The sequence below is a fragment of the Blautia sp. MSK.18.38 genome (assembly GCF_024460535.1).
Taxonomy (GTDB): Bacteria; Bacillota; Clostridia; order Lachnospirales; family Lachnospiraceae; genus Blautia_A; species Blautia_A fusiformis.
Genome location: NZ_JANFYP010000013.1, coordinates 57,672 through 106,040, shown reverse-complemented (window position 1 = coordinate 106,040; position 48,369 = coordinate 57,672). Strand labels below are relative to the sequence as shown.

The window sequence follows — 48,369 nt, the reverse complement described above, 5'->3', positions numbered from 1 at the left end:
GAAGTGTGGTAACACATGGAGCTGACTGTTACTAATCGGGTGAGGGCTTGACCAAGAAACGCAGGTTAAGAATTGATTCAAAAAGTTTGATTGACCATCAACAAGCATGTATGTAGTTTTGAGAGTACAATGTAAAAGAATTTGTGGCCAACAGCCACTTTTTCTTGTATATAGGGGATTGGTCAAATGGTATGATAGGGGTCTCCAAAACCTTTGGTGGGAGTTCGATTCTCTCATCCCCTGCTAGTGGGAACGCTGAAAAGTCTTATAAATCAAGACTTTTTGGCGTTTTTTATTTGTAAATTTCTAAAGGTATCATTAAAAGTATCTTTGAGATAACAGTAAATGTAATAAAAGTGGAATGTGCAGAGGCACATAGAGTCCTGCGTATTTCGCTTTTATGGGAATAATGAATAACAACAGGGGATTGCCTGGTGGCAATCCCCTGAAATATTTCATATGAAAAATTATAAAAATTACTTCGCCTCAGCTTCAGTGCCTTCAGCGTCCTCATCCTCTTCCGGAGCTGCCTCATACTCACCGATATGAACAACAACTGCATCCTCAGGTGTAACGAAGTGAACCTGTTTGCCTTCCGGGATCGGGAGGTCTTTTACATGGATATCACGGACGTCTGCAGGATAGCCGTTGAAGTCGATGACGATGGTGTCAAGAAGGTTGGCCGGATCTGCTTTGTAGTGGATCTCTTCCATCTCCTGCTCAACGATACCCTGAACCATGTCGGTGTGCTCCAGTTTGACAGCGACTGTTGTGGAAACCTTCTCACCGGCTACCAGTGCCTGGAAATCCAGAGCCATCAGCTGTTTTTCAATTGGATTATAGTCAATATTTTTTACCAGGGCATCAACTTTTTCGCCTTCGATGTCCAGGTAAACCTGTGTACCTTCTTTATTTGCTTTAATGAATTTGGCTGCCTCGGCACCGTTAAACTGAAGTGCTACAGGCTCTTTCATTTCTTTTCCACTAAGAATTCCTGTGACGTAACCCTCACGTCTTAATTTTTTAGCTTTTACATTCGGGTTTCTTTTCTCTGCTTTCAATGTGATCATGTCAAATTCCTCCTCCTGATGCATGGATTCCGGTAATGTTGCTGTTCGCGCTGTTCGCAGTAACACGAATTCTGCATTTCTTTTCTGACTGGGATTATTATAGCACTTCTCGGACGAGGTGGCTAACAAAAAGTTAGAAAATTTAAGAACAATATTTTGTATTGTTTAACTTATATACAAAACTTCAAGGGTAAAATTAGACAAAAACAAAGCATATATTTGAAATTTTACAGAAAAAATTAAAACAACATAAAAAATTGCACAAATCAAGTGATCATAAAAGCCTGAAAGTTGGCATTTATCTGGAAGAGAGGCAAGTATTAAATATGAATATTCTATTTTTATTTGATTCAGATATGCGAGGAGACGGGAAATATCCATATTGCCGACATATTGGGGAGAGCTGTTGTGATCAATGTAATAAAAATTGGAAGATATGATGCAGGACAGAGATGACGGCGAAAGAAGGTGGCAACATAACGCGATGGGTATTTTACTCTGGAGAAAGAATTTAACGGAATTGCATATAATTTCTGAAACAATTTAACATACAATTCACAAAGCTTTATCTCAATCACGATATCTGAACAGCCGGAAAAATACTATACTACAAACTATGTGAGCGAGAGATGAGAAAGGAGATAAGTAATGTCAGAAATTGCACTTAGAAATGTATGTAAGCAATTTGATTCGGAGCATTACGGTGTGAAGGATTTTAATCTTGATATACATGATAAAGAGTTTGTGATCTTTGTAGGTCCGTCCGGATGTGGAAAATCCACCACTTTGCGTATCATCGCAGGCTTGGAGGAGATCACAGACGGTGAGCTGTGGATCGACGGTGAGCTTTCCAATTATCTGGAACCGAAGGAGAGGGGAATGTCCATGGTGTTCCAGAACTATGCCTTATATCCGAACATGACAGTTTATGGAAATATGGCATACGCCCTGAAGATCCGTAAGCTTCCGAAGGATGAGATCGACAGAAAGGTCCATGAGGTGGCAAAGATCCTGGAGATCGACCAGCTTCTTGACCGGAGGCCGGCGGCTCTTTCCGGCGGTCAGAAACAGCGAGTTGCCATTGGAAGTGCAATTATCCGGAAGCCGAAAGCCTTTCTCATGGATGAGCCCCTTTCCAACCTGGATGCAAAGCTCCGTGCTCAGATGCGTGTGGAGCTTGTGAAATTACATAAACAGCTGGACACCACCATTATTTATGTAACGCACGACCAGACAGAGGCCATGACTCTTGGGACTAAGATCATGGTCATGAAGGATGGTCTGATCCAGCAGGTGGGAGCGCCGCAGAGTATTTATGACAATCCGGTAAATCTTTTCGTGGCAGGCTTCCTTGGTTCTCCGTCCATGAACTTTTTCCGGTGTACGGTAAAAGCAGAAGAAAATAATCGCACGGCCCTTCTTCTGGATGATGCCAAAACTGTGAAAAAGGTTTATCTGGACGGAACCAGAGGAAAACAGATCGCAGACAGATATAACGGCAGACACGTGATCCTCGGAATCCGTCCGGAGGATATCTACGAGCTGGACGAGGCGAAAAAGCTTGGTATTGAAAATGAAAGCGTAGATGTAGATGAGCCTGTAGTAAACCGCGAGATGCTGGGAGCGGAAGTGATCCTCTATTTTGATGAGCAGGGCAAAACCCTGGCAGTCCGCTTAAGTCCGGAAAATCAGACACAGGTAGGGGAGAAGGTTTCTCTGTATTTTGATATGGAGAAGGCCCATGTGTTTGATCCGGAGACAGAAGAAAATATTTTTGTGTCATGAATTTATGTCACGGAAAAGCTTGAGTGCAGGCAGATCAGCCTGTAAATAGAATCTGATTATGCAAGGAGGAGAAATAGTTATGGAAAATAACAGCAAAAGCAAGATCACACCGTACTTATATCTGGTGCCGTGTATGCTTATTTTTGGAATTTTTCTGTTTTATCCGTTTGTGAAAACAATTTATTTAAGTCTTTACAAGACCAACAAGATGGGACAGGCAAAGCTGTACGTTGGTCTGGGCAATTATAAAGAGCTGCTTCAGTCAGCATCCTTTATCAACAGTCTGAAGGTAACGCTGATCTTTGTGCTGATCGTTGTGGTCGGCGGCATGCTTCTTGGTCTGATCGCAGCAGTGCTTTGTAACAAGGCGTTTCCGGGAATCCGGGTGTTCAGTACATCCTATGCTCTGCCAATGGCTATTGCATCCAGCTCTGCAGCAATGATCTTCCAGATCATGCTCCACCCGGCAGTAGGTATTGTGAATAAGCTTACCGGCCTGGATATCAACTGGCTGAACGATCCGAACACGGCTCTGATCTGCGTAGCCATTCTTACTGCGTGGCTGAACAGCGGGATCAATTTTCTGTATTTTTCCGCAGGACTCGGAAATATTGATGAGACCATTTATGAGAGAGCTTCTGTGGATGGAGCCAGCAGTGTGCAGCAGTTTTTCAGCCTGACGCTTCCGGGACTTTCCCCGATCATGTTTTACACACTGGTGGTAAATATCATACAGGCATTTCAGTCCTTTGGACAGATCAAGATCCTGACAGAGGGTGGTCCTAATGAGTCTACCAATGTTATTGTTTATTCCATTTACAGGGATGCGTTTTTTAACTACCGCTTCGGAAGTGCGGCAGCCCAGTCGGTTATCCTGTTTGTGATCATCATGATCATCACACTGATCATGTTCCGTATTGAGAAGAAGGGAGTGAATTACTGATGAGCCAGATGGAAAATATGGCAGTCCCGGCAGTGGGAAATATGTCAAAAGAGGAGCTTCTGGAGCTGAAAAAAGCTATGAATGCAAAAGCTCTTGCAAAGAGAAGAACAAGAACAGCACTCCGTGTTACGGCAAATGTTGTGTTTGCGGTTCTGATCCTGCTTCCATTGCTTTATGCCATCAGTATTGCACTGATGCCTTCCAGTGAACTGTTTACTACAGAGTTGAATCTCTTTCCCAAGAATCCGACCTTTTCCAACTTTATCAATGCATTCCGCACCGTTCCACTTCTCCGATTCATATTGAATTCCTTTATCATGGCGGGATGCATTACCATCGGACAGATCATTACCTGTTCTCTTGCTGCTTTTGCGTTTTCTTTCCTGGAATTCAAAGGAAAAGGTATTCTCTTCATGGTTGTGATGGCAACCATGATGGTTCCGGGAGAGGCAACGATCATTTCCAACTACCTGACGGTATCAAGCTGGGGAATGCTGGATACTTATCAGGTACTGATCGTGCCTTACCTTACATCCGCAATGGGAATTTTCCTGTTCCGCCAGTTTTACATGACTTTCCCGATCTCACTGTATGAATCGGCAAAGCTTGACGGCTGCAGCAATCTGAAATTTATCGTAAGGATCCTGCTTCCGCTGACAAAATCCGCTATTGGCGCTATGGCAGTGTATACTTTTATCAACGCATGGAATATGTACATGTGGCCGCTGCTTGTAACAGGCTCCAACAATATGCGAACCGTTCAGATCGGTATCAGTATGCTGGATAGTGTGGATTCACAGTCCATCACCCTGATGATCGCAGGCGTTGTTATGATCATCATTCCGTCCATTTCCATTTTTATCGTTGGACAGAAACAGCTGATCAGAGGAATGTTCTCGGGTGCAGTCAAGGGCTGATATCGGAGCAGGCAGCAACCCTGCAGCATCCTGCTGTAAGGGGGAAAATATTGCAAAAAGATACTGCAAAGTCGTAAGACGGGCAGTTCATCTTATATAAAAAAATGAAAAAAGAGAAAATTTTTCAAGAGGAGAAAAAAGTTATGAAGAAAAAAATCATCGCAGCTTTCCTTACCACAGCAATGACTATCGGTTCTCTTTCCGGAGTAACTGTATTCGCCGCAGATGCCGGCACAGATGAAAAAGTGGAAATGGCAGATGCTTCCGATGTAGATGGAACTACCATTACCTTCTGGCATTCCATGGGTGGTGTCAATGGTGAGGCGATCGATACACTGGTAAAAAAATTCAACGATGAGAATGAATACGGAATTACGGTAGATGCTCAGTATCAGGGGGAATATGATGATTCCCTGAACAAGCTGAAAAGTGCACAGATCGGAAACATGGGTGCGGATCTTGTACAGGTATATGAGATCGGAACAAGATTCATGATCGATTCCGGATGGATCGTGCCTATGCAGCAGATGATCGATGCAGACAGCTACGATGTATCTGAGATCGAGCCGAACCTGGCTGCATACTACACCATCGACAATGAGCTGTACTCCATGCCATTCAACTCTTCCACACCGATCATGTATTACAACAAGGACATGTTTGATAAAGCAGGCATCACAGAAATTCCGGACAGCCTGGAGGGCATCGGTGAGATCGGACAGGATCTTCTGGACAAAGGCGGCGCAGGCGAGGTAATGTCTCTTGGAATCTACGGATGGTTCTTCGAGCAGTTTATCGGAAAGCAGGGTCTTGAGTATGCAAACAACGGAAACGGACGTAAAGAGGCTGCTACAGCTGTTGCTTTTGACGAGAATGATGCTGCAAAAAATATCCTTACAGCATGGAAGGATCTTAATGACAAGGGCTTCGCACCTGTCGTAGGAAAGGGCGGCGATGCAGGTCTGGCAGATTTTTCTGCAGGAAAATCTGCGATCACTCTTGGCTCCACAGCTTCCCTGAAACAGATCCTTCAGGATGTAAACGGAAAATTTGAGGTTGGTACTGCATACTTCCCGAAGATCAAATCCAGTGACGAGGGCGGTGTTTCCATCGGTGGTGCATCTCTTTGGGCACTGAACAACAATGATCCGAAAAAGCTTCGTGCAACATGGGAGTTCGTAAAATTCCTGATCTCTCCGGAGTCTCAGGCTTACTGGAACGCACAGACCGGATATTTCCCTGTAACTGTAAAGTCTCAGGAAGAGCAGGTATTTAAGGATAATGTTGCAAAATATCCGCAGTTCCAGACAGCGATCGACCAGCTCCATGATTCTTCCGCCGACTATGTAGGCGCTCTGTTAAGTGTATTCCCGGAGGCAAGAGCTACCGTGGAATCCGAGATTGAGAGCATGCTCAACGGAAAAGAGGATGTGGATACAGCTGTGAAAAACATGGCAGATTCCATCAACAAATCCATCGAAGAGTATAACCTGGTGAATGAATAATTCGAAAAGGCGTGGAAACTGAAAAAGAAAAATAAATATATACAGCCAAAAATCCCCGGGTAAGCTCCTGGGGATTTTTGCTATAGTCACGGAAAAAAACATCCTGACAGGAAAATATCAGGAGAAAAATCAGAGGAATCTCTGGACGTAAGAGTATATATTGGCTATAATGATGAAGTTAATATCTACTCCTCAGGAAGGAAGAAAAATCTGTGAATAGAAGTAAAAGAGAAGATTATAAGAGATTTGTGGTATTTTGTCTGGCAAGTCTGATCGTGATCGCACAGGCAGCGATCTTTGCTTATGTATGGTATGATTTTTACAGTGACCTGATCCTGAAGCCATTCTGGAGAAAAGGTAACTGGGTAATGATCCTGATCTATGCGCTGATCTATCTAATGTTTGCCAAGCTTTACGGAGGTCTGAAGGTAGGCTATCTGAAGCGTATCGATGTATTTTATTCATTGACGCTGGCAACGATCTGTACCAATGTTGTGACGTATTTTCAGATCACACTGATCAACAGATGGTTTATGTCGGCCAGACCGGTGATCGAAATGACCGGAGTCCAGCTTGTTGTGACGGTACTGTGGATCTGGGGCTCCAGGTATATTTACTCCAGACTGTACGGAGCCAGAAGGCTGCTGGTGATCTACGGAGACCGTGATCCCGGTGATGTGATCCACAAGATGAACACCCGAAAGGATAAATACGATATCAGCGGTAAGGTTCATATCCGTGAGGGCGAAGAGAAGATCCATGCCATGATGGAAGATTATGAAGGCGTGATCATCTGGGATCTTCCGTCCCAGATCCGAAACAGGTATCTGAAATACTGTTTTTCTCATTCCATCCGTTGCTATATGAGCCCGAAGATTTCCGATATCATCCTGCTTGGAACAGACAGGATCCATCTGTTTGATACGCCGCTTCTGATGTGCAGGAATCAGGGACTTTCCATGGAGCAGCGTGCAGCCAAGAGAGTTCTGGATATCATTGTTTCCGGACTTGGGATCATCGTATCCTCACCCATCATGCTGATCATTGCCATTGCGGTGAAGGCTTATGACGGCGGTCCGGTATTTTATCTCCAGGATCGTCTTACCTATCAGGGAAAGGAATTCCGCATCCGGAAATTCCGAAGCATGTGTGTGGATTCCGAGAAGAACGGAGCACGTCTTGCGTCCAAGCACGATTCCCGTATCACACCGGTAGGACATGTTCTGCGTAACCTGCATCTGGATGAGCTTCCCCAGCTGTTTAACGTGTTTATGGGTGATATGTCTCTGGTAGGTCCACGGCCGGAACGAGATGTGATCATGCAGGAATATGAGCAGGAAATCCCGGAATTCCACTATCGTCTTAAGGTAAAAGCCGGACTGACCGGTTATGCTCAGGTATATGGCAAATATAACACCACACCGTATGATAAGCTGAAGCTGGATCTGTTTTATATTGAAAATTATTCATTCCTTCTGGATATCAAGCTTCTGTTTATGACTGTAAAGATCTTTTTCCAGAAAGAAGTTTCCGAGGGCGTGGATGATAATCAGAAGAACGCTCTTAAGGATTCCGAAGACAAAAAATAAGTAACGAAACGAAATGCGTGTCAGGCTGCGGCAGATCATCCTGACGCGCATTTTGTGGATAGAGAGGACGGAGGTTGTTTTTATGGAAAAGCCGTTGGTTTCCGTAGTGATGCCCGTATATAACGGGGAAAGATATATTGGAAAAGCGATCGAATCAGCACTGGGACAGGAGGTTCCGGTAGAAGTGCTGGTCATTGATGACTGTTCTGCAGACGGCACAGAGCTTGCTGTAATGAAATATATGGACAGCGGAAAGATCCGTTATATCCGAAATGAACAGAATATGGGTGCTGCCCGTTCCAGAAACCGGGGCGTAAAGGAAGCCCGGGGAAAATATATCGCATTTTTGGATGCGGATGACTGGTGGGAAAAGGGCAAGCTGAAAGCCCAGACAGAGGTTATGGAACAGACCGGCTGTGCGATCTGCTCCACCGGAAGAGAACTGATGACGCCGGATGGGCGCACTACCGGCAAATATATTCCGGTAAAGGAACGGATCACATACAGGGAGCTTCTGAAGCATAACAGCATCAACTGTTCTTCCGTATTGCTACGCAGAGAAGATGCACTTGCGTTTCCAATGGAGCATGATGACAGCCATGAAGATTACATTACCTGGCTCCGGATATTGGGAAAGGGAGGATTTGCAGCAGGGATCAACAGACCTTACCTGAAATACCGGCTCAGTGAAGGGGGAAAATCCAGAAATAAGCTGAAGTCTGCGGCAATGACTTATCAGGTGTATCGGTATGTGGGATATGGTCCGCTGAAGAGTCTGTTTTTCTTTGTTTCCTATGCGCTCCACGGGATATGGAAATACCGTTGAAAAATTCTGGAAGAGGTGAATAATTCTGACATATATTAATTCTTTATTTCCAAATTCATAAATATATGTTATTATTTATTCATACTTTTATCAAATATTACAAGGTGGAAACAAATGAAACAGAGAACGGATAGCCAGGGAGTTCCGTATTCTTACCTGGTCGATAACATTAAAGTAGTACTGATCTTTCTTGTCGTATTTAATCATCTGATCGCATTTCAGCTGGTCAAGGTGGACATGGTGGTGCGTTATGTATGGTATGGGATCACCATTTTTCACATGCCTGCTTTTATTTTTATATCTGGATATCTTTCCAAGAAGCCACAGGATGTACTGAAGAATGTGAAGAATCTGCTGATCCCTTATATTCTTGGATACAGTCTGACCTGGTATGCTTATATCTGGACCGGCAGAAGCATGGATTATGAGCTGCTCCGTCCGTCCGGAACAGTTATGTGGTATGTGCTGGCATTGTTTATCTACAGGCTGACTATCGAAGCACTTGGCAAGATACGTTTTATCGTGCCTCTGAGCATTATTTTTGCATTGTGGGCAGGAACAAGACCGGAATTTACGACCTATCTTTCAAGCTCCAGGATTGTTGTATTTTTTCCGTTTTTTGTGGCAGGCTATCTGTGGAAGAGTGATTACACAGACGTGGTCCGTAAATTCAAGGGTAAATGGATCCTGCTCCTGGTTTCAGCCCTGCTTTTGTATGCAGTTCCGAATTTTATGATCGCCAATGAGATCCCGGTAGATATTTTCCGTGGGAATCATACGTATCAGTTATCGGGAATGGATGATATCACAGGAATGCTGATTCGCCTTCTGATGTATCTGGTATCTTTTGTGCTGGTGCTGACGTTTCTGGCATTGATCCCGGATGTGAAGCTGCCGGTTACCTTTGTTGGAAGAAATACCATGGGGATTTATTTTTTCCATTATCCGATCATGATCGTACTCAACGGCCTGCTTCTTCTCAGCATCCCGCAGATGCTGAATGTCTGGGTGCTTTTCGGAGTATCCTGGGTGCTTGTGCTGATCCTTGGAAGCAAGCCGGTATCTTTCCTCTACGGAGGGGTACTAAACCTGCTTACATTTATTCTGTTCAAACGTGAGAGGCAGGTGCAGGATGAAGGACTTGAGGATGAATATGATGAAGATGACCGTTATGAGATCATACTGAAAAGAAAGAAAGCCATTGAGGAGCTTGCGGCAACTCTGGACGAGGAGGATGCACGTAAGGTGAAGGACGATGTGGCGGCTGTACTGGAACATGAGACAGAAGAGACGGAAGAAATCCGTGGCGAGGATTTCTTTGTAGATGAGGATCTTGAGATGGAGGAAGGCATGGATGATGCCGGAGCTCCACAGGAATTTGAGCAGCTCCAGGACCTGGATGATATATTAAAGATCACAGAACCGCAGGGGGAAATGGAAGTGCTTTTGAAAAATAAAGAAGAGAAAGCGCAGGATTAAATTAATAATGAAAAAAGTCATTACTTACGGTACCTTTGATCTGTTCCACCAGGGACATTACAATATTCTGAAAAGAGCCAGGGAGCTGGGGGATTATCTTGTTGTGGGTGTCACCAGTGAAAGCTATGATATCGAACGCGGCAAGCTGAATGTACAGGACAGCCTTCTGAAGCGTATCGAAAATGTCCGCAAGACTGGTTTTGCGGATGAGATCATTGTAGAGGAATATCAGGGGCAGAAGCTAAATGACATTACAAAATACAATATCGACCTTCTGGTAGTCGGTTCGGACTGGCGTGGCAAATTTGATTATCTGAAGAATTACTGTGAGGTCGTTTATCTGGAACGTACCAAAAATATTTCCAGTACCAAGCTCAGAAGTGAGGGTATGATCTACAGCATGGGCATTGTTACGGATGATACAGAGGACAACGAAATGGTGATGGAGTCCAAGTATGTCAGCGGACTGCATGTAGAAAGTGTGTATTCCGAGGATGTTTTTGTTGCGAGAGAATTCTGTGACAGATACGAACTTGACTCTTATGGTACAGATTACGGGCAGTTTCTGGAAGGATTGGATATCATTTATATCCGATCCGGTCTGAAAAACAGGGCAGATTATATCCGAAAGGCACTGGAATGTGATAAATATGTGATCAGTGACACGCCTATGGCTCTGGAACCGGAAGAGATAAGAGAGCTGTTTGCACTGGCAAAGGCACATCAGGTTGTTCTGGTAGAGAAGCTTACCATGGTCTATCTGCGCGCGTTTACGCAGCTTGTCTGGCTGACACATGGAGCGCTTGTGGGAGATGTGGTAGCTGTAAAATGCGCGATTTCTCAGGATGATTTTGAGGGCGGAAAAAATTTCAGCGAAACAGTCAGCCAGGCGCTGTGTGCATGCATCAAGCTTCTCGGTAAGGATTACCTGGAGGTGAAGAGCAATGCGGTGAAAAGCAGTGACGGCTGCTTTATTTATGATATGATCACGATGAAGTATCTCCGGGCACTGGCGACCATTGAGATCGGAACAACGGTGGATGTGGAAAACGAGCTTGCGATCATCGGAACCAGGGGGCGTATCACCGTACCCGGTGACTGGTGGAATACCGGATATTTTGAAGCCAAAATAGAAGGTCAGGAATTCCTGAAACGCTACAGCTTTAATTTTGAGGGAAATGGTCTTCGCTATCTGCTTCAGGAGCTGGTCATCATGATCCGTGACAGACGGACAGAATGTACGAGATTTTTTTATGAAGAATCAGAAACTCTGGCTGAGCTTTTGAAAATAATTAATCAAAGAGGTTGACAGATGACAGAAAAACAGAAGCTTCTTTTGCAGCTCTTCCGGGAGGTTGACGCGATCTGCAAAAAGCATGATCTTAGATATGTAATGGCCGGAGGTACTCTGATCGGTGTTCTTCGAAATGAAGGCTTTATCCCATGGGACGATGATGTGGACATTTACATGCCCAAAAGTGACTGGGATAAATTTGTAGAAATATGTCAGAACGAGATGCCGCCGAACCGGGCGGTTTATTGTGCAGAAGTGGACCGTAATTATACCAACGGTTTTCCGCGCTACGGAAGTACGGATACCTGTGCGATCCACAAGCATCAGATCATAGGAGACGACAAGGCGGGTGAGATCATTGACGTATTGACTCTGGATCCCATTCCGGATGATGACCGTGAGTATGAGAAATACCGGGACCATATGATGATCTATACGGAACTTCTGAATATCAGCATGGTCGTGGGAGTCAGATGGGAAATTTCTCCCTGGCGGTATCTGTACTGGCTTTTCCGCTATACCTTCTGCGGAAAGGACAGAACCTTAAAGAAATTGGAGAAGATCATGTTTTCTTATAAAGAAGAGGAGTGCAGCCGCTATGCCATGCGATGGGGAGGCTGCCCGTTTCTTTTTGACAAGGATATGATGTTCCCTGTAAAATATATGGACTTCGAGGGCGAAAAGGTTATGATCCCTCACAGGACCAGTGATTATCTGATCTGGCATTACGGGGACGAATGGTCCTATATACCGCCTCATGGGGAAAGAGAATCTCATGAGTCTGTTGATGTTCCGGGCGCCAGCTATCAGGAGGTGCGGGATGAATATACGCCAAGGATCGACAAAAAACGTATCCGCAGACAGATGCTTTTCCGCAAATTCTACTGCCTTCTTATGGCAAAGGGAGACCATAAACAGGATGACAGACGAAGAAGGATCAAAGCCGGTGTTGTAGCCCGGGATGTGTCTGCCCGGCTGATGAGATCCGAAAAAACAGCGGAGACCCTGCTGAAAGAGAGAAGATATGATGTGCTTGGTGAGATCTTTGAGGAGTATTACCGTGTACAGCTCAGCATGGAGTTTATCGGGCGTGAGGATTTTAACGGGATCCGTCCGTTCTATCATCCGATCCTGATCCCGCTGGAGGATAAGGCTTTTCAGGCGGCCATGCTGACACTGATCTATCAGGAGCGTGTTTCCAAGGCATACCGTATGTACGAGGTACGCAAGAAAATGGATCATCTTACTCCGGAAATGGAGCAGACAGTGGAGGATATCCGCCGTTTCCGAAAAGCAGCCAGCCACTATGAATTTAAAGAAATGCAGGAAGCAGAGGCGATCGTGGATGATCTTCTCAGAAAATATCCGGATGCTCCGGGATTCCTGAAATTTAAATGTCGGTTTGTGATGGAGCGCCTGGAAGGACCGCAGAATGCTTCGGAAGCGGAGAAATTTCTGTCTTACTGCCTGAGAGTATTTCCCCAGGATGGATATTTTATGAAATATAAGGGGGATCTTCTCTGGAAAAAGGGCCTCCGGAACGAAGCAATGGCAGAGTATCTGAAAGCCAGAGAATGCACCAATAACGGCATTGTGCAGCTGGAACTGGATAAATTCCTGAAAAAACAGAAGTCCCAGGCGATCCGAGACTGTCGGGATCTGCTTGTAAGCCAGAGAAGATCAGAAGCACTCTCTCTGATGGAATTTTGGAGCAGACTGATGCCGGAGGATGAGGAGATCAGAGGCGCTCTTTATCTTGCGAAGGTATATTCCGTCCGTACAAAAGGGGAGCTGGAAGAGCTGGTGAGAGAGCTTTGCAAAGAACTGGGGATCACCGGTAATTCTCCAAGGGAGGGAACCCTTGAGGAGCCAGTGTACAAAGAGGCACTTACCTGTGCATGGCAGAGATTCGGCTATCCCAAAGCACTGGCAGAGGGTCGTACCAGGATCCTGTGCAGTGAGGAAGAGGGCGAGATGGAATATCTGGCAGAGGAGATCCGCAGCTTTCTGGTCCATAAGGAATGGCAGGGAGAGGTATACAAGCTTCTGGGAGATATCCGGAAGAAACAGGGGCGTACCCGGGAAGCCTTCGAAAATTATTTCCTGGCATTGGATCATGAGCCGCATCCCTATATAAAAAATGAGCTTTCCAGGATCTTCCTGGAGGATCTTTACGATGGAAGCCGGCGTACCGGATTTTTCGCAAAGAAGGCAGACGTGACAGAATTTCTGAACAGCTGGCTGGATAAGTATAAAAGTCAGGAGGAGCTTCAGGAGCTTCTGAAGCGGATCCTGTAATGACAGATCAACAGAAACGAGGCAGAGTGTATTGAACAGAGAACAGCAGAAAGTACTGGAACTTCTAAAAGAAATAGATACCATATGCAGAAAAAATAAGATCACATATTATCTTTCTCCGTATCTTACCCTCTGTGCGGTAACGGAGCGCCCTTTTCCCATGAATCCGGCAAGCAATGATATTTATATGAAGACCGGTGATATGGCCCGGTTTAAAAACATCTTTGACGAAGAACCAGAGCTGCGCAGAACTCTGGAATCTATGGAGAATAACAGCCGTTTCCCCGGATTTTTTCTGCGTTATACAGATAAAGATACATTGTTTTATAAGCTGGACGAGTATGGAAAATACAAACATCCGGGACTGGGGATCAATATCCTTCCGCTGCAGTGTGAATATGGTCCAAAGGGAAAATATCTCTGGAACCGTATGCGCGAAGAGGGATGGAAGAGGATCTACGGAAAAAAAGGCAAGTGGCGGAACCGGCGTGAGCTGGGATGTATCTGGATGGTGCGAGTCCTTTCCCTTTGCGGACGAGGCTGGCTGGCAAAGAGCATATTCCGGGATCTGCTCCGGCAGCCGCAGGATGGCGCAAAAACATATGTACTCCGATATTTTGACCAGAATCTTTATTTTCCTGCGCATATTTTTGAAAATCCCGGGGAGGCAATGCTTGGAGGAGAATCCTTTATGGTCCCGGGAAACACAGACAGCTATCTCACCCGGGCCTACGGCAAAAATTATCGAAATAAGTCAATGGAAAACTATGTTCCCGGCTCGCTGGTGGTGTGCAGCACACTGATCCCATGCGAGGAATTTCTGCAGCAGTCAAAGGAACTGAAGAAATTTGCTTCTGTCAGGAAGAAAAGGGAAAAGCGCAGGCAGTTTGGAATGAATTACCGGGAATATCTTGCACAGTGCTGGGATTATGCAAAATTCTGCGGGGAAAAATATACCTGTGCACTGGCTTATCGCAAAAAGCTCAGCTATATCCGGAATCTCTTCAAAAATGAAGATTATGTGGAACTGGAAAAAGCATTTGCAGGATATACCAGGATGAATGATCGCTGTCTGAAATATGAAGAAGCATTTGAAACAGATCTGGAGGTTTTTGACCTGTATCTTAAGTATCTGGAAAAAACAGGAAGGATCTCGTATATGGAGAAGGTAAAAAAATATGTCTAAGGTCAAGCTTACAGATTATGTTGTGGAATTTTTGCAGAAAAAAGGGATCCATGATTTCTTTGGATACCAGGGAACCATGATCGCACATCTGGTAGATTCCATTGAAAAGAATCCTCATGTAAGAAGTCATTCCAGCTATCATGAGCAGGGAGCTGCTTTTGCCGCCTGTGGTTATGCTCAGGCAAAGAATGCCTGCGGCTGTGCCTATGCCACCAGTGGTCCGGGAGCTGCCAATCTGCTTTCCGGTGTGGCAGATGCGTATTTCGATTCTCTTCCGGTGATCTTTATCACCGGACAGCTGAATACCTATGAATATTCCGGTATTACAGGCCTTCGTCAGCAGGGCTTTCAGGAGATCGATATGGTTTCCATGGCAAAGCCGGTAACTAAGTACGCGGTGCAGGTCCGTGATCCGAAAAATATCGTTCGTGAACTGAATCTTGCATGGCAGATCGCCAATACAGGTCGAAAGGGACCGGTTCTTATCGATCTTCCCATGAACGTGCAGAGAGGCGAGGTGGAAGATCCGGTTTATGATATGGAATTTTCCGAGGAAGAGATCGAGACAGCTGTATATGGAAAAAATGATCCGGAAAACGGGGCAGCCTTTTACAGGGATGCAGTTGCAAAGGCGGATTCTTCTGATGGAGCAGAGGCGGCAGAATATATTCTGAATAAGATCAGGACTGCAAAACGGCCGGTATTTATGATCGGTCACGGAGCTTCCGGAGAAGCAGAAAAAATGCTCACAGATCTGGCGCGTACCCATCACATTCCGGTGATCACAAGCGTACTTGCCCGGTCCGCACTGAGCTTTGATGATCCTTTGAACTTCGGGTGCATCGGAGGTGCCTACGGACACCGGTATGCAAATATGATCGCCAATGCAAAAAGCGACCTTCTGCTCTGTTTTGGAATTTCCCTGTGTACCCGTCAGATTGGTACTAAGGTTCATGAGTTTGCGAAGAATGCCGAAATCATCCGTGTGGATATTGATCCTTATAATCTTCAAAGAGAGATCCATGAGGGAAGAGAAGGTGAGAAATGCTTTTGCGTCAGCGCAGAGACTGTGGTGCGTAAGCTGACAGAGCAGCAGGCACAGATCGGTTCCTATGAGGAATGGCTTGCTGTCTGCCAGAAGATCCGTAAGGAACTCTGGAAAGTGGACGATGAGACACCGCAGCGTTATCCGAACCGCATGATCGCATACTTGAGTGATCAGCTTTCCGATACCGGAGCGGTTGCTGTGGATGTGGGACAGCATATGGTCTGGAGCTATCAGTCCTTCCACAATCAGCAGGGGCAGAAGACACTTTTTTCCGGCGGACATGGTGCTATGGGATATGCACTTCCGGCGGCTATCGGAGCTTATTATGCTACCGGCAAGCCGGTGGCATGTATCTGTGGAGACGGAGCCTTCCAGATGAATATCCAGGAGCTGCAGTGGGTGAAGCGCGAGAATATCCCGGTGAAGATGATCGTAATGAATAATGAGGCGCTGGGAATGATCCGTCATCTTCAGAGAGATTATTTTGACTGTGTATATGCGGATACCTCCGATGGCAGCGGATTCTCATCCTGCGATTTTACAGATGTGGCGCAGGCTTACGGAATTCCTGCAAAGCGCATCCAGGGAGAAGACGTGGAAAAATATGCCGGTGGATTCCTGGAGCAGAACGGGCCGGAGCTTCTGGAGATCATGCTGGAGCATGGAACCTACGCATACCCGAAGACCTGTCTGGGCGAGCCGATCCACAATCAGCAGCCTTATATACCGAAACCGATATTTGATGAACTGATGGAGCTGTAAAATGGGAAAAATAACTGTGATCACAGGCGGTACCTCCGGAATCGGAAGAGGGATCGCCGAAAAGATCCTGGCAGAGTCAGCAAAAACTGACAGGATCTTCGTAACATATGGACATGATGAGAAGAAGGCACTGTCGTTTCAGGAGAGCCTTCCTGAGGAAAAAAGATCTCAGGTGACTTTGATAAAGGCAGATATGTCTTCCTATGAAGAGATGATGGTTTTTGTGGAGGAGCTGAAAAAGCAGACAGACCATATTGACTGGCTTGTAAGCAATGCCGGCATCAGTACCTACGCAAAATATGAAGACTACAGCTTTGAGGAGTGGACACGGATCGTAAATACCAATCTTTCCGTACCTGTATTTATGGTCAAAGAGCTGAGATCCATGATGGTAGAGGGCGGCAGTGTGCTCTTTACCGGTTCTTATGCAGGACAGCAGGCGTATTCTTCCTCCCTTGTATATGGAGTCACCAAGGCAGCCATCCATTTCCTGACAAGATCCCTGGTAAAGGAATTTGAGCCAAAGGGCATCACAGTCAACGCTATTGCACCTGGCTTCATCGAAACTCCGTGGCACAGCGCCCGCACCCAGGAGAGCTACGACCGTATCAACCGGAAGATCGCACTCCACAGGTTTGGAACTGTGGAGGAAGTGGCGGATATGGCTTATGCAGTGCTGTCTAACGGATATATGAACGGCAGTGTGGTGGATATCCACGGTGGTTATGACTACTTTTAATAGAAGTTGAAAGTGTGCAGGAAGACAGAAGAAGACATGTTGTGCCTGCACATAAGGGTCTTCTTATTACTTTCTGTACAGGGGCGACGTCCCGAAAACGAAATGCAGCGAAGCAGAATCGGGTTTGCGCACTTGAGACGTCCGTACGGAACCTGTGAAATTCTTTATATTTAAGCGAAAAAGGCTTGACTTGCACACCTGCTCTGTGATAAAATTGACGAGCGACATGGAAGTTAGGTCTTTTTTTTATGCCCGAAAATGACGACGGATATACGTTCCGGGCGGCATAGAAGACCATGCAAATGAAAACACTGGAGGTGGAAGTTGTGCGCGTTAAGATTACATTAGCATGCACCGAGTGCAAGCAGCGTAACTACAATATGACGAAGGAGAAAAAGAACCATCCTGAGAGAATGGAGACCAAGAAATATTGTAAGTTCTGTCATACACACACTCTGCACAAGGAAACAAAGTAATCACAGAGATTTGTGAGGTTATGCTATGGAAAAACAGAAATCTGAGGATAAGCCGCAGAAGAAAAGTTGGTTTCAGGGACTTCAGTCAGAATTTGAGAAGATTGTCTGGACAGACCGTCCCACACTGGCAAAGCAGACTGTTGTGGTCGTGATCATCACGATCATCCTGGCAGTGGTTATCAGTGTAATGGATTCCGGAATTCTGGAATGCATTAATTTCTTAATGAAGTAAGGACAAGGTGATTATATGTCAGAAGCAGCAAAATGGTACGTTGTCCATACCTATTCCGGGTATGAGAACAAGGTAAAAGCCAACATTGAAAAGACGATCGAGAACAGACACCTGGAAGACCAGATCCTAGAGGTACGTGTTCCGCTGCAGGATGTAGTGGAGATGAAGAACGGAACCTCAAGACAGGTTCAGAAAAAGATGTTTCCAGGCTATGTGCTTCTCAATATGGTGATGAATGACGATACCTGGTACGTTGTCCGTAATACCCGCGGTGTTACAGGATTCGTAGGACCGGGATCAAAGCCTGTGCCTCTTACAGAAGAGGAAATGATGCCGCTTGGTATCCAGAAACCGGATATCGAAGTGGACTTCGCAGAGGGCGACATGGTAGTCGTTACCGGTGGTGCATGGAAAGATACCGCAGGTGTGATCACAGGTATCAACATGCAGAAACAGACGGTAACGATCAATGTTGAGCTTTTCGGTCGTGAAACACCGGTAGAAATAAGTTTCACAGAAATCAAAAAAGCTGAGTAATTCAAAAACAAGGTAACAGCAAGTGGGAGGGACACACCCCCGCCAATACCACATAGGAGGTGCCGAAAATGGCAAAGAAAGTAACAGGATATATCAAATTACAGATTCCGGCTGGTAAAGCAACTCCAGCACCACCTGTAGGTCCGGCTCTTGGACAGCACGGTGTAAACATCGTACAGTTTACTAAGGAGTTCAACGCAAGAACAGCTGATCAGGGAGACCTTATCATCCCGGTTGTCATCACTGTTTACGCTGACAGAAGTTTCAGCTTCATAACCAAGACTCCGCCGGCAGCAGTTCTTCTTAAGAAAGCTGCAAACATCAAATCTGGTTCCGGTACACCGAACAAGACTAAAGTAGCTAAAGTTACTAAGGCACAGGTTCAGGAGATCGCTGAGCTGAAGATGAAAGACCTCAATGCAGCATCCATCGAGGCTGCTATGAGCATGATCGCCGGTACAGCAAGAAGTATGGGAATCGAAGTCGTAGACTAATAAATACCGAAGCTTAAGTTCGGGGTTCCCGTAGAAAAAGTGAAATTTTCAAGTGGGAGGGCTTTTCCCCGCAAATACCACAGGAGGTTATAGAAATGAAACGAGGAAAGAAATATGTGGAAGCTGCGAAAGCAGTAGACCGCGCAACATTATATGATGCACCAGAGGCTATCAGCCTTGTTAAAAAAGCAGCTGTAGCTAAGTTCGACGAGACCATCGAAGTTCACATCCGTACAGGCTGCGATGGACGTCATGCAGATCAGCAGATCCGTGGAGCAGTTGTTCTGCCACACGGAACAGGTAAAAAAGTTCGTGTACTTGTATTTGCTAAAGATGCTAAGGCAGAAGAGGCAAAGGCAGCAGGAGCAGACTTCGTAGGAGCTGAGGACCTCATTCCGAAGATCCAGAACGAGGGATGGCTTGACTTTGACGTTGTAGTTGCAACACCGGATATGATGGGCGTTGTAGGTCGTCTTGGTCGTGTACTTGGACCGAAAGGTTTAATGCCAAACCCGAAAGCTGGTACTGTAACAATGGACGTAACAAAAGCTGTTAACGACATTAAAGCAGGTAAGATCGAGTATCGTCTTGACAAATCCAACATCATCCATGTTCCGATCGGAAAGGCTTCCTTTACCGAGGAGCAGTTAAGCGACAACTTCCAGACGCTTATGGGAGCTATCACAAAGGCTAGACCTAGCACACTGAAAGGTCAGTATCTGAAGAGCGTTACAATCGCTCCGACAATGGGACCTGGTGTTAAGCTTAACCCGATTAAATTAGCTCAGTAATAAATTTTAAATACCCTGTACAGAGGAAACTTTGTATGGGGTATTTTTTTATACATTTATACACCTTGATTTTTGGGGGCAAAAATCCTACAATAAGGCACAAACAGAGTTGTAACAGACTGAAAGCTCATCAGAGCTTTTTCATATAGATTTTACAGAAGAAAATAATAATCATGTTAATATAAAAAAGATGGGGAAAACGTTTCTGTAAGTAAAACTTATAGACGAATTTGTCTGAACAGGGAGTATAAATTGAGATCAAAAAAGCGTAAAGCGAAGAAAATAAAAAAACAGGTAAACAAAATAAAAATGATACTCTGCCTGGTGGTAGAGGCTATCGTGATCCTGACACTTGTAGTGATCATCGGCTGGAATAAAGGGGTAGGTGACTGGATGGAGTCTCTGCAGAGACCGGTTGTCCGTAAGCTTGAGATGAGCGGTATCAACAGTCCCTATGCAGTGCTGATGCAGGTAAAAGGCGGAAAGATCATCGGAAATATGAAGGGCGATGAGAAGATCTATCCGGCTTCCATGACGAAGATCATGACGGTGATCGTGGCTATTGAGAACCTGGATGATCTGGATCAGGAGATCACTCTGACCCAGGAAATGTTCCAGGGGCTTTATGAGCAGGATGCCACCCAGGCAGGCTTTCAGCCCGGTGAAGCCGTGCGGGCCATCGACCTTCTTTATGGTGCCATGCTGCCATCCGGTGCGGAGTGTTGTATCGCACTGGCGGATACCGTAGGCGGTTCCAGGGATGGATTTGTGGAGCTGATGAATAAGAAGGCACAGAGGATTGGAATGAATGGTACACATTTCTGTGATACGACAGGGCTTCATGATCCAGATCATTACAGTACAGTGAGAGATATTGCGGTGCTGCTCAGGTATGCGCTTCGGAACGATACGTTCAGAGAGATCATTGAGAGTCCGCGGCATTCCACAGGAGTGACGAATATCCATCCCAGCGGGATCACATATTACAGTACCATGTTCAAAAATCTTTCTGACCCTTCCGTTACCGGCGGCAAGATCCTGGGCGGCAAGACAGGATATACCAGCGAGGCGGGTCTGTGTCTTGCAAGCTTTGCAGAGATCTACGACAGGGAATACATACTGGTAACGGCAGGCGCATCGGGAAATACCGGAAGCCCGCTCCATGTGGAGGATGCGGTGACGATCTATAACCGCCTTGGAAAAGCTATTGAGGCACAGATGACAGGCAGTGATGGATCGGAGTCTTGAAAAGATAAAGGATAAATTTTGTGTATCGCGAAGCGTGTTGCAGAGAACGGAGTGAACAGTAATGTTTTTGGATAAATAAACACTGGCACAGAGGTGTATGCTGCTGTATTGGCAGCATAACGCTTCTGTGCCGTTTTTTGATTCTTCAAAATGAAATCGTATAGCGGGAACCTGCAATGTATTCACGGCTGATGTAAAGCGGTTTTCCATTAGGAGCTTCCATATAGGAATCCAGGATCAGCACGGGATCGCCGGAAGACAGACGCAAAGTTTTTGCCATATCCGGGGAGGCTGCAGTAACAGAAATGGTGCTGCGGCTGGATTCTGCGATCGTACAGCGGTAGGTGTTTTTGATATATTCAAAAAAAGAACCGTTTTCTACAGCGTTCGGATCAAAATCCGGGAAAAGCCATGTGGGGAGCCAGGTGTGGACATCAATAACCGGAATACTGTCAGCCAGAAGAAGACGTTCCAGGAAAAAAACTTCCTCATCCGAAGTAAGCTGCAGAAAATCAGAGGTTACGCTGTTTGCAGGTTTTTTGCAGAAGGACAGTACGTGAGATTCCGGAATCCGGTCATTCTGACGGCAGGATTCGGAAAAGCTCATATTTTTCTGGGATTCAAATTTCCGGAAGATCATGGGGGATTTTACAAAGGTTCCTTTTCCCTGATGCTTGATAAGATAGCCCTGTGTGCAAAGCTCCTCCACGGTACGTCGGACAGTGATCCGGCTGACATGGTAAAGATTGGCAAGCTCCGGCTCAGGAGGGATTTTTTCTCCGGGCTTATAAGTACCGTTTTTGATCTGCTGGGTGATGATATCCATAAGCTGCTTGTAAAGCGGCTGGATCGAATTTTTATTTAACATGAAAATATCCTTTCTGAGGTTGTTCATAAAAGATATTTTACTATAGTGCGGATGTATTTGTCCAGTAAGTGACAAACCTCTGCAGTGCGTCAGAAGGTATATTGGATGAATAATTAATCATAAATCATGAATATACTCTTTACTATAACGTTATAATATGTTATATTCTTCAAAAAGGTAAAATGCAAAAGTACAAGAAGGAGAAATTCATCTGAAAATCCGAAAAAAACCTGTATTTTCAATGGATTCAGAGGATTACCAGACGAATTTCCACGAAAACCGGAGGATGAAAATGGACGCAGTAAAAATCGTAAATAAGATCAACAAAGAGCATGGAACAATCAAAAATGTGTATTTTCTTGCATGCGGAGGATCTCTTGTGGATCTGTATCCGGGATATTATTTTGTCCGTGCGGAATCCACAGTGATGGATGCACAGTGGATCCCTGCAAGAGAGTTTGCACTGACACCGCCGAAGAAGCTGGGAAAAGACAGTCTTCTGATCATCTGCTCCCACAGTGGCAAGACAAAGGAGTGTCTGGAGGCAGCAAAAACAGGAATGGATGCAGGTGCGGCTGTTGTTACAATGACACATGCGCCAGGTTCCCCATGTGATACCGATAAATGGATCTCCGTTGTATACGACTGGGCACCGGGGGTAAAGGAAGCAGAGAAGCCTCAGGGAATCGTACTTCGTATTCTTAATGAGCTGATGAAGGTACAGGAGCCGGGATATAAGCTTTACGATAAGATCGTGGAAGGCTTTGAAAAGATCGATGATGTTATTGCAGCTGCAGTGAAGGATCAGCAGAATGCAGCATGGCTTTTTGCAGAAAAATATTCAGAGGAACCGAACCTCTATATCATGGCATCGGGAGCCTCCTATTCTCAGGCATATGGCTTTGCGATCTGCTCACTTCAGGAAATGCAGTGGATGGACTGCGGTTATCTGAACAGTGCGGAATATTTCCACGGACCGTTTGAGGTAACGGATGAGGATCATCTTTATATCCTTATGATGAGCCGGGGCAGAAACCGTATGATGGATGCGCGTGTGCTGACTTTCCTTGAAAAATACGGAAAGAAATACGAAGTGATCGATGCGGATAAGCTTGGTATGGAAGCAATTGATGACAGCTGTGTGGAATATTTTACTCCGATGCTGTTCTATACCATGACAACCGTTTACCGTACCGCTCTCCAGGATAAACGCCGTCATCCGCTGGATATGAGAAGATATATGGGCGTTGTAGAGTACTAAAGGTGCTGCTGTGCCTGTGCACAGAGAAAGGGAAAATATGAGTAAATACAGTACAAAGCTTCTTGGCTTCGGAGACAATGTAGTGGATATCTATGATCATCTGAAAACCATGTATCCAGGCGGAAACTGCGTAAACGTCAGTGTTTACGGAAAGATGGCCGGATGTGAAAAAACAGCGTATATGGGATATTTCGGAGATGACGACAGAGCAGAACTGATCATGGATACACTGGAAAAAATCGGCGTGGAAACCGTAAAGTGCAGACAGCTGCATGGCGAGAACGGTTATTCCAGGATCACATTAAAAGACGGAGACCGTGAGTTCCTGGATTTTAATGATGGTGGTATCCGTGGAAAAACACCGTATATCCTTGATCGTTTTGATCTGGAATATATGAAAGGCTTTGATGTGGTACATAGCGGAAATTACTCTTTTACGGAGGAAGAGCTGCATAAGATCAAAGAGGCGGGAATTCCGGTTTCTTTTGACTTTTCTGATGATTCCACAGAGGAATATTATGAAAAAACAGCACCGGAGGTTACTTACGCATTTTGCTCCTTTGACGGAACCGACCAGGAGGCAGAAGAGCATCTGAAAAAGATCATCTCCATGGGGCCGAAGCTTGCCATGGCCTCCAGAGGAGCCAGGGGCTGCATTCTTTATGACGGAAGGAATTTTTACCGACAGCCGGCAGCGCCGCTTACGGAAGTAAAAGATACTCTTGGCGCCGGGGATTCACTGATCGCATCTTTCCTTACCGGGTATATCGGAAGAAGGAAAAACGGCATGGCGGAGGAAACCGCGATCTGTGAAAGTCTTGAAGAGGCAGCTGCTTTTGCAGCGTGCATCTGTGGCATGGAAGGTGCTTTTGGCTACGGAAAAAAATATGAATAGCAGGAGGGGAAAATAATGGGACGCAATGGAAAAAGCAGAGCGCTTATCTGTTTTGTACTGTGTATGATCATGGCTCTGCCGGTATATTTCAGCAGTGCAGTGGCAGTAAAAGCGGCAGAACAGCAGACCATCATCATAGGAACGAACGCAGAGTATTCACCATTTGAATACCTGGATGATAATGGAAATATTACAGGTTTTGATTACGATCTTCTGGAGGCGATCGCCAAGGAAGAAAACGTAAAGCTGGTATGGAAGGATATGCCCTTTGATTCCCTGATGGGTTCCATGGAGGCTGGTGATGTACAGGTGATCGCAGCCGGGATCGGACCTACGGAGGACCGTAAAAAAAGCGTTGATTTTTCCGATGTTTATTACACCGGTACACAGTGCATCATCAGCCGTAAGGATAATCCGATCAAGGATTTTGAGGAGATGTCCGGAAAAACCGTTGCAGTTCTGGAGGGTGCACAGAGTGATATGATCGCATCCGGCGAGACTACCGATTACGGTGAAGTTAAGGATGCCAAAGTAAAAAGATTTAAAAACGCTTCCAGTGCAGTCATGGAGCTGAAAAACGGTGGAGCAGATGCAGTTCTGATCGACAATATCATGGCTGAGATCTACTGCAAACAGAACTCAGACCTGCAGTATGAGTCCGTGCCAAGTACAGCAGAGGATACGGTTTTCTGTATTGAAAAAGGAAACACAGAGCTTGTCCAGATCATCAATGACGGGCTTGCAAAAGTAAAAAAATCCGGGGAATATGATGATCTTTATCAGAAGTATTTTGTGGACACACTTGAAAACAGCGAGGATGTGACAGATGTAGCAGCAACCGATGGTTTTCTGGGACTTTTAAGCTTTATTTTCCTTCAGGATAATCGTTGGAAGTTTTATATTAACGGTCTTGGGATTACGCTGATCGTTTCCCTTTTGTCAGTGATCGTAGGTATCCTGATCGGTCTTGTAGTGGCTCTGGTACGGCTTGGAGCTGCGAAAAAAGGCAGAAGAACCATTCTTTCCACGATCGCGGATATTTATGTTGATGTGATCCGTGGAACACCGTCAGTCCTTCAGCTGATGATCATCTATTTTGCAGTGTTCCACAGCAGGCTGGGATATGTGGCAGCAGTGGTCAGCTTCGGTATCAACAGCGGTGCATATGTTTCCGAGGTTATCCGCGGAGGTATTTTATCTGTAGACAAGGGCCAGAGCGAGGCTGGTCGTTCTCTGGGTCTTGGGTATAAAGATACCATGCGTTTCATTATCATTCCGCAGGCTGTAAAAACCATCCTTCCGGCAATGGGTAATGAGTTTATCCAGCTGATCAAAGAAACATCTATTTTAGGTTATGTAGGTATCATGGATCTGACAAAAGCGGCAAGCTATGTTTCTTCCCGTACTTATCAGATGTTCATACCGCTGATCGTTGCAGGTATCATGTACTATCTGATCGTGAAGTGCCTGAGCCTTCTGCTGAAGAGATTTGAAAGGAGACTGAGAGAAAGTGATTGATGTTAAAAATCTGAAAAAGTCCTTCGGGGACGTACACGTATTAAAGGGAATCACAACTCACGTAAACAAGGGTGAGTGTATCTGTATCATCGGTCCGTCCGGCTCCGGAAAATCTACATTTCTGCGCTGTCTGAACCTTCTGGAAAAACCGGAGGAAGGCGAGATCACCGTAAACGGACAGCAACTTCTGGATCCGAAGCTGGATGTAGATAAATTCAGGGAAAATGTGGGAATGGTTTTTCAGCATTTTAATCTGTTTCCAAATATGACAGTATTGAAAAATATCACCCTTGCGCCGGTGCGCCTTGGCAAATGGAATGTAGCGGAAGCTGATCAGAAGGCGAGGGCTCTTTTGAAAAGAGTCGGACTTGAAGAAAAAGCCGATGTCTATCCAGGAAAGCTTTCAGGCGGACAGAAGCAGAGGGTTGCCATTGCCAGAGCCCTTGCAATGAATCCCCAGGTGCTTCTGTTCGACGAGCCGACATCAGCTCTTGATCCGGAGATGGTCGGAGAGGTTCTTGAGGTTATGAAGGAGCTTGCAAAAGAAGGCATGACCATGCTGGTGGTTACCCATGAGATGGGATTTGCAAGGGAGGTCAGCGACAGAGTGCTCTTTATGGATGATGGGGTGATTCTTGAGGATAGAAATCCGAAAGAACTGTTTGGGGATCCTCGAGAGGAAAGGACGAAGGAGTTTCTTTCCAAAGTGTTGTAGGGTTTTTCGTGGAAAAGTTCTGCTTTGAAAAAGCGGGGAAATTCGTGGGGAGGGGAGGCACTCGGAGTTGCGAAGCCCGTTTCCCCTCCCCACACCCCACCCCTCCGGGCACGCCGCTGTGCTACGCCTTGGAGTGTGTTAATTTATCGGCTTAGTCCTGTATGCTGCTGTATTGGCAGTGTCAGGCTGAGCCGATTTTTATTTCGTCGGACGGGAAAGCGGCCCGCGCAGCGGGCCTGTTCCCTGTTGTTAATGGGAGCGGGTTTATGCCAGTGATGCGACAATAGACGGAAGCAGGTGAGCGCCGGCAATACAGCAACAGGCAGAAGTAGGTCTATGCCAGTGATGCGACAACAGACGGGAGCAAGTGAGCACCGGCAATATAGCAACAGGCAGAAGTAGGTCTATGCCAGTGATGCGACAACAGACGGGAGCAAGTGAGCACCGGCAATATAGCAACAGGCAGAAGTAGGTCTATGCCAGTGATGCGACAACAGACGGGAGCAAGTGAGCGCCGGCAATACAGCGACAGGCAGGAGCAGGTCAGCACCAGCAATACAACAGGCAGGAGCAGATTAGCTCCAGCAATAGAACAACAGGCAGGAGCAGATCAGCGCCAGCAATACAACAACCACCAGGAACAGGTCTGCTGCGCAGCCCGCCTTCCGTCCGGCGGAAAAAAAATCGGCTCAGCCTGACGCTACCAATACAGCAGCATACAGGCATTTACCAATACACTACCCCATACCACAGCGTAGAACAGCGACGTGCCCGGAAAGGGGGAGCGCGAGGGGGAAAAGCGGGCTTCGTAACTCCGAGCGCCTTTCCCCCTCGCAAACCTGCCCACGCCAAAGTGTCCCCCCTGGAAAGGAAACGCCCTCCGCCAGGAGCGTCCGTCAGACGCCCGACATTGTACAATATCTGGTACAATTTTCTCATTATTTTTATCAATAATACAATTACATGTATATTATAAAGAACATACTTCCAAGCTGTTGACTTTAAATTCGGAATCTGTTATCTTATGGTCGTCATGAGAAATGTTATATATTACTAACTGCGCGGGCAGTGAACGAAATATTGAGACAACAGGAAAGGATGTGTAACAAATTGGCAAAAGTTGATTTTGAACAGTGGAATGGTTTTAAGGGTGATCGTTGGAAAGAGAAGATCGATGTTCGTAATTTCATCAGTATGAACTATACACCATATGATGGAGATGCTTCCTTCCTGGAAGCACCAACAGAGGCAACAGATAAACTCTGGGGCAAGCTTCAGGAGCTTCAGAAAGAAGAGCGTGCTAAAGGCGGCGTTCTTGATATGGAGACAGAGGTAGTAACAGGAATTACAGCATACGGTCCTGGATATATCGATGAGGAACTCAAAGACCTGGAGCAGGTTGTGGGTCTTCAGACAGACAAACCTCTGAAACGTGCTTTCATGCCATACGGCGGAATCAAAATGGCAGAGCAGGCATGTGAGACTTACGGATACCATGTAAGCGACAAGATCAAAGATGTTTTCAACAACTATGAGTTCAAAACACACAACCAGGGTGTATTCGATATCTACACACCGGAGATGAAGAGAGCACGTCACAACAAGATCCTTACAGGACTTCCGGATACTTACGGACGTGGACGTATCGTAGGTGATTACAGACGAGTTGCTCTTTACGGAATTGATCATCTGATCGCAGGTAAAGAGAAAGACTTCGCAGCATGCGACCGTCAGGGTATGAGACGTTATGACTTCCAGCTTCGTGAGGAGATCGCAGATCAGATCCGTGCTCTGAAGAAGATGAAAGAAATGGCTCAGATCTATGGCTTTGATATTTCCCAGCCGGCTAAGAATGCAAAGGAAGCATTCCAGTGGCTGTACTTTGGATATCTTGCAGCGATCAAAACTCAGAACGGAGCTGCAATGAGTGTTGGACGTATCTCCACATTCCTTGATATCTATATTGAGAGAGACCTTGAGAACGGAACTCTTACAGAGAAAGAGGCACAGGAGCTTGTTGACCATATCGTAATGAAATTCCGTATGGTTAAATTCGCTCGTATCCCGTCTTACAACCAGCTCTTCTCCGGTGACCCGGTATGGGCAACTCTGGAAGTAGCAGGTATGGGACAGGACGGACGTTCCATGGTAACAAAGAACGACTATCGTTTCCTTCATACACTTGAGGATATGGGACCGGCTCCGGAGCCGAACCTTACAGTTCTCTACTCTTCAAGACTGCCTGAGAACTTCAAGAAATATGCAGCAGACATCTCTGTTACAACAAGTTCCATCCAGTATGAGAACGATGATGTTATGCGTCCGGTATGGGGCGATGACTACAGCATCTGCTGCTGTGTATCTGCTACAGAGACCGGTAAAGAGATGCAGTTCTTCGGTGCTCGTGCTAACCTTGCAAAATGTCTTCTTTACGCGATCAACGGTGGTGTTGATGAGAAGACAAAACAGCAGGTAGGACCTCAGTACCAGGCGATCACTTCCGAGTACCTTGACTATGACGAAGTAATCGCAAAATATGATCAGATGATGGACTGGCTTGCACATCTGTATGTTGGAACACTGAACATGATCCACTACATGCATGATAAATACTACTATGAGGCAGCTGAGATGGCACTTATCGATACAAAGGTTGACCGTTCCTTCGCAACAGGTATCGCCGGATTCTCACACGTAGTAGATTCCCTTTCCGCTATCAAATATGCAAAAGTAAAAGCAATCCGTGACGAGGACGGAATCACAACAGACTTCCAGGTTGAGGGTGACTTCCCACGTTATGGTAACGATGATGACAGAGCAGACGAGATCGCAACAACTCTGCTTTCCACATTCCTTGAGAAACTGAAACACATCCATACCTATCGTGATTCCAAGCCAACCACATCCATCCTTACCATCACATCCAACGTTGTTTATGGTAAAGCTACAGGATCTCTTCCGGACGGAAGAAAAGCCGGCGAGCCTCTGGCACCGGGAGCAAACCCGTCTTACGGCGCAGAGCAGAACGGACTTCTTGCTTCCCTGAACTCTGTTGCAAAGCTTGACTATGAGGATGCCCTTGACGGAATCTCCAATACTCAGACGATCAACCCGGATGCACTTGGCCATTCTGAGGAAGAGCGTACAGAGAATCTTGTAAATGTACTTGACGGATACTTTGATCGTGGTGCACATCACCTCAATGTAAACGTATTCGGTAAAGAGAAACTTATCGATGCTATGGAGCATCCGGAAAAAGAGGAGTATGCAAACTTCACGATCCGTGTTTCCGGATACGCTGTTAAGTTCATCGACCTTACAAGAGAGCAGCAGCTTGACGTTATCGCAAGAACCTGCCACGAAAGGATGTAATAAAAAATATGGACGACCAGAAAAAAATCACTGGCTACGTCCACTCACTGGAGAGCTTCGGCTCTGTTGACGGACCAGGAGTCCGGTATGTGATCTTTTTGAGCGGCTGCGCCATGCGCTGTCAGTTCTGCCACAATCCGGACACCTGGCAAATGAAAACAGGGACGGAGTACACAGCAGATGAGCTGCTTGAAAAAGCCTGTCGATACCGCTCTTACTGGGGAAGTAAGGGCGGTATTACTGTGAGTGGAGGCGAGCCACTGTTACAGATCGATTTCCTTACTGAGCTGTTCAGAAAAGCAAAAAAACTTGGGATCCACACAACACTTGATACCAGCGGCAACCCTTACACAGAAGAGGGTCCGTGGTATGAAAAATGGGAAGAGCTGATGAAGTACACAGATCTTGTCATGCTGGATATCAAGCACATTGATGAGGAACAGCATAAGATCCTCACAGGATGTACCAATAAAAATATCCTTGCCATGGCCCGGAAGCTTTCCGATATGGGCGTATCCATGTGGATCCGTCACGTACTGGTTCCGGAACGCAATGACCGGGATGACTATCTCCACCGGCTGGCTGACTTTATCGCAACACTGAAGACAGTTGAGAGAGTGGAGGTTCTTCCATATCACACACTCGGAACCTTTAAATGGGAAAATCTGCATATTGATTATCCGCTGAAGGGAATTGATCCGCCAACAAAAGAACGGATCGAAAATGCGGAAAAAATCCTGGGAGCAGGTACACAGTAATAAAAAAACCATATCTTATGTCGAAAAACAGACATAGATATGGTTTTTTTGATGTTCACACCAGTTCTTTGTTTTTGATCAGCATTTCTTTGATGATATCCTGTGTATAGGAACCTAAGCGGCGCTGAGTATCCCGGTCAAGCTCTGAAGGAATGATAGGCTTGCCATATTCGATCACTACGTGTGTAGGTGTCATCTTCGGGAAATTGGCCTCCCAGATATTGGCAGAGTTGCTGATCGCAATAGGAATGATCGGGCTTTTGGCTCTGGCTGCGATCTTGAAGCTACCGTCATGGAAAGGCAGCATTTCTGTTTCATCAGCATTCTTATTTCTGGTTCCTTCCGGGAAGATACATACGGAAATGCCGGATTTCACATAGTCTGCGGCCTGAAGGATCGTTTTCAGACCCTGCTTGATATCCTCTCTGTCGAGAAAGAGACAGTAGAGATTGCGCATCCAGTTGGAGAGCAGCGGATAATGCTCCATTTCCTTCTTGGCAACATAGCCGGTGCGGATCGGACAGCGGCTGTAGGTGAGCAGGATGTCGAAATAGCTCCGGTGGTTTGCTACATAGAGAACAGCCTGATCCTTTGGAACGTTTTCTTCGCCGATGACGGTGACTTTGGCGCCTGTGATCCACAGGATGAATTTGAATATGGCCTGTACCATGCGCAGAGAGCTGATATCCTTAGTCATGGGAGAAAATTTCCCGATGATCCATTCTACAAGGAGAACCGGAATGGTCAGCACCAGATAGGCGATCACCACGATACAGACAAGTATGAATCGAATCATGTCTTTTGTCCTTTCTGTTATAGATACTTGCGGAGAGTTCCGCAGTAAGATGGTATTTTTATATTATACGAAGAAAATCCGATAGTTGCAATAAATCTTTCCCTGCTCACATAGAATAAATACTGAATAATGGTTACTGTTTACTGGTGATCTTTCGCAAAGCGTGTTACTGAGAACGGAGTGAACAGTAACGAATCATGCAGGTGGCTTATCTTATGAAAAAAGCAGTATTTCTGCGGATCGTGCTGACAGCTGCCGTGCTGGCACTGCTGCTTTCCGGGTGTCGATTTGTCCGGGTGGAGGAAGAAGAACGAAAACCGGTAGATTACATCGTTGTGGAACGCCGGGATATCCCGGAGGAGCTTTCCAGGCTTATGGAAGAAAAAAAGGAAAAGGAATTTCAGCTGAGTTATGAAACCGGAGAGGATCTTTACCTGGCCAAAGGGTACGGGCGGCAGATGAGTGGCGGATACAGCATCCAGGTAGAGGAGCTTGGAGAATCCTCGAATGGGATATTTTATGTTACAAAACTTCTTGGACCGGAGGATCTTAAGGAGGCAGGAGTTCCGTCCTATCCCTGCATTGTGATAAAAACCCGGAAACAGGAAAAGCCGGTAACGTTCCGGGAAAGCAGCAGTCCGGTGAAAAAAGAGTCGGAGAAAGGGGAATAGACTGTGGAATTAAAAAAAGAAAGCATGCAGATATTAAAGGAAAAAAGCAGGGCAAAAAGTCAGATCACTTTTGATGAGGATTTTAATGTGCCGGATGCAAAACCGGATGCAGGAAGACTGATCCAGAATAAGGGCAGGATCATTATGGATGATGTCCGTCTTACTGACGGGAAAGGTATTCTTACGGGAAATCTGCAGGTAGATATCCTTTATGTGGGGGAAGAAAGAGGGATCGTCAGCAGTCTTACTGCAAAACTTCCATTTGAGGAAACCTTGAACCTGAAGAATATCATAAACGGGGATAAAATGTGTCTGAAGTGGGAAATTGAAGATCTTACGATCCGCCTGATCCATTCCAGAAAGCTTAATATCAAAGCTTTGGTAACTTTTTGTGCGACTGTAGATGAAACGGAACAGATCCGCCTGCCGGTGGCGCTGGATGCAGAAGAGGTATCCGTCAGAAAAAAAACAGTCCGTTTTCTGGGACTTACCGTACATAAAAAAGATACACTCCGGATCAAGGATGAGTATACCATTGCCTCCAATCGTCCGGATATCGCCAGTCTGATCTGGTATACTATGGATGTACGGGGGCTGGATCTGAAGCCGGAGGAAAATGTGGTAAAGGCAAGAGGAGAGCTGTCCGTTTTTGTGCTGTATGGAGCTGAAGATACAGAAGCCCCGGTGCAGTGGCTGGAATATTCGCTGCCTTTTTCCGGAGAAGTGGAATGTCCGGACTGCACGGAGGAACTGATCCCGCTGATTGAAGCTTCGGTGATGCATCAGAGTCTGGAGGCCAAACCGGATGTCGATGGGGAAGAACGGATCCTTGTTTCGGATGTTGTGCTGGAGCTGGATATGAAATTTTTCAGGGAAGAGGAATATGATCTCATTACCGATGTGTATACACCGATTCGTGAATGTGTTCCGGAAGGAAAGAATGAGGTACTGGAACGGCTTCTGGTACGTAATTTTTCCAGATGCAGGATCAGTGACAGGATCCAGGTAAAGGAGACTCAGGGAAAAGTCCTCCAGCTGTGTCACAGTCAGGGAAAAGTGAAGATCGATAAGACCAGGATCGTAGAGAACGGTGTGCAGGCAGATGGCGTGGTCATGCTGAAGATCCTGTACATTATTGGAAATGATGATATGCCGTTTTATTCCATGGAGGCAATGATACCGTTTTCCCATATGGTGGAAGCAAGAGGGATCCGACAGGACAGCTGTTATCAGTTAAAAGCAAAGCTGGAGCAGCTTTCCGCAGCCATGGCAGATGGAAATGAGATCGAGATCCGGGCAACTGTAGGACTGGAGCTTCTGGCAGTTGCCAGAGAACCGGTATTTATCATTGAGAAAGTAGAGGAAAAACCACTGGATATGAAAAAACTCCAGGCTATGCCGGGAATCCTGGTTTATATGGTAAAACCGGGAGATGAATTGTGGGATATCGCAAGGAAATATCACACATCTATCCAGGAGATCCGGACGATCAATGCTCTCAAGGAAAATCAGGAACCCTCTCCGGGAACTCCGCTTCTTGTTGTGAAAAAAGTGGAAGGTCAGATCAAATAAAAAGTGGAATATTTTGCTGTTGAAAAGAATGTAAAAATCATATAAAATACATGTATAAATACTGTATACAAAGTACAAATGGAGGGGCTTATGCGTTTAAAAGCAATGGCAAAGATCAATCTCGGACTTGATGTTCTGGGAAAGAGAGAGGACGGTTATCATGAGGTACGCATGATCATGCAGACCATCCGTATGTATGATATCCTGGATATCAGAAAGACCAGACGGCCGGGGATCGTACTGACGACCAATCTTCCGTTTATTCCTACAGATCAGAGAAATCTTGTATATAAGGCAGCACAGATGCTGATGGAGGAGTTCGATGTTGAAGAGGGACTTTCCATCAAGCTTCGTAAATTTATCCCGGTGGCAGCAGGCATGGCAGGAGGCAGCTCCGATGCAGCGGCCGCATTTGTGGGTGTGAACCGGATGTTCCATTTAGGGCTTACTGAAGAACAGCTGATGGAACGTGCAGTAAAGGTCGGAGCAGATGTTCCGTATTGTATCATGCGGGGAACAGCTCTTGCGGAGGGAATCGGAGAGAAGCTGACCAGACTTCCGGAAGTTCCGAAATGTTATGTTCTGATAGGAAAACCGGGAATCAATGTTTCCACAAAAACAGCCTATGAGAATCTGAATCTGGAAGGGATCGGAAAACATCCGGACATCGATGGACTCATCGGAGCTATCAGAAATAATGATCTGTATGCCATGGCATCCAGAATGGAGAATGTATTTGAACCGGGGATCATCCGACAGTATCCTGTGATCGGCAATATCAAGAACCTTATGGAAGAAAAAGGTGCGCTGAAAGCCGTGATGAGCGGAAGCGGTCCTACTGTGTTTGGAATCTTTGATAACAGGGATAAGATGGCCGCGGCAGCCAGAAGCCTCAGAAAGAGCGGGCTTGCAAAGACTGTATTTGCCACGGATATTTACAATAGAGATGGAGGAGTTACAAATGACAAGTGATTTTTCTGTGGATATGAATGAATATCTGCCGCTTCGGGATGTTGTTTTTAACACCTTGCGGCAGGCAATCCTGAAGGGAGAGCTGAAGCCGGGCGAAAGACTTCTGGAGATTGCCCTTGCAGAGCGTCTTGGCGTGAGCAGAACACCGGTGCGTGAGGCTATGCGCAAGCTGGAGCAGGAAGGTCTTGTAGTGATGATCCCACGCAGAGGTGCACAGGTAGCCAGCATCACAGAGAAGGATCTGAACGATGTTCTGGAGGTGCGTATCGCCCTCGAAAATGTTGCCATAGAAAAAGCGTGCAAGCTGATCACAGAGGATGAGCTGGGAAGGCTCTGGGTGGCAGCCAAGGAATTTGAAAAAACAAAAGCAGAGGGAAATCTGGTCCGTCTGGCGGAAACCGATGTGGCTTTCCACGAGATCATATATCAGGCTTCTGATAATAAGCGTCTGAATCAGGTCCTGAATAATCTCCGTGAGCAGATGTATCGCTATCGTGTAGAGTATCTGAAGGAGGAGCAGACAAGAAATCTTCTGGTCAGTGAGCATGAAGAACTGGTAAAAGCCATCCGTGAAGGAGATGTGCAAAAGGCGCAGGATATTTCTTTCCATCATCTGGAGAATCAACGAAAAGCGATCATCCGTACTATCCGCGCGGAGAATGAGGCCAAAGAGGCCGAGAAAAAAGAATAAGAACCGGATATGCGGGAATATTAAGAGAGATGTCATTGGGGCATCTCTTTTTTTAACCGAATCAAGTAAGTCTCCTGTTTCAATTGCGAAAAGCAATAAGCAGTGGGGGGGGGGAACTTGCTGCAAAGGATGGTGACTTTATGGAAAAAAGGAAGATATCGATATCTCTTCATGAAAATGAATCGTATATCCGGAAACGGTGTGAAAACTGCGATGATATCCTGATCAGGCCCATGCGCCTTGGTGAGGGACATAAGGCGGACTGTCTGATGGTCTATATTGAGGTTGCGGTTTCAAACATGATGCTGGATGATTCTGCTATTGGAAAAATGATCAATCATTTCTGGGAGATCCCGGAGGAAAAGATCCGGGAATTTATCCGCCGAAACAGTCTTGGAATTGCAGATGTGAAGGAGCTGTCTTCCATGGATGAGGTATTTGGTGCCATTCTTTCGGGAAATGCAGTTTTCTTTCTGGATGGATACGACAAAGCAATGAAAATTTCCAGTAAAGGATATCCGGGGCTGGCTGTATCAGAGGTGAAAACGGAAAAGGTCCTCAGAGGCTCCAAGGAGGGGTTCTGTGACAGTGTAAAAACCAATGCGGCCCTTGTGAGAAAGCGGATCCGGGATACCAGGCTGAAGGTGGAGCAGAGCAGCATCGGTGTACGCTCCAATACGGTGGTACAGCTTCTTTATGTGGAGGATCTGGTCCATGAGGAGCTTCTGACTGCTGTGAAAGAGCGCCTGGAATCTTTTACAGTGGACGGGATCCTGGACAGCGGGATGCTGGAACAGCTGACAGAAGAAGCATGGTATTCTCCCTTTCCTCAGTTTCAGACAACGGAGCGGCCGGACCGGGCTGCCCAGGAGCTGCTGAATGGAAAAGCAGTTCTGCTCTGCGACAATTCGCCGGTGGCACTGGTGGTTCCCGGAGCATTCAACAGTTTTATGGAAAGCAGTGAAGACTGGTACAACCGTTTTGAGATGGCATCCTTCCTGCGGGTGCTCCGGTATCTGGCCATGGCTGTGGCAACGCTGCTCCCCGGACTTTATCTGGCTGTGATCCGGTTTCATACACAGATCCTTCCGGCGAATCTGATCCTTTCCTTTGCACAGGCAAGAGAGGGCGTTCCATTTTCCAGTGTAGTGGAGCTGGTGTTCCTGGAACTGTCTTTTGAGTTGATACGGGAGGCTGGTGTGCGGATCCCGGGAGCTCTTGGAAATGCCATTGGGATCGTAGGAGGACTGATCATCGGACAGGCTGCGGTGGAGGCCAATCTTGTCAGCCCGGTGGTAGTGATCATCGTGGCACTGACAGCACTGGGATCACTGGCTATACCTAATGAGGAATTTGCTTCTGCATTCCGGCTTCTGAAGTACGCTTTTCTGTTTCTGGGAGGATTTCTAGGTATATTCGGAATCGTGTTGGGACTGTATCTCACCATGGCGCATCTGGCAGGACTTTTAAGCTTCGGTGTCCCATATCTGGTACCTTTTGTAGAGAAGAACAGTGAGGCGGAAACCGGTGGAAGGATTTTGCGACAGCCCTTCCGGAAGCGGAAATTCCGGCCGCTGTATGCCAGAAATGCCCAGAAACGCAGGCTTCGGACAAGGCCATGGAGCCGGAAAGGATAAAGGTTATGAGATTTGCGGAGAATAACAGGATTTCCCACAGACAGCTTTTTCGGCAGATCATACTGGTGTTTCCGGCGCCGTTTCTGCTGTGCCTGTTTAAGAATGGAGCGATGTTGGGCATCAGTGCCATGGCAGGGACAGCTGCTGCGGCCGTAGTGCTCTCTTTTTATGTGATCTGGCTGATACGTCTGACACCTGCATATGGAGAGCTTTCCAAAAGGACAGGAAGTTTTACTGTACGATTTATTGGCCTGTTCTTTTTGGTATATGTGATCGCAAGTTCGGCATTTCTTTCGGGCCTTCTGGGGGAGGTGATCCCGGAAAGTCTGATCAGCGGGATTTCCGGAAAATGGCTGTCTCTTCTTGCAGTTGCAGCCTGTAGTCTGGGAACGCATCGCGGAATGCAGAGAAGAGGGCGGATCGCTGAGGTGTCCGGAAGGATTTTTCTGGCAGGGATCCTTCTTCTGATGCTTTTATGTGCAGGGCAGGGAAAAACAGAGTACTTTATGGAAGTGATGAAAGATCCGGAAACAGGATTTACAGGAGAGCGATGGCTCCATGATTTGTATACACTTTTGTGTGCTTTTTCAGGAGCAGGACTTCTTCCCTTCGGGCTGGAGTATGCAAAAAAACAGGGAAGTGCCAGAAAACCTGTGATCCTGGCTTTTCTTACAGTTTGCGGGATCATTTTTGGAATGCAGCTCCTTCTTCCGGCAGTCTTTGGAGGTGCACGCCTTAAAAACGAGATCTGTCCGGTACTGCCTCTTCTGGAGGGGGCAGATCTTCCGGGAAACGTACTGGCGAGATTTGATGTGATATGGATGGGGTTTCTGGTATTCGGACTTTTGTTTTCTCTGGGAAGTTTGTTTCATTACGGAAATCAGATCGCGGAAAAAACCGGATTCGGGACCGGTCGGTACTGGATCCCGGCAGCAGGCTGGCTGCTTTCCCTGTATGAGAGAAACGGGATGGGGATCCGGGAGTATTATGGCTGGTATCTGGGGTACATCTTTGTGCCGTTTCTGCTTGTGATACAGCTTTTTCTCAGTACGGAAAACCGGGGAAGACGGAAGAAAAAAGTAACTGTGGCAGGACTTGTCCTGGTCATCACTTTGACGGGATCAGGCTGTGCGGCAGTAGAACCGGAAAAAAGAGCTTATCCGCTGGCACTGGGGGCCGGTGTTTCAGAGAATGGCTTTGTGCTGAAATATGCAATGCCGGATATGAGTACAGCTACCGGACAGGAAAAACCGGACGAAGATCCGATTTCTGTGCTGACTCTTTCCGGCCGGGATTTTCAGGAGATCGAGGCAGTCTACAACCGGTCTCAGGAAAAATTTCTGGATCTGGGTCATCTTGAAGTGCTGATCCTGGATGAACAGATCCTGGAAGAGGGATCCCGGGAAGCACTGATCGGATATCTGAAGCAGGAAGAGCATATCGGAGAGGATGTCTACGTGTTCCGGACGGATATGCTGGGAGATGTTTTTCACTGGAAGGGAGCCCGGGAAAGCTCCATAGGGGAATACCTTCAGGGAATCCAGGAGAACCGCACATCCGGGCAGCAGAAGAAGGGTGTGACTCTGCGGGAGGTATATCATCAGTTCTGTCAGGATGGAACGCTGCCCTGGCTTCCGGAGATATGGGTGGAAGGTGAGCTTCTGGAAGTGGATTACGGCAGTAATGAATAGATGGGAGCCGGACTGTTAATAATATAGATGATGATCAGTACGATAAATCGTACAATATATCTCTGGATAAGATCATCAGAAGATTTTTGACAGGAGGGCTTGCTCATGGAGCATATAAAAATGAAGAAGCATGTATTAAAAAAAGCAGGAGGGTTCCTTTTGCTCACGGCAGTGATCCTTGCAGGGAGTACCTGGGAGAGAAGAACTGCCGGTGATCAGCAGCCACAGTTTTATGCCTGGTGGGGAACGATCTACCCGGAATTCTGTTTTGAAAAAGCAGAGGACAACGGGGAAAATAAGCCGGTGAAGATATCCTTCTGGCTTGCGCAAGCCCTGGATTGGTGATACAATATTTCAACGGACCAATCACGTTCGATTAATTATTTCAGGAGATAAGATCAATGAATATAGACAGAAACGCACCGGTGGGTGTGTTTGATTCCGGTATCGGAGGACTGACAGTAGCCCGGGAGATCATGCGCAATCTCCCATCGGAAAAAATCGTATATTTCGGAGACACAGCCAGAGTTCCCTATGGAAGCAAATCCAGAGAAACGGTGATCCGTTATTCCCGCCAGATCATTCATTTTCTGCAGGAACAGAAGGTGAAGGCCATTGTGGTGGCCTGTAATACAGCCAGTGCATTTGCTCTGGATGCGGTGAAGGATGAACTGGATATCCCGATCCTTGGAGTGATCGAGGCCGGTGCCAAAGTTGCTGCCCAGGAAACCAGAAATAAACGGGTGGGCATTATCGGAACGGTGGGCACGGTAGGAAGCGGTATCCATGCCTCTTATCTGAAGGAACTGGATCCGGAGATCACCGTGATCGGAAAAGCGTGCCCGCTGTTTGTTCCGCTGGTAGAAGAGGGCTGGTATCATGATCCGGTCACCGAGGAGGTTGCCAGAAGATATCTGAAGGAGCTGCAGGAGCAGGAGATCGATACACTGATCCTCGGATGTACGCACTATCCTCTTTTAAGATCTACCATCCGCAAGATCATGGGTGAGGAGGTCTGCCTTGTGAATCCTGCATATGAGACGGCGCTGGAGCTTAAAAAGTTACTCTCCAGACTGGATCTTGCCAGCAATGAGGTAGCACAGGAGGAATTCCCGTATCGCTTTTATGTAAGTGATCTTGCAGAGAAGTTTAAGGATTTTGCCAATTCCATTCTGCCGTATAACGTAGAAAAAACACAGAAGATCGATATCGAAAAATATTAAACAGATCTGTACATAAATGATAGGAGAAAAGAATGCAGAAAGAAGTTTTGATCCATGTAAGAGGGCTTCAGATGATGGATGCACAGGGGGATCAGGAACCTATAGAGATCATTGTTCCGGGACAGTATTATTTCCGCAATGGTTCTCATTATCTCAGATATGAGGAACTGCTGGATGAAACAGCAGAACCCACCATCAATTACATAAAAGTATCCGGAAAGGGTCTGGAAGTCAGCAAGAAGGGACTGGTCAATGTACACATGGTATTTGAACAGGGCAAAAAAAACATGACCTATTATACTACCCCTTACGGAACACTTCAGATGGGAATCTCAGCTACGAATCTGGAGCTGACGGAAAGCGAAGAGAACCTTCAGATCAAAGCAGATTATGCGCTGGATATGAATGAAGAACATGTGGCAGACTGCTATCTGGCGATCCAGGTACAGCCAAGAGACTGCAAGGATTTTGTTTTATAGATCCTGCAGAAAATAAAAGATATATAATTACACTACATAAGAACAGCCGCCATGCATCAGGGGAATTCCTGAAAGCATGGCGGCTGTTTTGGATTCTGATCATTTACGGAATCTTGCGAGGAAGCCTTTTTTCTTCTTCTGTGGTGCTTCGAGAGAACCACGGATTCCTTTTACGCCAACGATGTAAAGGCCGCTGACTTCAGCTTTGATCTCTTTTTTGACCGGGATCAGATCAAAAACTTTTTCATCTGCAATAAGGATGTTGATCTTCGGACCGACTTTGGCTTTTACGATCGGAAGCTTGGACCGGCGCATAAGCTTAGGTGTCTGGTCGATGACCATCTGTGGAAGTCCGGAATCTTTCAGCGGCATCCGTTTTTTATCGATGACCAGCATGGAAACTGTCTGCTTGTTAGCCTGGATCTGAGCCTGCTGTTCGTCCTGTTTTTTCTGAGCTTTTTTTCCGAAGAAATAGAGTGCGATCACTGCTGCGATCAGAATAACGAGGATGACCAGAAGAACGATGGTAACTGTACTCATTTGAGAATCCCCCTGTATATATATTTGTTTCGCAATCGGTTACATTACGCAAACAACATTTTAGCATTGTTTCGTCAAAAAGGCAATTAAAAAAGTGAAAAAGACAGGTGGAACGGTGGAAATTTCAGCAGTTACCAGTTATAATGATTACGATGCAGTTCATCTGTGTATGCTGCAGAGAATACAGGACATAACTATCTTTGAGCTAACATATGTAATGGATAAACCAGAGATGGAGGAAATATTATATGAAAGAGAAAAAGCCCGGGGGAACCCGACCGGAAATGGGAACTCCTGAGTACGAAGAATGGCGGAAAGAGATATTGAAACGCCGCAGAAAGCGCCAGCTGAAGGAACGCAGAAAACGTCTGGCCATCATAACAGCGGCAATGATCGTCGCAGTCGGGGCATCCGTAGGGGTCGGTGCGCTGAAGGGCAGAAGTGAGAAGGCTTCAAAAGAGAAGATGGTTTCTTCTGACAAACAGAAAGAACAGACTGTTTCCGGAGAAAAAGCTTTAGAAGCAGGTACTAAAAATACAGAGACCGCTTCCAAAGATACTCTCGCAGAGGCAGAGCTTCTGGCCAGTCAGTATAACTATGACAAAGCTATCGATCTTCTGAAAAAGGCTCCGTCCTATGATTCGGATAAGAAGATGCAGGCAGCTGCAAAAAAATACGAAGACATAAAAGCAACCTGTACGGCATGGCCCCTTGAAAAGGTGACACATGTCTTTTATCATATTCTGATCAAGGATCCATCCAAAGCGTTTGACGGAGACTACAAAGAAGCAGATTATAATCAGGTCATGACAACCATTGATGAGTTTAACAAGATCACGCAGACCATGTATGACAAGGGCTATGTGATGGTAAGCATCAAGGACATGGCAAAGGCAGACGACAACGGGAATATCACAGAGGGAGAGATCCTTCTTCCGCCTGGGAAAACGCCGTTTGTCCTCTCACAGGATGATGTATGCTATTATCATTACATGGACGGTGACGGCTATGCCACGAAGCTGATCGTGGATGATAAAGGAAAGATCCGCAATGAATATGTGGAAGATGACGGAAGTGTCTCCGTGGGAGATTATGACATGGTTCCGTTGATCGACCGTTTTGTGGAAAAGCATCCGGATTTCTCATACCGCGGTGCAAAAGGAATCCTGGCACTTACCGGATACAACGGGATCCTGGGATACCGGACCGACGAAAGCTATGAGACCCGTCCGGCAGATCTGGATGAAAATAAAGTACAGTGGCTGGATGCACATCCGGATTTCAGCCTGGAAAAAGAACGGGCAGCCGCAAAAAAGGTTGCCGATGCCATGAAGGCAGAAGGCTGGGAATTTGCGAGCCATACCTGGGGACATCAGAATGTGGGACAGGTCACACTGGAGAAGCTTCAGGCAGATACCGAACGTTTCAAGAAAAATGTAGATCCGCTGATCGGGGGAACGGATGTTATCATTTTTGCTTTTGGAACCGACATTACCAATGACCAGGAGTATTCCGGGGATAAATTCGAATATCTGAAGGGGCAGGGATATAATTATTACTGCAACGTGGATTCCAGCCAGTATTATGTACAGATCCGGGATCGGTACTTCCGTCAGGGAAGACGGAATCTGGATGGATACCGTATGTATTATAACCCGGAACTGTTATCCGATCTTTTTGACGTAAAAGATGTTTTTGATCCGGCAAGACCGACACCGGTACCGCCGATGTAACGGTCATATCCGGAGATACGAGGGGACTTTTAGAAAGGGGCATATATATTATTATGAAGAAAAAAATTGCAGGTGTACTGACAACAGTGCTTGCGGCGTCACTTCTTGTGGGCGGAAACCATCCGGTCACTGTTCAGGTGGACAATATGATCTCCGGGACACAGGATGACGAGGATACACAGTCTGATGAAGCGGAAGCAGAAGCTGCAGAAGCCGAAGAAGAACAGTCCGAAGAAGCCAAAGTAGCAGCGGACCCGGAGGACCAGCCGGCAGCTACCGAGACACCGAAGGAAGAAAAAAAGGCAGAAAAAGAAACACAGAAAAGGGAAGCTGCCGAGAACAGCTCCGACAGTACTTCCTCAGACGAAAAAACACTTCTCAAAAAAGCCAAAAAACTGGCACAGCAGTATGATTACACCGGCGCGATCTCCGTGTTGAAAAACAACTGGAAATTTGCCACCAGTGACAAGATGCAGGAAGCAGCAGCAGCCTACATGAAAAAAAGAGATGCCTGTGTGGAATATCCACTTGAGAATATCACCCATGTATTTTTTCATTCCCTGATCGTGAATACTTCACTGGCCTTTGACGGAGATTCCGATGAGGCCGGATATAATCAGATGATGACCACAGTCAGCGAATTCAAAAAAATGCTCCAGATCATGTATGATAAGGGTTACGTACTGGTGAGTCCTCATGATATGGCTGTGATCAATGATGACGGAACCATGAGCAAGGGAAAGATCATGCTGCCGGAAGGCAAGATCCCTTTTGTTCTTTCAGAGGATGACGTCAGCTACTATCATTATATGGACGGAGACGGATTTGCCACAAAGCTGGTGATCGACGACAACGGAGATATCAAATGCGAGTATAAGAAGGCAGACGGTACAGTTGTGACCGGAGATTACGATGTGGTGCCGATCCTGGATTCCTTTATCAAAGAACATCCGGATTTTTCCTATCATGGAAGAAAGGGTATCCTGGCAATGACCGGTTATAATGGTGTTCTGGGCTACCGTACAGATGGGGCATATAAGACCAAGAAGAATCTTCAGGATGACCAGAAGGCTTTTCTCAAGGCCAATCCGGATTTTGACTATGATAAAGAAGTAAAAGCAGCCAAAAAAGTGGCGAAGGCCATGAAAAAGGACGGGTGGGAATTTGCAAGCCATACCTGGGGTCACAGAAACGCTACAAGCTCCACAGCAGCGGAGTTGAAGACCGATAATAAAAAATGGGAAAAATATGTGGCACCCATCCTCGGAAAAACCGATATGATCATTTTTGCCTTTGGTGCGGATATCGGCGACTGGGAAGGATACACCTCGGATAATGAGAAGTATGAGTATTACAAAAGCCGTGGCTACCGCTATTTCTGCAATGTAGATTCCAGTCAGTATTTTGTGCAGATCACAAGTGAATATTTCCGTCAGGGAAGACGGAATCTGGATGGATACAGAATGTATTACAATCCGGATATGCTCAGTGACCTGTTTGATGTATCGGAGGTGTGGGATTCTTCCAGACCGACACCGGTACCGGAAATGTAAGACAGCAAACACACTTTACAAATCTGTATAAAAAAAGATTATAATCGAACCGACAGTACTTGATGAAGGGAGTAGGTTATGAAGAAAAAAGCATATCTCATGGTTCTTGCACTGTGTGCGGCACTGGCGATCACTGCATGTGGCACATCAACAGACCAGAAAGATGACAAAAAACCTGCAGCAGAAGCGCAGGATACAACAGATAAAGAAGATTCCGGATCTGCAGATTCCAAAGAGTCAGAAGAAACGGATTCCAATAAAGACAGCGAAGAGGCAGCCTCCGGAGATACAAGGCTTGTTTCCGTGGATGATGTGAGCAAATATGTGACCATCGGAGAATATAAGGGACTGACTCTTGATAACACAGTAGAAGCCGTAACCGATGATATGGTTGACGGAAGGATCAAGGAAGAACTTCAGAACAAGGCTGAGGAAGTAACGGAAGGCAGTGTTCAGAACGGAGATGTGGTTATCATTAATTATGTGGGAACCAAGGACGGAGTGGCTTTTGACGGCGGTACTGCAAATAATTATGAGCTGACCATAGGCTCCGGAACGTTTATCGACGGATTTGAGGACGGGATCATCGGAATGAAAAAAGGTGAGACCAAGGATCTCGATCTGACTTTCCCGAAGGAATACTCTTCGGAAGAGCTGGCCGGACAGGAAGTGGTATTTAAGGTCACTCTGCAGAGCTTTAAGCGTGCACCTGAGCTTACCGATACCTGGGTAGCCAAGAATACAGACTGCAAGAGTGTGGATGATTACAAGAAGGAAATCCGTACCACACTGGAGGATGAAGCGAAGACAAGTGCACAGAACACATTGCGTGAAACTGCATGGAACACAGTGCTCTCAGCATCTGAAGTGAAGGAATATCCACAGGAGGATCTGGATACAGCCAAGACAGAGTTTCGCAGTCTGTATGAGAATTATGCAAAACAGGGTGATATGACGCTGGAGGATTTTGTAAAAGCTCAGGGAATCTCCATGGATGATTTTGAGGAGCAGAGCGGTCAGTATGCGGAGTTTAAAGTAAAGCAGAACCTGATCGTACAGGGGATCATGGATGCGGAGAATATGACACTTGAAGATAAAAAATCTCTCAGTATCCAGGATGAACTGATCAAAGCATACAGTGTGAAGGATCTGGCTGCGCTGGTAGATAAATACGGACAGGCAGCCGTGGATGAATCCATCGGACTTCTCAGAGTGGAAGATTTTGTCCTGGACAATGCAACGGTTGAGGAGAAGGTTTCTGCCGGTGATACCCAGGGAGTAAACGGAGATGATCCTTCCTCGGACGGAAGCAGTGCGGAAGGTACCGTGGATGAAGAGCTGGAAGCGGCAGAGGCTACAGATATGGTGCCGGAAGACGGCGAGGCGGATCAGGATGCAGACAGCAGCACATCGGATGCAGCGGGGCAGGAGTGATCTGACAGTATCAGCAGCTAAAAAAGTGTGGTGCCCGGAATGTGTTCCGGGTACCATTTTTTTTACATGTGCATCGCGAAGTGTGTTACTGAGAACGGAGTGAACAGTAACAAATTAAGAGATTCTTTCGGGAATTTCCATTGTATTTAAGCGTTAAATGCGGTATGATTAAAGACAGACATTAAATATCAAAGAAAGATATGAGTATATAAACGGGGATGTAAAAAATGGACAAAAGAGTTTTGCGTGAGAGGATGCGCAGAAAACAGCAGCAGTTAAGACGGCGGCGGATGATGAAGCGGATAACCTGTGTAGTTGCGGCGATTCTTCTGCTGGTTTTTGTTGTTCGAGGGGTAATTCTTCCCATCGTCAACCATGCAGGCGGCGGAAGCAATAAGGATGCGGAGACAGTAAATGTCCAGGCAAATACCGCCGGAGCTTCCACAGGCAGCAGTACGAAGGACGGTACGGCATCGACGGATACGGCTGCTTCGGATACAGACAGCGCGGATTCCGGTACGGATGCAACGGTGATGCCGGTAAAGGGCAGTGCAGCAGGCGAAAGGCTTTCTGTTATGACTCCGGGATGGCATGAGGATTCTACAGGAAAGTGGTATCAGAATCCGGATGGTACATATTATGTAAATGGTTTTGCGGATATTGACGGAACAACATACAGCTTTGATAAAAAGGGATACATGCAGACCGGATGGGTGGAGAAAGGTGTGAAGGACTATTATTTTAATGAGGATGGCTCTTATGATCCTTCCAAGAAGCGCCCGATGATCGCTCTGACCTTTGATGATGGTCCTGGAGAGTATACAGAGACACTTCTTGATACTGTTGAGAAATACAATATCCATGTTACGTTCTTTATGCTGGGACAGAATGTGGAGGGCCGTGAATCTACCATACAGCGAATGGTAAAGCTTGGCTGCGAGATCGGTAACCATACCTGGGATCATCCGGAACAGACGCTGCCGAATATGGATCTGGATTCTGTTATGCAGGAGTTCCAGAAGACGGATGATGCACTGGTAAAAGCCTGTGGGCAGGCATCAACGGTATGTCGTGCACCGTATGGCGCGATCACAGATGAGCAGATGAGTGCAGTTGGCAAGCCTTTCTTCATGTGGTCTACGGATTCTCTGGACTGGAAGCTGATGGATGCGGATGCAGATTATAACCAGATCATGAATGATTCCTCACTGGGAGACGGTTCTATCATCCTGATGCATGATATTCATGAACCATCTGTGAAGTGTGCCACAGAGAAGCTGATCCCGGCACTGATCGACCAGGGATATAAGCTTGTAACAGTCAGCGAGCTTGCAGAAGCGAAGGATGTTACGTTACAGAGTGCTTCCTATTCTGACTTCTGGGACAGCTCTCTTCAGGCTGGTCGTGTTGCAGGATATGCAGGAAATTCCAGCGATTCAGAGGATTCCTCTGAGGATGGCTCCGATGGAAGCGATTCTTCTGACGGATCGGATGTCAGTGACGGATCTTCCGATGAAGGGGACTATTCCGATGGTTCCTACGACGAATCTTATGACGATGGAAGCGAAGAATATTAAAAAATGACAGGAGAGACCTGAATGACAAAATGTGCGTCATTCAGGTCTCTTTTTTGACTTTATCTGACACTGTCGGATAATAGACACATATTAGCCGGAGAGGGTTTTTCCTTGACTGAAAATATGGGGATTGGTATAATTATAGAATAAAAAATTCCACTTAAAATTGGGGAATGGACGGTGGCAGAACTATAAAGGGAGGTACCTGAAAATGGGAAAGAAATTACAATTTACGGAGCTTGACCAGTATCTGTTTGGTCAGGGCACGAATTATGATATTTACAGGAAGCTGGGAGCACATCCAGATACGCAGAACCGAAAAAAGGGGGTTTATTTTGCAGTGTGGGCACCTAATGCACAGGCGGTTTCTGTTATAGGTGAATTCAACGAATGGGATACGGAGAAGAATCCCATGAAAAAAGTTGGACCCATTGGCGTTTATGAGACATTTGTACCGGGAGCGAAGATCGGACAGCTGTATAAATTTTACATTACAGGTGCACATGGTGAGGAGCTTTACAAGGCAGATCCATATGCCAATGCCGCTGAAATGCGTCCCGGAACAGCTTCTCGTATTACAGATATCACCAACTATAAATGGAAAGATGATACCTGGATGAAAAATCGCGAGAACTTTGATCCGGACACAGGTGCCATGTCTATCTATGAGGTGCATCCGGGTTCCTGGATGAAGCATCCGCAGACAGCAGAGGATGAGGATGGTTTCTATTCCTACAGAGAACTGGCGCCGAAGCTTGCACAGTATGTCAAAAAAATGGGATACACCCATGTGGAGCTTATGGGTATCGCAGAGCATCCTTTTGACGGTTCCTGGGGCTATCAGGTAACCGGCTATTACGCACCGACTTCCCGCTACGGAACACCGCAGGATTTCAAATATCTGGTGGATTATCTTCACCGTCAGAAGATCGGTATCATTCTTGACTGGGTACCGGCACATTTTCCGAAGGATGCACACGGACTGGTTAACTTTGACGGAACTGCTGTATATGAGCATGCAGATCCGAGACAGGGTGAGCATCCGGATTGGGGAACCAAGATCTACAATTACGGACGTCCGGAGGTGAAGAATTTCCTGATCGCAAACGCTCTTTACTGGGTAGAGGAATGCCACGTTGATGGTCTTCGTGTAGATGCGGTTGCATCCATGCTCTACCTGGATTACGGTAAGAA

Annotated in this window: 44 protein-coding genes and 1 tRNA gene (1 of these 45 cut by a window edge); 41 read left to right on the top strand and 4 right to left on the bottom strand. The window is 46.3% G+C overall.

Annotated elements, in window-relative coordinates:
- Positions 1–172: 172 nt before the first annotated feature.
- Positions 173–243, top strand: a tRNA-Trp gene (locus tag NE638_RS09940).
- Positions 244–476: 233 nt separating this feature from the next.
- Here NE638_RS09940 and NE638_RS09935 read toward each other — a convergent pair.
- Entirely contained in the window at positions 477–1,070 is a 594-nt protein-coding gene (locus tag NE638_RS09935; protein ID WP_173746120.1) for a 50S ribosomal protein L25, read from the bottom strand.
- Between the two features lie 648 nt (positions 1,071–1,718).
- On the opposite strand from NE638_RS09935, the gene NE638_RS09930 reads away from it, so the two are divergent.
- The 18 genes from NE638_RS09930 (at position 1,719) to NE638_RS09845 (ending at position 21,219) form a co-directional block, all read left to right on the top strand.
- Entirely contained in the window at positions 1,719–2,855 is a 1,137-nt protein-coding gene (locus tag NE638_RS09930; protein ID WP_173746119.1) for an ABC transporter ATP-binding protein, read from the top strand.
- Between the two features lie 79 nt (positions 2,856–2,934).
- Positions 2,935–3,798, top strand: a complete 864-nt coding sequence (locus NE638_RS09925; RefSeq protein WP_015525321.1) for a carbohydrate ABC transporter permease — start codon at positions 2,935–2,937, stop codon at positions 3,796–3,798.
- Positions 3,798–4,715 carry a carbohydrate ABC transporter permease gene (locus NE638_RS09920; RefSeq protein ID WP_022427089.1) on the top strand — a complete coding sequence of 306 codons (918 nt, stop codon included), beginning with the start codon at positions 3,798–3,800 and terminating at the stop codon, positions 4,713–4,715. The genes NE638_RS09925 and NE638_RS09920 overlap by 1 nt, the downstream gene beginning before the upstream one ends.
- Positions 4,716–4,858: 143 nt before the next feature.
- Entirely contained in the window at positions 4,859–6,220 is a 1,362-nt protein-coding gene (locus NE638_RS09915; protein WP_022427090.1) for an ABC transporter substrate-binding protein, read from the top strand.
- A gap of 212 nt (positions 6,221–6,432) precedes the next feature.
- Positions 6,433–7,809 (top strand): sugar transferase, encoded by a 1,377-nt coding sequence (locus tag NE638_RS09910; protein ID WP_022427091.1) that lies wholly within the window; start codon positions 6,433–6,435, stop codon positions 7,807–7,809.
- A gap of 82 nt (positions 7,810–7,891) precedes the next feature.
- Positions 7,892–8,635 carry a glycosyltransferase family 2 protein gene (locus NE638_RS09905; RefSeq protein WP_044961410.1) on the top strand — a complete coding sequence of 248 codons (744 nt, stop codon included), beginning with the start codon at positions 7,892–7,894 and terminating at the stop codon, positions 8,633–8,635.
- 114 nt (positions 8,636–8,749) lie between these two features.
- Positions 8,750–10,114, top strand: coding sequence for an acyltransferase family protein (locus tag NE638_RS09900; protein ID WP_015525325.1), 1,365 nt, complete (start codon positions 8,750–8,752; stop codon positions 10,112–10,114).
- 7 nt (positions 10,115–10,121) lie between these two features.
- A complete protein-coding gene (locus tag NE638_RS09895) occupies positions 10,122–11,423 on the top strand; it encodes an adenylyltransferase/cytidyltransferase family protein (RefSeq protein WP_015525326.1) in 1,302 nt (433 codons plus the stop codon).
- Positions 11,424–11,426: 3 nt separating this feature from the next.
- Entirely contained in the window at positions 11,427–13,706 is a 2,280-nt protein-coding gene (locus tag NE638_RS09890; RefSeq protein ID WP_173746118.1) for a LicD family protein, read from the top strand.
- Between the two features lie 31 nt (positions 13,707–13,737).
- Entirely contained in the window at positions 13,738–14,892 is a 1,155-nt protein-coding gene (locus tag NE638_RS09885) for a LicD family protein (protein WP_173746117.1), read from the top strand.
- Positions 14,885–16,702 carry a thiamine pyrophosphate-binding protein gene (locus NE638_RS09880; RefSeq protein ID WP_173746116.1) on the top strand — a complete coding sequence of 606 codons (1,818 nt, stop codon included), beginning with the start codon at positions 14,885–14,887 and terminating at the stop codon, positions 16,700–16,702. The genes NE638_RS09885 and NE638_RS09880 overlap by 8 nt, the downstream gene beginning before the upstream one ends.
- Position 16,703: 1 nt before the next feature.
- Positions 16,704–17,441, top strand: a complete 738-nt coding sequence (locus NE638_RS09875; protein ID WP_015525329.1) for an SDR family NAD(P)-dependent oxidoreductase — start codon at positions 16,704–16,706, stop codon at positions 17,439–17,441.
- Between the two features lie 326 nt (positions 17,442–17,767).
- On the top strand, positions 17,768–17,917 hold the full coding sequence (rpmG, locus tag NE638_RS09870) for a 50S ribosomal protein L33 (RefSeq protein ID WP_044961412.1): 150 nt from the start codon (positions 17,768–17,770) through the stop codon (positions 17,915–17,917).
- 25 nt (positions 17,918–17,942) lie between these two features.
- Complete coding sequence (secE, locus tag NE638_RS09865; RefSeq protein WP_021651261.1) at positions 17,943–18,149, top strand: preprotein translocase subunit SecE; 207 nt, start codon at positions 17,943–17,945, stop codon at positions 18,147–18,149.
- 15 nt (positions 18,150–18,164) lie between these two features.
- On the top strand, positions 18,165–18,686 hold the full coding sequence (nusG, locus tag NE638_RS09860; protein WP_015525332.1) for a transcription termination/antitermination protein NusG: 522 nt from the start codon (positions 18,165–18,167) through the stop codon (positions 18,684–18,686).
- 68 nt (positions 18,687–18,754) lie between these two features.
- On the top strand, positions 18,755–19,180 hold the full coding sequence (gene rplK / locus NE638_RS09855) for a 50S ribosomal protein L11 (protein WP_015525333.1): 426 nt from the start codon (positions 18,755–18,757) through the stop codon (positions 19,178–19,180).
- 95 nt (positions 19,181–19,275) lie between these two features.
- Complete coding sequence (rplA, locus tag NE638_RS09850; protein ID WP_015525334.1) at positions 19,276–19,971, top strand: 50S ribosomal protein L1; 696 nt, start codon at positions 19,276–19,278, stop codon at positions 19,969–19,971.
- Between the two features lie 252 nt (positions 19,972–20,223).
- The gene (locus NE638_RS09845) at positions 20,224–21,219 is read left to right on the top strand and encodes a D-alanyl-D-alanine carboxypeptidase family protein (RefSeq protein WP_330603431.1); all 996 of its coding nucleotides are present in this window, start codon (positions 20,224–20,226) and stop codon (positions 21,217–21,219) included.
- 145 nt (positions 21,220–21,364) lie between these two features.
- On the opposite strand, the gene NE638_RS09840 is transcribed toward NE638_RS09845, so the two are convergent.
- Positions 21,365–22,087, bottom strand: coding sequence for a GntR family transcriptional regulator (locus NE638_RS09840; RefSeq protein ID WP_173746115.1), 723 nt, complete (start codon positions 22,085–22,087; stop codon positions 21,365–21,367).
- A gap of 292 nt (positions 22,088–22,379) precedes the next feature.
- Here NE638_RS09840 and NE638_RS09835 point away from each other — a divergent pair, with 292 nt between their 5' ends.
- From NE638_RS09835 to pflA, 7 genes are all read left to right on the top strand, one after another.
- Positions 22,380–23,348: an SIS domain-containing protein gene (locus NE638_RS09835; RefSeq protein ID WP_173746114.1), complete on the top strand. Its 969-nt coding sequence runs from the start codon at positions 22,380–22,382 to the stop codon at positions 23,346–23,348.
- Positions 23,349–23,385: 37 nt separating this feature from the next.
- Positions 23,386–24,243, top strand: a complete 858-nt coding sequence (locus tag NE638_RS09830) for a PfkB family carbohydrate kinase (RefSeq protein ID WP_021651267.1) — start codon at positions 23,386–23,388, stop codon at positions 24,241–24,243.
- A 15-nt stretch (positions 24,244–24,258) separates the two neighbouring features.
- Positions 24,259–25,761 (top strand): ABC transporter permease subunit, encoded by a 1,503-nt coding sequence (locus NE638_RS09825; protein ID WP_022427099.1) that lies wholly within the window; start codon positions 24,259–24,261, stop codon positions 25,759–25,761.
- Positions 25,754–26,476 carry an amino acid ABC transporter ATP-binding protein gene (locus NE638_RS09820; protein WP_021651269.1) on the top strand — a complete coding sequence of 241 codons (723 nt, stop codon included), beginning with the start codon at positions 25,754–25,756 and terminating at the stop codon, positions 26,474–26,476. The genes NE638_RS09825 and NE638_RS09820 overlap by 8 nt, the downstream gene beginning before the upstream one ends.
- A gap of 476 nt (positions 26,477–26,952) precedes the next feature.
- Positions 26,953–27,174, top strand: coding sequence for a hypothetical protein (locus NE638_RS09815; protein ID WP_173746113.1), 222 nt, complete (start codon positions 26,953–26,955; stop codon positions 27,172–27,174).
- A gap of 412 nt (positions 27,175–27,586) precedes the next feature.
- Positions 27,587–29,848: a formate C-acetyltransferase gene (gene pflB / locus NE638_RS09810; RefSeq protein ID WP_235812376.1), complete on the top strand. Its 2,262-nt coding sequence runs from the start codon at positions 27,587–27,589 to the stop codon at positions 29,846–29,848.
- Positions 29,849–29,856: 8 nt separating this feature from the next.
- Positions 29,857–30,606 carry a pyruvate formate-lyase-activating protein gene (gene pflA / locus NE638_RS09805; protein WP_022427299.1) on the top strand — a complete coding sequence of 250 codons (750 nt, stop codon included), beginning with the start codon at positions 29,857–29,859 and terminating at the stop codon, positions 30,604–30,606.
- Positions 30,607–30,661: 55 nt separating this feature from the next.
- Here the strand turns inward: pflA and NE638_RS09800 are convergent, their stop codons facing one another.
- Positions 30,662–31,402, bottom strand: a complete 741-nt coding sequence (locus tag NE638_RS09800) for a lysophospholipid acyltransferase family protein (protein WP_015525341.1) — start codon at positions 31,400–31,402, stop codon at positions 30,662–30,664.
- Positions 31,403–31,617: 215 nt separating this feature from the next.
- Between NE638_RS09800 and NE638_RS09795 the strand changes: the two genes are divergently transcribed.
- The 9 genes from NE638_RS09795 to NE638_RS09755 all read left to right on the top strand — a co-directional run bounded on the left by NE638_RS09795 (position 31,618) and on the right by NE638_RS09755 (position 40,338).
- Complete coding sequence (locus tag NE638_RS09795; protein ID WP_244094826.1) at positions 31,618–32,073, top strand: protease complex subunit PrcB family protein; 456 nt, start codon at positions 31,618–31,620, stop codon at positions 32,071–32,073.
- Positions 32,074–32,076: 3 nt separating this feature from the next.
- Entirely contained in the window at positions 32,077–33,645 is a 1,569-nt protein-coding gene (locus NE638_RS09790) for a DUF3794 and LysM peptidoglycan-binding domain-containing protein (protein ID WP_021653079.1), read from the top strand.
- Positions 33,646–33,735: 90 nt separating this feature from the next.
- Positions 33,736–34,617: a 4-(cytidine 5'-diphospho)-2-C-methyl-D-erythritol kinase gene (gene ispE / locus NE638_RS09785; protein ID WP_015525345.1), complete on the top strand. Its 882-nt coding sequence runs from the start codon at positions 33,736–33,738 to the stop codon at positions 34,615–34,617.
- On the top strand, positions 34,607–35,308 hold the full coding sequence (locus tag NE638_RS09780; protein ID WP_022427303.1) for a GntR family transcriptional regulator: 702 nt from the start codon (positions 34,607–34,609) through the stop codon (positions 35,306–35,308). Before ispE ends, NE638_RS09780 begins: the two co-directional genes overlap by 11 nt.
- 140 nt (positions 35,309–35,448) lie before the next feature.
- Positions 35,449–36,945 (top strand): spore germination protein, encoded by a 1,497-nt coding sequence (locus tag NE638_RS09775; RefSeq protein ID WP_173746111.1) that lies wholly within the window; start codon positions 35,449–35,451, stop codon positions 36,943–36,945.
- A 5-nt stretch (positions 36,946–36,950) separates the two neighbouring features.
- A complete protein-coding gene (locus NE638_RS09770) occupies positions 36,951–38,636 on the top strand; it encodes a GerAB/ArcD/ProY family transporter (RefSeq protein ID WP_114001951.1) in 1,686 nt (561 codons plus the stop codon).
- Positions 38,637–38,741: 105 nt separating this feature from the next.
- Positions 38,742–38,981: a hypothetical protein gene (locus NE638_RS09765; RefSeq protein ID WP_118753281.1), complete on the top strand. Its 240-nt coding sequence runs from the start codon at positions 38,742–38,744 to the stop codon at positions 38,979–38,981.
- A gap of 56 nt (positions 38,982–39,037) precedes the next feature.
- Complete coding sequence (murI, locus tag NE638_RS09760) at positions 39,038–39,859, top strand: glutamate racemase (protein ID WP_021653072.1); 822 nt, start codon at positions 39,038–39,040, stop codon at positions 39,857–39,859.
- A 32-nt stretch (positions 39,860–39,891) separates the two neighbouring features.
- The gene (locus NE638_RS09755) at positions 39,892–40,338 is read left to right on the top strand and encodes a DUF1934 domain-containing protein (protein ID WP_021653071.1); all 447 of its coding nucleotides are present in this window, start codon (positions 39,892–39,894) and stop codon (positions 40,336–40,338) included.
- 99 nt (positions 40,339–40,437) lie between these two features.
- On the opposite strand, the gene NE638_RS09750 is transcribed toward NE638_RS09755, so the two are convergent.
- On the bottom strand, positions 40,438–40,878 hold the full coding sequence (locus tag NE638_RS09750) for a type IV pilin (protein ID WP_021653070.1): 441 nt from the start codon (positions 40,876–40,878) through the stop codon (positions 40,438–40,440).
- Between the two features lie 94 nt (positions 40,879–40,972).
- Between NE638_RS09750 and NE638_RS09745 the strand changes: the two genes are divergently transcribed.
- The 6 genes from NE638_RS09745 to glgB form a co-directional block, all read left to right on the top strand.
- Entirely contained in the window at positions 40,973–41,176 is a 204-nt protein-coding gene (locus tag NE638_RS09745) for a hypothetical protein (protein WP_173741147.1), read from the top strand.
- Positions 41,127–42,611, top strand: coding sequence for a polysaccharide deacetylase family protein (locus tag NE638_RS09740; protein WP_330603430.1), 1,485 nt, complete (start codon positions 41,127–41,129; stop codon positions 42,609–42,611). The genes NE638_RS09745 and NE638_RS09740 overlap by 50 nt, the downstream gene beginning before the upstream one ends.
- Before the next feature lie 53 nt (positions 42,612–42,664).
- A complete protein-coding gene (locus NE638_RS09735) occupies positions 42,665–44,164 on the top strand; it encodes a polysaccharide deacetylase family protein (RefSeq protein ID WP_227574305.1) in 1,500 nt (499 codons plus the stop codon).
- 78 nt (positions 44,165–44,242) lie between these two features.
- Positions 44,243–45,598 (top strand): trigger factor, encoded by a 1,356-nt coding sequence (gene tig / locus NE638_RS09730; RefSeq protein WP_173746110.1) that lies wholly within the window; start codon positions 44,243–44,245, stop codon positions 45,596–45,598.
- Positions 45,599–45,825: 227 nt separating this feature from the next.
- On the top strand, positions 45,826–47,175 hold the full coding sequence (locus NE638_RS09725) for a polysaccharide deacetylase family protein (protein WP_173746109.1): 1,350 nt from the start codon (positions 45,826–45,828) through the stop codon (positions 47,173–47,175).
- A gap of 211 nt (positions 47,176–47,386) precedes the next feature.
- Positions 47,387–48,369, top strand: the 5' portion of a protein-coding gene (gene glgB, locus NE638_RS09720; RefSeq protein ID WP_110104071.1) for a 1,4-alpha-glucan branching protein GlgB. It continues 904 nt past the right edge of the window; the window shows 983 of its 1,887 coding nt (coding positions 1–983); its start codon is at positions 47,387–47,389; the stop codon falls past the right edge of the window.

Excerpts from the sequence above, each read along its gene's own strand:
- NE638_RS09935 (WP_173746120.1), bottom strand. The coding sequence starts at position 1,070 with ATGATCACATTGAAAGCAGAGAAAAGAAACCCGAATGTAAAAGCTAAA.
- NE638_RS09930 (WP_173746119.1), top strand. The coding sequence starts at position 1,719 with ATGTCAGAAATTGCACTTAGAAATGTATGTAAGCAATTTGATTCGGAG.
- NE638_RS09925 (WP_015525321.1), top strand. The coding sequence starts at position 2,935 with ATGGAAAATAACAGCAAAAGCAAGATCACACCGTACTTATATCTGGTG.
- NE638_RS09920 (WP_022427089.1), top strand. The coding sequence starts at position 3,798 with ATGAGCCAGATGGAAAATATGGCAGTCCCGGCAGTGGGAAATATGTCA.
- NE638_RS09915 (WP_022427090.1), top strand. The coding sequence starts at position 4,859 with ATGAAGAAAAAAATCATCGCAGCTTTCCTTACCACAGCAATGACTATC.
- NE638_RS09905 (WP_044961410.1), top strand. The coding sequence starts at position 7,892 with ATGGAAAAGCCGTTGGTTTCCGTAGTGATGCCCGTATATAACGGGGAA.
- NE638_RS09900 (WP_015525325.1), top strand. The coding sequence starts at position 8,750 with ATGAAACAGAGAACGGATAGCCAGGGAGTTCCGTATTCTTACCTGGTC.
- NE638_RS09895 (WP_015525326.1), top strand. The coding sequence starts at position 10,122 with ATGAAAAAAGTCATTACTTACGGTACCTTTGATCTGTTCCACCAGGGA.
- NE638_RS09890 (WP_173746118.1), top strand. The coding sequence starts at position 11,427 with ATGACAGAAAAACAGAAGCTTCTTTTGCAGCTCTTCCGGGAGGTTGAC.
- NE638_RS09880 (WP_173746116.1), top strand. The coding sequence starts at position 14,885 with ATGTCTAAGGTCAAGCTTACAGATTATGTTGTGGAATTTTTGCAGAAA.
- NE638_RS09875 (WP_015525329.1), top strand. The coding sequence starts at position 16,704 with ATGGGAAAAATAACTGTGATCACAGGCGGTACCTCCGGAATCGGAAGA.
- secE (WP_021651261.1), top strand. The coding sequence starts at position 17,943 with ATGGAAAAACAGAAATCTGAGGATAAGCCGCAGAAGAAAAGTTGGTTT.
- nusG (WP_015525332.1), top strand. The coding sequence starts at position 18,165 with ATGTCAGAAGCAGCAAAATGGTACGTTGTCCATACCTATTCCGGGTAT.
- rplK (WP_015525333.1), top strand. The coding sequence starts at position 18,755 with ATGGCAAAGAAAGTAACAGGATATATCAAATTACAGATTCCGGCTGGT.
- rplA (WP_015525334.1), top strand. The coding sequence starts at position 19,276 with ATGAAACGAGGAAAGAAATATGTGGAAGCTGCGAAAGCAGTAGACCGC.
- NE638_RS09840 (WP_173746115.1), bottom strand. The coding sequence starts at position 22,087 with ATGTTAAATAAAAATTCGATCCAGCCGCTTTACAAGCAGCTTATGGAT.
- NE638_RS09835 (WP_173746114.1), top strand. The coding sequence starts at position 22,380 with ATGGACGCAGTAAAAATCGTAAATAAGATCAACAAAGAGCATGGAACA.
- NE638_RS09830 (WP_021651267.1), top strand. The coding sequence starts at position 23,386 with ATGAGTAAATACAGTACAAAGCTTCTTGGCTTCGGAGACAATGTAGTG.
- NE638_RS09825 (WP_022427099.1), top strand. The coding sequence starts at position 24,259 with ATGGGACGCAATGGAAAAAGCAGAGCGCTTATCTGTTTTGTACTGTGT.
- NE638_RS09815 (WP_173746113.1), top strand. The coding sequence starts at position 26,953 with ATGCCAGTGATGCGACAACAGACGGGAGCAAGTGAGCGCCGGCAATAC.
- pflA (WP_022427299.1), top strand. The coding sequence starts at position 29,857 with ATGGACGACCAGAAAAAAATCACTGGCTACGTCCACTCACTGGAGAGC.
- NE638_RS09800 (WP_015525341.1), bottom strand. The coding sequence starts at position 31,402 with ATGATTCGATTCATACTTGTCTGTATCGTGGTGATCGCCTATCTGGTG.
- NE638_RS09795 (WP_244094826.1), top strand. The coding sequence starts at position 31,618 with ATGAAAAAAGCAGTATTTCTGCGGATCGTGCTGACAGCTGCCGTGCTG.
- ispE (WP_015525345.1), top strand. The coding sequence starts at position 33,736 with ATGCGTTTAAAAGCAATGGCAAAGATCAATCTCGGACTTGATGTTCTG.
- NE638_RS09780 (WP_022427303.1), top strand. The coding sequence starts at position 34,607 with ATGACAAGTGATTTTTCTGTGGATATGAATGAATATCTGCCGCTTCGG.
- NE638_RS09775 (WP_173746111.1), top strand. The coding sequence starts at position 35,449 with ATGGAAAAAAGGAAGATATCGATATCTCTTCATGAAAATGAATCGTAT.
- NE638_RS09770 (WP_114001951.1), top strand. The coding sequence starts at position 36,951 with ATGAGATTTGCGGAGAATAACAGGATTTCCCACAGACAGCTTTTTCGG.
- NE638_RS09765 (WP_118753281.1), top strand. The coding sequence starts at position 38,742 with ATGGAGCATATAAAAATGAAGAAGCATGTATTAAAAAAAGCAGGAGGG.
- murI (WP_021653072.1), top strand. The coding sequence starts at position 39,038 with ATGAATATAGACAGAAACGCACCGGTGGGTGTGTTTGATTCCGGTATC.
- NE638_RS09755 (WP_021653071.1), top strand. The coding sequence starts at position 39,892 with ATGCAGAAAGAAGTTTTGATCCATGTAAGAGGGCTTCAGATGATGGAT.
- NE638_RS09750 (WP_021653070.1), bottom strand. The coding sequence starts at position 40,878 with ATGAGTACAGTTACCATCGTTCTTCTGGTCATCCTCGTTATTCTGATC.
- NE638_RS09740 (WP_330603430.1), top strand. The coding sequence starts at position 41,127 with ATGAAAGAGAAAAAGCCCGGGGGAACCCGACCGGAAATGGGAACTCCT.
- NE638_RS09735 (WP_227574305.1), top strand. The coding sequence starts at position 42,665 with ATGAAGAAAAAAATTGCAGGTGTACTGACAACAGTGCTTGCGGCGTCA.
- tig (WP_173746110.1), top strand. The coding sequence starts at position 44,243 with ATGAAGAAAAAAGCATATCTCATGGTTCTTGCACTGTGTGCGGCACTG.
- NE638_RS09725 (WP_173746109.1), top strand. The coding sequence starts at position 45,826 with ATGGACAAAAGAGTTTTGCGTGAGAGGATGCGCAGAAAACAGCAGCAG.